General features: G+C 67.2%; 50 protein-coding genes and 1 pseudogene (2 of these 51 only partly in view). 17 read left to right on the forward strand and 34 right to left on the reverse strand.

The features are described from left to right. Positions 1-662: the 5' portion of an alpha/beta fold hydrolase gene (locus tag CWC60_RS14780; RefSeq protein ID WP_164516559.1), read on the reverse strand. It extends 187 nt beyond the left edge of the window; the window shows 662 of its 849 coding nt (coding positions 1-662); its start codon is at positions 660-662; its stop codon lies off the left edge, out of view. Positions 663-690: 28 nt separating this feature from the next. On the opposite strand from CWC60_RS14780, the gene CWC60_RS14785 reads away from it, so the two are divergent. Next, the gene (locus CWC60_RS14785; RefSeq protein WP_164516560.1) at positions 691-1,212 is read left to right on the forward strand and encodes a MarR family winged helix-turn-helix transcriptional regulator; all 522 of its coding nucleotides are present in this window, start codon (positions 691-693) and stop codon (positions 1,210-1,212) included. 25 nt (positions 1,213-1,237) lie between these two features. Here the strand turns inward: CWC60_RS14785 and rplS are convergent, their stop codons facing one another. The 6 genes from rplS to CWC60_RS14815 form a co-directional block, all read right to left on the reverse strand. Further along, positions 1,238-1,615, reverse strand: a complete 378-nt coding sequence (rplS, locus tag CWC60_RS14790; protein ID WP_109794711.1) for a 50S ribosomal protein L19 — start codon at positions 1,613-1,615, stop codon at positions 1,238-1,240. 5 nt (positions 1,616-1,620) lie between these two features. Further along, a complete protein-coding gene (gene trmD, locus CWC60_RS14795; protein ID WP_109794712.1) occupies positions 1,621-2,325 on the reverse strand; it encodes a tRNA (guanosine(37)-N1)-methyltransferase TrmD in 705 nt (234 codons plus the stop codon). Then, positions 2,322-2,882 carry a ribosome maturation factor RimM gene (gene rimM / locus CWC60_RS14800; protein ID WP_109794713.1) on the reverse strand — a complete coding sequence of 187 codons (561 nt, stop codon included), beginning with the start codon at positions 2,880-2,882 and terminating at the stop codon, positions 2,322-2,324. The genes trmD and rimM overlap by 4 nt, the downstream gene beginning before the upstream one ends. A gap of 27 nt (positions 2,883-2,909) precedes the next feature. Then, positions 2,910-3,374 carry a 30S ribosomal protein S16 gene (gene rpsP / locus CWC60_RS24405; protein WP_109794714.1) on the reverse strand — a complete coding sequence of 155 codons (465 nt, stop codon included), beginning with the start codon at positions 3,372-3,374 and terminating at the stop codon, positions 2,910-2,912. Between the two features lie 42 nt (positions 3,375-3,416). Further along, the gene (ffh, locus tag CWC60_RS14810; protein ID WP_109794715.1) at positions 3,417-4,769 is read right to left on the reverse strand and encodes a signal recognition particle protein; all 1,353 of its coding nucleotides are present in this window, start codon (positions 4,767-4,769) and stop codon (positions 3,417-3,419) included. 180 nt (positions 4,770-4,949) lie between these two features. Then, complete coding sequence (locus tag CWC60_RS14815; RefSeq protein WP_164516561.1) at positions 4,950-5,744, reverse strand: EipB family protein; 795 nt, start codon at positions 5,742-5,744, stop codon at positions 4,950-4,952. 76 nt (positions 5,745-5,820) lie between these two features. Between CWC60_RS14815 and CWC60_RS14820 the strand changes: the two genes are divergently transcribed. Next, positions 5,821-6,783, forward strand: a complete 963-nt coding sequence (locus CWC60_RS14820; protein WP_109794717.1) for a 2-hydroxyacid dehydrogenase — start codon at positions 5,821-5,823, stop codon at positions 6,781-6,783. A 143-nt stretch (positions 6,784-6,926) separates the two neighbouring features. Continuing rightward, positions 6,927-7,625: a GGDEF domain-containing protein gene (locus CWC60_RS14825; protein WP_164516562.1), complete on the forward strand. Its 699-nt coding sequence runs from the start codon at positions 6,927-6,929 to the stop codon at positions 7,623-7,625. 15 nt (positions 7,626-7,640) lie between these two features. Here the strand turns inward: CWC60_RS14825 and CWC60_RS14830 are convergent, their stop codons facing one another. Further along, the gene (locus tag CWC60_RS14830; protein ID WP_109794719.1) at positions 7,641-8,651 is read right to left on the reverse strand and encodes an agmatine deiminase family protein; all 1,011 of its coding nucleotides are present in this window, start codon (positions 8,649-8,651) and stop codon (positions 7,641-7,643) included. Continuing rightward, positions 8,644-9,867: an adenylate/guanylate cyclase domain-containing protein gene (locus CWC60_RS14835; RefSeq protein WP_109794720.1), complete on the reverse strand. Its 1,224-nt coding sequence runs from the start codon at positions 9,865-9,867 to the stop codon at positions 8,644-8,646. Before CWC60_RS14835 ends, CWC60_RS14830 begins: the two co-directional genes overlap by 8 nt. 86 nt (positions 9,868-9,953) lie before the next feature. Here CWC60_RS14835 and CWC60_RS14840 point away from each other — a divergent pair, with 86 nt between their 5' ends. Further along, entirely contained in the window at positions 9,954-10,421 is a 468-nt protein-coding gene (locus CWC60_RS14840; RefSeq protein WP_109794721.1) for a RidA family protein, read from the forward strand. Continuing rightward, positions 10,418-11,122 (forward strand): glycerophosphodiester phosphodiesterase family protein, encoded by a 705-nt coding sequence (locus CWC60_RS14845; protein ID WP_109794722.1) that lies wholly within the window; start codon positions 10,418-10,420, stop codon positions 11,120-11,122. Before CWC60_RS14840 ends, CWC60_RS14845 begins: the two co-directional genes overlap by 4 nt. 6 nt (positions 11,123-11,128) lie before the next feature. On the opposite strand, the gene CWC60_RS14850 is transcribed toward CWC60_RS14845, so the two are convergent. The 5 genes from CWC60_RS14850 to CWC60_RS14870 all read right to left on the reverse strand — a co-directional run bounded on the left by CWC60_RS14850 (position 11,129) and on the right by CWC60_RS14870 (position 17,979). Further along, positions 11,129-13,588 carry a heparinase II/III domain-containing protein gene (locus CWC60_RS14850; protein WP_164516563.1) on the reverse strand — a complete coding sequence of 820 codons (2,460 nt, stop codon included), beginning with the start codon at positions 13,586-13,588 and terminating at the stop codon, positions 11,129-11,131. Next, on the reverse strand, positions 13,588-15,621 hold the full coding sequence (locus tag CWC60_RS14855) for an HD domain-containing phosphohydrolase (RefSeq protein ID WP_109794724.1): 2,034 nt from the start codon (positions 15,619-15,621) through the stop codon (positions 13,588-13,590). The genes CWC60_RS14850 and CWC60_RS14855 overlap by 1 nt, the downstream gene beginning before the upstream one ends. Positions 15,622-15,718: 97 nt before the next feature. Continuing rightward, positions 15,719-16,348 carry a GGDEF domain-containing protein gene (locus CWC60_RS14860; RefSeq protein ID WP_164516564.1) on the reverse strand — a complete coding sequence of 210 codons (630 nt, stop codon included), beginning with the start codon at positions 16,346-16,348 and terminating at the stop codon, positions 15,719-15,721. Positions 16,349-16,475: 127 nt separating this feature from the next. Beyond that, entirely contained in the window at positions 16,476-17,381 is a 906-nt protein-coding gene (locus CWC60_RS14865) for an HD-GYP domain-containing protein (protein ID WP_109794726.1), read from the reverse strand. A gap of 115 nt (positions 17,382-17,496) precedes the next feature. After that, complete coding sequence (locus tag CWC60_RS14870) at positions 17,497-17,979, reverse strand: PAS domain-containing protein (RefSeq protein WP_109794727.1); 483 nt, start codon at positions 17,977-17,979, stop codon at positions 17,497-17,499. Positions 17,980-18,238: 259 nt separating this feature from the next. Here CWC60_RS14870 and CWC60_RS14875 point away from each other — a divergent pair, with 259 nt between their 5' ends. Next, positions 18,239-20,704 (forward strand): mechanosensitive ion channel family protein, encoded by a 2,466-nt coding sequence (locus CWC60_RS14875; protein ID WP_109796403.1) that lies wholly within the window; start codon positions 18,239-18,241, stop codon positions 20,702-20,704. Positions 20,705-20,723: 19 nt separating this feature from the next. On the opposite strand, the gene CWC60_RS14880 is transcribed toward CWC60_RS14875, so the two are convergent. The 9 genes from CWC60_RS14880 to ccoN form a co-directional block, all read right to left on the reverse strand. Then, the gene (locus tag CWC60_RS14880) at positions 20,724-21,884 is read right to left on the reverse strand and encodes a phytanoyl-CoA dioxygenase family protein (protein WP_109794801.1); all 1,161 of its coding nucleotides are present in this window, start codon (positions 21,882-21,884) and stop codon (positions 20,724-20,726) included. A gap of 97 nt (positions 21,885-21,981) precedes the next feature. Beyond that, positions 21,982-22,119, reverse strand: coding sequence for a cbb3-type cytochrome oxidase assembly protein CcoS (gene ccoS / locus CWC60_RS14885; RefSeq protein WP_109794729.1), 138 nt, complete (start codon positions 22,117-22,119; stop codon positions 21,982-21,984). Further along, on the reverse strand, positions 22,116-24,347 hold the full coding sequence (locus tag CWC60_RS14890) for a heavy metal translocating P-type ATPase (protein WP_164516565.1): 2,232 nt from the start codon (positions 24,345-24,347) through the stop codon (positions 22,116-22,118). The genes ccoS and CWC60_RS14890 overlap by 4 nt, the downstream gene beginning before the upstream one ends. Beyond that, positions 24,344-24,838 (reverse strand): FixH family protein, encoded by a 495-nt coding sequence (locus tag CWC60_RS14895; RefSeq protein WP_164516566.1) that lies wholly within the window; start codon positions 24,836-24,838, stop codon positions 24,344-24,346. The genes CWC60_RS14890 and CWC60_RS14895 overlap by 4 nt, the downstream gene beginning before the upstream one ends. 4 nt (positions 24,839-24,842) lie before the next feature. After that, complete coding sequence (ccoG, locus tag CWC60_RS14900; protein ID WP_109794732.1) at positions 24,843-26,318, reverse strand: cytochrome c oxidase accessory protein CcoG; 1,476 nt, start codon at positions 26,316-26,318, stop codon at positions 24,843-24,845. Between the two features lie 6 nt (positions 26,319-26,324). Next, positions 26,325-27,248, reverse strand: a complete 924-nt coding sequence (gene ccoP, locus CWC60_RS14905) for a cytochrome-c oxidase, cbb3-type subunit III (protein WP_109794733.1) — start codon at positions 27,246-27,248, stop codon at positions 26,325-26,327. Then, positions 27,245-27,409 carry a cbb3-type cytochrome c oxidase subunit 3 gene (locus CWC60_RS14910; protein WP_109794734.1) on the reverse strand — a complete coding sequence of 55 codons (165 nt, stop codon included), beginning with the start codon at positions 27,407-27,409 and terminating at the stop codon, positions 27,245-27,247. The genes ccoP and CWC60_RS14910 overlap by 4 nt, the downstream gene beginning before the upstream one ends. A gap of 5 nt (positions 27,410-27,414) precedes the next feature. After that, positions 27,415-28,137, reverse strand: coding sequence for a cytochrome-c oxidase, cbb3-type subunit II (gene ccoO, locus CWC60_RS14915; RefSeq protein ID WP_109794735.1), 723 nt, complete (start codon positions 28,135-28,137; stop codon positions 27,415-27,417). Between the two features lie 16 nt (positions 28,138-28,153). Next, the gene (ccoN, locus tag CWC60_RS14920; protein WP_109794736.1) at positions 28,154-29,758 is read right to left on the reverse strand and encodes a cytochrome-c oxidase, cbb3-type subunit I; all 1,605 of its coding nucleotides are present in this window, start codon (positions 29,756-29,758) and stop codon (positions 28,154-28,156) included. 134 nt (positions 29,759-29,892) lie between these two features. Here ccoN and CWC60_RS14925 point away from each other — a divergent pair, with 134 nt between their 5' ends. Beyond that, complete coding sequence (locus tag CWC60_RS14925) at positions 29,893-30,429, forward strand: hemerythrin domain-containing protein (RefSeq protein ID WP_164516567.1); 537 nt, start codon at positions 29,893-29,895, stop codon at positions 30,427-30,429. 6 nt (positions 30,430-30,435) lie between these two features. Here the strand turns inward: CWC60_RS14925 and CWC60_RS14930 are convergent, their stop codons facing one another. Further along, entirely contained in the window at positions 30,436-31,176 is a 741-nt protein-coding gene (locus tag CWC60_RS14930; protein ID WP_109794738.1) for a Crp/Fnr family transcriptional regulator, read from the reverse strand. Between the two features lie 193 nt (positions 31,177-31,369). Between CWC60_RS14930 and CWC60_RS14935 the strand changes: the two genes are divergently transcribed. Beyond that, on the forward strand, positions 31,370-32,215 hold the full coding sequence (locus CWC60_RS14935) for a universal stress protein (RefSeq protein WP_164516568.1): 846 nt from the start codon (positions 31,370-31,372) through the stop codon (positions 32,213-32,215). A 20-nt stretch (positions 32,216-32,235) separates the two neighbouring features. Here CWC60_RS14935 and CWC60_RS14940 read toward each other — a convergent pair whose 3' ends face one another. From CWC60_RS14940 to CWC60_RS14950, 3 genes are read right to left on the reverse strand one after another with little or no spacing between them, the layout of a single operon-like run. Continuing rightward, positions 32,236-32,580, reverse strand: a complete 345-nt coding sequence (locus CWC60_RS14940; RefSeq protein ID WP_109794740.1) for a Lin0512 family protein — start codon at positions 32,578-32,580, stop codon at positions 32,236-32,238. After that, complete coding sequence (locus CWC60_RS14945) at positions 32,577-32,933, reverse strand: Lin0512 family protein (RefSeq protein WP_109794741.1); 357 nt, start codon at positions 32,931-32,933, stop codon at positions 32,577-32,579. The genes CWC60_RS14940 and CWC60_RS14945 overlap by 4 nt, the downstream gene beginning before the upstream one ends. 34 nt (positions 32,934-32,967) lie before the next feature. Continuing rightward, positions 32,968-35,367: a tetratricopeptide repeat protein gene (locus CWC60_RS14950; RefSeq protein ID WP_109794742.1), complete on the reverse strand. Its 2,400-nt coding sequence runs from the start codon at positions 35,365-35,367 to the stop codon at positions 32,968-32,970. Between the two features lie 172 nt (positions 35,368-35,539). Here CWC60_RS14950 and CWC60_RS14955 point away from each other — a divergent pair, with 172 nt between their 5' ends. After that, positions 35,540-37,228, forward strand: a complete 1,689-nt coding sequence (locus tag CWC60_RS14955) for a sensor domain-containing diguanylate cyclase (protein ID WP_164516569.1) — start codon at positions 35,540-35,542, stop codon at positions 37,226-37,228. Between the two features lie 121 nt (positions 37,229-37,349). After that, positions 37,350-37,766, forward strand: a complete 417-nt coding sequence (locus CWC60_RS14960; RefSeq protein WP_109794744.1) for a universal stress protein — start codon at positions 37,350-37,352, stop codon at positions 37,764-37,766. Between the two features lie 17 nt (positions 37,767-37,783). Here the strand turns inward: CWC60_RS14960 and CWC60_RS14965 are convergent, their stop codons facing one another. From CWC60_RS14965 to CWC60_RS14985, 5 genes are read right to left on the reverse strand one after another with little or no spacing between them, the layout of a single operon-like run. Further along, positions 37,784-39,724 carry an aconitate hydratase gene (locus CWC60_RS14965; RefSeq protein ID WP_109794745.1) on the reverse strand — a complete coding sequence of 647 codons (1,941 nt, stop codon included), beginning with the start codon at positions 39,722-39,724 and terminating at the stop codon, positions 37,784-37,786. 15 nt (positions 39,725-39,739) lie between these two features. After that, positions 39,740-41,626 carry an acetyl-CoA hydrolase/transferase C-terminal domain-containing protein gene (locus tag CWC60_RS14970; protein WP_109794746.1) on the reverse strand — a complete coding sequence of 629 codons (1,887 nt, stop codon included), beginning with the start codon at positions 41,624-41,626 and terminating at the stop codon, positions 39,740-39,742. Further along, positions 41,626-43,713 (reverse strand): 3-hydroxyacyl-CoA dehydrogenase NAD-binding domain-containing protein, encoded by a 2,088-nt coding sequence (locus CWC60_RS14975; protein WP_109794747.1) that lies wholly within the window; start codon positions 43,711-43,713, stop codon positions 41,626-41,628. The genes CWC60_RS14970 and CWC60_RS14975 overlap by 1 nt, the downstream gene beginning before the upstream one ends. Before the next feature lie 11 nt (positions 43,714-43,724). Beyond that, positions 43,725-45,011, reverse strand: coding sequence for an acetyl-CoA C-acetyltransferase (locus tag CWC60_RS14980; RefSeq protein WP_109794748.1), 1,287 nt, complete (start codon positions 45,009-45,011; stop codon positions 43,725-43,727). Continuing rightward, positions 45,008-47,302 carry an acyl-CoA dehydrogenase gene (locus CWC60_RS14985; protein ID WP_109794749.1) on the reverse strand — a complete coding sequence of 765 codons (2,295 nt, stop codon included), beginning with the start codon at positions 47,300-47,302 and terminating at the stop codon, positions 45,008-45,010. Before CWC60_RS14985 ends, CWC60_RS14980 begins: the two co-directional genes overlap by 4 nt. 212 nt (positions 47,303-47,514) lie before the next feature. Here CWC60_RS14985 and pdhA point away from each other — a divergent pair, with 212 nt between their 5' ends. Genes pdhA through CWC60_RS15000 form a run of 3 tightly spaced genes read left to right on the forward strand, consistent with a single transcriptional unit; the run spans position 47,515 to position 51,120 of the window. Continuing rightward, positions 47,515-48,693 carry a pyruvate dehydrogenase (acetyl-transferring) E1 component subunit alpha gene (gene pdhA, locus CWC60_RS14990; protein ID WP_109794750.1) on the forward strand — a complete coding sequence of 393 codons (1,179 nt, stop codon included), beginning with the start codon at positions 47,515-47,517 and terminating at the stop codon, positions 48,691-48,693. Next, complete coding sequence (locus CWC60_RS14995) at positions 48,686-49,663, forward strand: alpha-ketoacid dehydrogenase subunit beta (RefSeq protein WP_109794751.1); 978 nt, start codon at positions 48,686-48,688, stop codon at positions 49,661-49,663. Before pdhA ends, CWC60_RS14995 begins: the two co-directional genes overlap by 8 nt. Positions 49,664-49,686: 23 nt before the next feature. Then, positions 49,687-51,120, forward strand: coding sequence for a dihydrolipoamide acetyltransferase family protein (locus CWC60_RS15000; protein WP_109794752.1), 1,434 nt, complete (start codon positions 49,687-49,689; stop codon positions 51,118-51,120). Between the two features lie 33 nt (positions 51,121-51,153). Here the strand turns inward: CWC60_RS15000 and CWC60_RS15005 are convergent, their stop codons facing one another. Both CWC60_RS15005 and CWC60_RS15010 read right to left on the reverse strand, forming a co-directional pair. After that, positions 51,154-51,726 carry a PAS domain-containing protein gene (locus CWC60_RS15005; protein WP_109794753.1) on the reverse strand — a complete coding sequence of 191 codons (573 nt, stop codon included), beginning with the start codon at positions 51,724-51,726 and terminating at the stop codon, positions 51,154-51,156. A gap of 124 nt (positions 51,727-51,850) precedes the next feature. Then, positions 51,851-52,600, reverse strand: a complete 750-nt coding sequence (locus tag CWC60_RS15010; protein WP_109794754.1) for a DUF998 domain-containing protein — start codon at positions 52,598-52,600, stop codon at positions 51,851-51,853. A gap of 361 nt (positions 52,601-52,961) precedes the next feature. Here CWC60_RS15010 and CWC60_RS15015 point away from each other — a divergent pair, with 361 nt between their 5' ends. From CWC60_RS15015 to CWC60_RS24410, 4 genes and pseudogenes are all read left to right on the forward strand, one after another. Beyond that, positions 52,962-54,236 (forward strand): tyrosine-type recombinase/integrase, encoded by a 1,275-nt coding sequence (locus CWC60_RS15015; RefSeq protein ID WP_109794802.1) that lies wholly within the window; start codon positions 52,962-52,964, stop codon positions 54,234-54,236. 428 nt (positions 54,237-54,664) lie between these two features. After that, a complete protein-coding gene (locus tag CWC60_RS23300; RefSeq protein ID WP_125182796.1) occupies positions 54,665-55,117 on the forward strand; it encodes a hypothetical protein in 453 nt (150 codons plus the stop codon). Between the two features lie 102 nt (positions 55,118-55,219). Then, on the forward strand, positions 55,220-55,426 hold the full coding sequence (locus CWC60_RS15025) for a helix-turn-helix transcriptional regulator (protein ID WP_206419952.1): 207 nt from the start codon (positions 55,220-55,222) through the stop codon (positions 55,424-55,426). Beyond that, positions 55,427-55,960, forward strand: a pseudogene (locus tag CWC60_RS24410) (bifunctional DNA primase/polymerase) (its annotated part continues 84 nt past the right edge of the window); the annotation flags it as partial.

The raw sequence follows: 55,960 nt of genomic DNA on the forward strand, positions 1-55,960 counted from the left end.
AACCGGACGGGACAGGCGATGCGCCGCAAGGCCTCGGCTTCGATGCGGTCGGCAAAACTGGCGGCGACGTCGCGCGCATTGGCCGCCGCCGCTCTATTGAGATGCTGACGCGCTGGCGGTGGCATGGCGTCGAAGACACCTTTTCCGAACCAGTAGTCCACCATGGCGGCGATTGCGTCTGGCGCGCCGGACTCCACGACGGAGACATAGGCTGCGAAGAACCGCTCAGCCGCCTGGAATTCCGCGCTGGCGCCGGCCAGCGTGAGCGCCCTGAAACACACCGGTTCCAGCAGCACAAGCCCCGCCAGACGTTCCGGCGCCAGCGCGGCAAGATGCAGCGCGACATTGCCGCCATAGGAATGGCCAACGAGGGTGAGCGGCGGAGTCATGGCCTCCAGGTGTGAGAGCATCGCGACGGCTGCCACGCGTGTGCGTTCGGACGCCGGTGCCTCCAGCGGAATGCTGCTGCCGTGGCCGGGCAGGTCCGGCGCCGCGACCGGCGCCACCCCTTCCAGGCGTTCAACAACCCGCTTCCAGGAACGGCCGGCGCCCGACGAGCCGTGAAGTAGCAGCACTGGTGTCCGCTGTGTCGTCCTCATTGTCCAATGCCTTTCGATCTCACCGAGATCCATCTCCACCATCTGGCGGAACGGATTATCCATGTATACACATTTGTTGTATATACATGAAATGAACAGCGCGAATCGCCCGAATGCCCGGATCCGCCGCGAGCTGATTGCCGCCGCCCGCAGCACCGTCGCCACCGATCTCGGCTGGCAGAGCCGGCAATTCACGCGCCGTATCGCCGCGCGCCTCGACGAGGCGCTCGCGCCAACCGGCGTCAATTCCGTACAATTCAGCCTGATGTGCCTGGTGGCGTCGTCCCCTGACGACACCATCGCCGGGCTGGCGAGGGCTGCCGACCTCGACGCCTCGACCCTGTCGCGCAATCTTGCGCATCTTCAGCGCGCCGAACTGGTGGAAATCGTGATGGTGGAAAAGGACCGTCGCCGGCGGTCGGTCTGGCTGAGCGAAACCGGTCTACGAGTGCTGGAACGGGGCATGCCTGTCTGGCGCGAGGTCCATGAATGGCTGCTCGCGAAACTGGACCGCGATCTGCCCGAAGCCATCGCGTCGGCACTCGGCTCGCTGCCGCCGGTACGCGCCGAAACGGAAAGCGTCCTCCGCCCGGGCCGGGAGAAGGACGCCTGATCGCTGCTTGCCGGAAAGCCCGGCCCTACTTCTTCGCGGCGCGTTCCACGCGGCGCTCGGCGATGCGGGCCGACTTGCCACGGCGGCCACGCAGGTAATAGAGCTTCGCGCGGCGGACCTTGCCGCGGCGCACGACGTCGATGCTGTCGATCGACGGCGAATAGAGCGGGAAGATGCGCTCCACGCCCTCTCCGTAGGAAATCTTGCGGACCGTGAAGGAAGAATTCAGACCCCGGTTGCGCCGGGCGATGCAGACGCCTTCGAAGGCCTGGACGCGCTCGCGGTTGCCTTCGGTCACGCGCACGTTCACGCGCACGGTGTCACCGGGCTGGAACACCGGGATCGTCTTGCCTTCGGTAACGCGCGCGATCTCCGCGGCGTTGATCTCGTCGATGAGGTTCATCTCTCTCAACCTTCTTCGTTCGTGTAACGTCGCCAGAGGTCCGGTCTCCGTTCCCGGGTCAGCCGTTCCGATTCGGCTTTCCGCCAGGCGCGGATGCGGGCGTGGTCGCCGCTCAACAATATCCCGGGAGGGGTCATTCCCTCCCAATTCCGCGGACGGGTGTAGTGCGGATATTCGAGAAGCCCGTCCGCGAAGCTCTCTTCCGCAAGGCTGTCGGCATTGCCCGCCACACCGGGCAACAGCCGCACCACCGCATCCATCAGCGCCAGCGCCGCATACTCGCCGCCCGACAACACGAAGTCGCCGAGGCTGACTTCCATCACGCCGCGGGCGTCCAGCACGCGCTGATCGACGCCCTCGAACCGGCCGCAGATCAGCGTTGCCGACCCGGCGTCCCTGACCGTCCCGACCAGGTCCTGATCCAGCCTCCGCCCGCGCGGGCTGAAGTAGATCAGCGGACCGCCGGCCGCGTGGCTGGCGTCGATCGCGGCCGCCAGCACATCGGGGCGCATGACCATACCGGCGCCGCCCCCGAACGGCGCGTCGTCGACGGAGCGGTGTTTATCATGAGCGAAGCCCCGGATGTCCACTGTTTTCAGCGTCCAGATCCCCGCTTCCAGCGCTTTTCCGGCCAGTGCGACGCCCAGTGGCCCGGGAAAGACTTCCGGATAGAGCGTCAGCACCGTCGCGCCGAAAGCGGGCCCGCTCATCCCGCGTCCCCGGCCTCGCCTTCCGGCTCCTCCGGTTCGCCTGTGTCGATCACCTCGATCTCGTCGGGCAGGACGACGACAATCCGGCCGCCGGCGACATCCACCTCGGGCGCCGTCTCGCGGGTGAAAGGCAGCATCAACGCGCTGCCCCTGGCCGGCTTGATGTCGAGCACGTCTCCGGCGCCGAAATCGTGGATTGCCCGCACCCGGCCGACCCTCTGGCCTTCCGCCGTCTCCGCGACAAGGCCGATCAGGTCGGCGTGGTAGAAGTCCTCCGCGTCGTCCAGGTCCGGCAACGCGGCGCGGTCGGCGTGCAGCACCAGACCTTTCAGCGCCAGCGCCGCGTCCCGATCGCCGACGCCCGAAAGTCCCGCGACGACGCCTTCCTTCGCGGTCCCCGTCACGGTCACCCGGAAGGCACGTTCGCCGTTCTCGTCAGTCAGCAGCCCATAGGCGGCGACGTCTTCCGGCGTTTCGGTGAAGGTCTTCAGGCGCACCCGCCCCTTCACGCCATGGGCGCCCGTGACAACGGCAACGGCGACTTTACCTGCGGGCATGGCGGCACCGGCGGCATCGGAACCCGGTCAGGATTCGGCCGCTTTCTCCTCCGCCGGAGTCTCGTCGGCCGGAGCTTCCTCGACCGGAGCTTCCTCGACCGGGGCTTCCGCTTCGGCGGGCGCCGCCTCGGCGTCGGCCTTGGCCTGGGCCGCTTCCTCCGCCTTCAGCCGCGCGGCGTCGATGCGCTCCTGCGCCTTGGTGCCGGGCTTGGCCTTCTGGGGGTTGTTGCGGGTCTTGGGCTCCAGCACACCTTCCTTCTCCAGGAACTTGGAGATGCGGTCGGTCGGCTGGGCGCCGACGGACAGCCAGTGCTTCGCGCGCTCCAGGTCGATGACGACGCGGTCTTCGCGGTCCTTGGGCAGCATCGGGTCGTAATGGCCGATGCGCTCGATGAAGCCGCCGTCGCGCATGGCGCGGGCGTCGGCGACGACGATACGGTAGAAGGGGCGCTTCTTGGCGCCGCCACGGGACAGCCTGATCTTCACGGCCATGTTGATCTTTTCTCCTTGCTTCGGGTTCGTCTCGCGCCCCGCCTACATGCGGGGCAGGATGCCTTGAAGCCCGGCCCGCATCATGCCGGATTTGCCGAGCTTCCTGACCTTCTTCATCATCACCGACATCTGCTTCCACTGCTTCAGCACGCGGTTGACGTCGGGCACCGTGGTGCCCGAACCGGCGGCGATGCGCTTCTTGCGCGAGGCGTTGATGAGCTTGGGATTGCGCCGCTCCTTCGGCGTCATGGAGCCGATGATCGCCTCCTGACGCCGGAGCATCTTCGGATCGATATTGGCGTCGGCGAGCTGCTGCTTGACCTGCCTGGCGCCGGGCAGCATGCCCGCCAGCCCTTCCAGCCCGCCCATCTTCTGCATCTGCTGAAGCTGGCCGCGCAGATCCTCCAGGTCGAACTCGCCCTTCTTCATCCGGGCGGCGAGCTTCTTCGCGTCCTCTTCCTGGATCGATTCCTGGGCCTTCTCGACCAGGCCCACGACGTCGCCCATGCCGAGGATGCGGTTGGCGATGCGGTCGGGGTGGAAGGTCTCCAGCGCGTCCATCTTCTCACCGACGCCGATCAGCTTGATCGGCCGGCCGGTGACCGCGCGCATCGACAGCGCCGCGCCGCCGCGGCCATCGCCGTCGACGCGGGTGAGCATGATGCCGGTCACGCCGACGCGCTCGTCGAACTGCTTCGCCACGTTCACGGCGTCCTGGCCCGTCAGTGCATCCGCGACCAGCAAGGTCTCGTGCGGGTTCACCGCGTCGCGGACGGCGGCGACCTCCTGCATCAACTGCTCGTCGACATGCAGCCGGCCGGCAGTGTCGAGAAGGACGACGTCATAGCCCTGCAGCCTGGCCGACTGCAGGGCGCGCTTCGCGATGTCGACCGGCATCTGCCCCGGCACGACGGGCAGGGTCGGAACCTCGGCCTGCTCGCCCAGCACCCTGAGCTGCTCCTGGGCCGCCGGACGGCGGACGTCCAGCGAGGCCATCAGGACCTTCTTCTTTTCCCGGTTCTTCAGCCTGTAGGCAATCTTGGCCGTCGAGGTGGTCTTGCCCGAACCCTGCAGTCCGACGATCAGGATCGGCACCGGCGGCGCGGCATTGAGGGAGAGTTCCTCGGTCTCCCTGCCCAGAACCTCGATCAGGTGGTCGTTGACGATCTTGACGACCATCTGCGCCGGCGAGACGGAGCGGACGACCTCCTGGCCGACCGCCTGCTTCTTCACCTCGGCGACGAAATCCTTCACCACCGACAGGGCGACATCGGCTTCCAGCAGCGCGATCCGGACCTCGCGCAGGGCCTCGTCGACATCCTTCTCCGACAGGGCGCCGCGCTTGCGCAGCCGCCCGAAGACGTCGCCCAGTCTGTCGCTCAAGCTATCGAACATCGGTCCCGGCCCTTCGGTTTCGCTTCATCCGGTCGGCGCAACGCAAAATGCACCGGCGGACGAAACTCGTCGGCCGGTGTGTACTTCCCCGTCCCGGGGCCGCACGAAAGGTCGAGCCTTTCCGGTTGAAGCCGGGTTCTTACGCGCGCCTCCGCGTCAAGTCAACCGAGGCGGTGGCGCTCAGTCGCAGTCGGGCTTGTCGTAGATCTCCACCTCGGTCAGGCGCGCCTGCACCGCGAGATCGGTCGTCTCCATCGTGAAGTCGCCCGACAACCCGTTCTCCCAGAACCGCATCTGGGTTTCGTAATAGGGCGCGGCTTCCGCCTGGTCCGGCTTGTAGAAGGACACCCGGGTCGTCCAGACTTTCTGGCCATCCATGGAATCGGGCACCGCCTTCTCCCATTCGCCCTGATAGGGGCGGATGAAACTGTCCACCAGAGAGAGTTCGTCGCCATCGAAGGTGCGCGCGTTGTGCGTGACGGCCCCGTCCACCGCCGCCTGGATCAGGTCGCGCGTGTGCTGCAGCGGAAAAAGGACCCCCGGCGGCAGCGTCTCGGGCGCGTCGCCTTCGACGCCTTCGCGCCGGCTGTAGGTGATGCGGCCCGGAGAATCGACGTCGCTGCGCGTGACCTTGCCCTCCAGCGCCGTCGCCTCGACACCGTCGAATATCTCCCGCACCTGGAAGCGGAGATTCAGTCCATCCACGGTCTCGAAGAAGCTCAGCACGGTCTCGGTCTGCAGTTCCGAGCCCTGGGCGGTGACCAGATCCAGCAGCATGCGGTGATTGTAGGTCACCCCGTCGCAGGTCCGGTCGTAGTGATAGACCATCCGGCCGCTGACCTGCGCGAAGGCCGACCCGCTCGCGCGCTGCAGCCGTTCCATGTCGTAGACCGCACGGTGCGGCGTCAGGCCCGAGGCGGCCAGGGCGGGGCCGGCGAAAAGCAACGTCGCCAGCAATATGGTCAGTCGTTTCATCATCATCTCGCGCTGCGGAAAGATTGCGCTTAACCTGATCTTTCGACCGAGCAAATACAAGCATTGGGGCAAAAGGATGTCCGACCGGCCGCGCCTGCTCGTCACCCGCCGGATGCCCGACGCCGTGACGGCGCGCGCCGCGCGCGACTACGACGCCGTCCTCAACCCCGAGGACGTGATCATGCCTCCCGAAACGCTGCTCCGCGCGGCCGAGGGCAAGGACGCGATGCTGATCTGCAGTTCCGAGAAGATCACCGCCGAACTCGTCGCCGCGCTGCCCGATAGCGTCCGGATCATCTCGACCTTCTCCGTCGGGCATGAGCACATCGACGTCGAAGCCGTGAAAGCCAGCGGCCGGGCCGTGACCAACACGCCGGAGGTACTGAACGAGGCCGTCGCCGACCTGGCGATCCTGCTGCTGCTCGGTGCCGCGCGGCGCGGACACGAGGGCCAGAGCCTGGTGCGCGATGGCCGCTGGAACCGCTGGCACACCACCATGCTGCTCGGCAAGGATCTGGGCGGCGCACGCCTCGGCATTCTCGGCATGGGCGGGATCGGCCGCGCCATCGCCCGCCGCGCACGCGGCTTCGGACTGGAGATCCACTATCACAACCGCCGGCCGCTGCCCGCGGAGCTGGAAGAGGGCGCGGTCTATCACGACAGTCCCGAAGCGCTCGCGGCGGTTTCCGACTTCCTGTCGGTCAACTGCCCTTCCACGGCCGAGACGCGCGGCCTCGTCGATGCCGCCTTCATCGACGCGATGCCGAAGGACGCCGTTCTGGTGAATACCGCCCGCGGCGACATCGTCGACGACGACGCCGTGATCGCGGCATTGACCAGCGGCCGGCTCTTCGCCGCCGGCCTGGACGTCTTCGCCGGCGAGCCGGACCTCGATCCGCGCTATCGCGGCCTGGCCAACGCGTTCCTGCTGCCGCATCTGGGCAGCGCCACCTTCGGCACGCGGGACGCCATGGGCTTCTGCTGCCTCGACAATCTCGACGCCTTCTTTGCCGGCAAGCCTTGCCCCACGGCCCTGTGAAGGGCGGCAGAAATTTCCGGCGGCATTCCGATGCCGCTTCCTTCGATCACCTAAGCCATTGAAAACGCGTCATGGAAAGCGCGGCACGGCGCTTGCTCAATGAACCGCGCGAAGAGTTGCAGAAGAACCTCGGAGCGGAACCGATGAGCCTAGCCGTAATCCCCGAAGCCCTGAGCGACGCCCCCATGGTCGGCCGACTGGCCACAGAGATCGTGCGGCGGTTCTCGTTCCCCGACGCCAATTATGACGGCGAACGACTGATCCTGCTGGAGCGCATCATCGATTTCGCGGCCAATGCGGAACGCGAAATCCAGGAGCAGCGCGAGAAGATCGCCGAACTGGAGGCGCTGGCCCGCACCGACGAGCTTACCGGCCTGATCAACCGCCGCGGCCTGGAGGCCGCCCTGGAGCAGTTGCTTTCCGCCGCGAACCGTCACGACGAGGAAGGCGTCATCTGCTACATTGACGTCGACGACTTCAAGGGCATCAACGACAAGCACGGCCACGCCCGCGGCGACAAGGTGCTGCAGAAGGTGGCCGAGATCATTTCCGACCATGTGCGCCTGGACGACATCGTCGCCCGCGTCGGCGGCGACGAGTTCGTGGTCGTGCTGACCCGGACATCGCTGCGCAATGGTCTGCGCAAGGCCAAGGAACTGCAGCACACGCTGGATGCGACAGTGATCGGCAAGGGCTGCAACACCATCCGCATCAACGTCTCCCTGGGTATCCAGGGCTATGACGGCCGGACCTGCCTGGCGGACGTCATGGCCATGGCCGACCATGCCATGTACGCCGACAAGCGCGCCCGCAAGCTTTCCCTGGTGCCGATCGGTCTCTGAGCGCGCCGCGCCGGCTCAGAACGGCGCGGGTTCCGGCTCTCCGAGCACCAGATGGTGGAGTGCGCCGCCCACAGCCGCACTTTCCACCGCAGCTGCTTCCCTATCCGGAAACAGCGCCGTGATCAGGCCGAACGCCTCCTCGTCGCGCGGGTCGTCCAGCGACGGCACCACCACGGCGCCATTGGCCAGATAGAATCCGAGATAACTCGCCGAGGCCGGGGAGATGCGTTCGGGTGCGGGGATTTCGTGCACCTCAAGTTCCTGACCGAAGGGCCCGCGCGCGCGGGCGAGGCGATGCAGGTTGTCCTGCATGGCGCGGAAGTCGGGATGCTCCGGATCCTCGGGCGAGTGGATGGCGATCACCCCCGGCCGGACGAAGCGGCAGAATCGGCCGACATGACCGCCGCCGCCGGTGAGGCCGCTTATCCCCTCCCCCAGCCAGACGGTGTGCACCACACCGAAGAAATTCATCAGGATCTCCTCGACGTCACGGCGCCCCATCAGCGGATTGCGGTTGGGACTGAGCAGGGTCTGTTCGGTCACCAGCGCCGTGCCCATGCCGTCGGTCTGCACCGCCCCGCCCTCCAGCACGATCGGACCGCGGTAATGGGGCAGGTTCATCAGCCGGATCAGTTCCTCGGCAAAGCCGTGATCCTCCTCGTGAACGATGTGACGCCCGCCCCAGCCGTTGAACTTCCAGCCCACGGTCTTGACCCGCCCGTCCCGGGTGCTGAGGAAGGTCGGGCCCAGATCGCGGATCCAGCCATGGGCCGAGGGCCGCTCCAGGATCTCGACCCTGGGGCCGAGAGTCAGGGACGCCTCCTTGGCGACGTCGGACGGAACGATCACGCGTACCGGCTCGAAGCGCGCCACGGTCCGCGCCACGTGGGCGAAGGTCACCCGCGATTCCAGCAGGCCGCCCGGCATTTCCGTCGGGTCGGTGGGCCAGGACAGCCAGGCCCGGCTGTGCGGCGCCCAGTCGGGGACAGGATAGTAGCCATCGAAGGACGGGTTGGGTTCAGCCATCGGCGCGCGCTCCGAACAGTTGCCGCGGGCGCTCCAGTCCCCTGAGGCGATGCTCCCCCAGGTCGTCCAGCCCGCTGCGGTCGGACAATTCTTCGGCCAGCGCCGCGGAGACCAGCAGCGCCCGGTCCAGGTCGCCGCAGATCGCCTCCATGCGCGCCGCCTCGTTCACCGCCGGCCCGATCACCGTGAAGTCCAGCCGGTCGGGCCCGCCGACATTGCCATAGGCCACCTCGCCGGCATGCAGCGCGACGTCCAGAATCATGTAGTCCTCCCCTGCCGCCGCGCGTCGGCGGTTGATTTCCGCCACCCGCGAAAGCGATTCCCGCGCGGCCTGCAGCGCCGCGTCGGCGCGGTTGCCGTGGCTGTCGTCGAACACCGCCAGCAAGCCGTCGCCCAGGAACTTCAGCACCTGGCCGCCGAGCCGCTGTACCGGCTCACAGATCGCGGCCAGATAGGCATCCAGCATGGCCACGATCGTTTCGGAACTCAGCCTGTCCGTCAGCGCGGTGAAGCCGCGCAGGTCGGCCAGCAGGATCGCAGCCCGCAGCACCCGTGTATCGCCCCGATGAATATCACCGTGCAGCACCCGCCGGCCCGCATCCTGACCCAGATAGGTCGTCATCAGCGTCTCCGCCATGGCGGCCAGCACGCCGCCCTTCAGGGCCAATGCAAAGAGGGGCAGCAACGCTCTGAGACGCGCCAGCTCGTCGCCGAAGCCGCCCGGCCGGTCGGTGCTCCATGAGGTGATGACGCCAAGTTCGGGTATCTGCGTCTCCCGGTCCGCACTGGACGACCAGCCGAAGGGGAAGAGCTCCGTGTGGTAGCCCGTGAGACCCGCGGCGCTCAGTTCGTCGTAGAGATCGAACCAGGGCCCGGCACGATCGCCGCCGTCGAGCCGAGCCGTGATCGCGTTGATTCCGTTGGCGAACATGTAGGCGCCCGGACTCCGATGCCATTCGGGCGGCGCCTGTTGGTCGTGGCCGAAGGTCTGGCTGTCAGCCACGCCCCGGCCGGCCCACCAGGTCAGGCTGAAACCGCGCATGCCCGGATGAACCACGGCGGTCGCGATCTGCACCCGGGCGAGCGGAATCCCGCCGTCCTGCAGCCGCTCGCAGAACGCCGCCAGCAGCGCCTCCGGCGCCATGCCCTCGAGCCCCGCCCGGCTCAGCCAGGCGAGCGTCTCCACATCGTCGCTTGTCAGTGGCCCCTCCGCCATGGCCGCACTATGCGACGAACTCCGATTGCCGCCAACCGCGCGATCGGCGATAACGGGCCGCGCCCATCAAGCCCGGGAGGAACACCATGGCCGGACGCATCGACGCAAGACTTCAGGAACTCGGAATCGAACTGCCGAAGGCGGCAAGTCCCGCCGCCAACTACGTGCCCTATGTCATCTCCGGCGACCTCGTGTTCGTCGCCGGCCAGGTGCCGTTCTGGAATGGCGAGCTGACGTCCATCGGCCGTCTCGGCGACGGCTTCGAGGTCGAGGATGGCCGGAAGGCGGCCCGGACCTGCGCGCTCAACATCATCGCCCAGGTGAAGGCGGCCTGCGGTGGCGACCTCGACCGGGTGAAGCGGATCGTCAAGCTGGGCTGCTTCGTCAACGCCACGCCCGACTTCAACAAGCATCCGGTTGTGGCCAACGGCGCCTCCGACCTGATGGTCGAGATATTCGGCGACGCCGGCAAGCACGCCCGCTTCGCCGTCGGCTCCAACACCCTGCCCCTCGGCGTGGCGGTCGAGATCGACGCGGTCGTGGAGATCGAATGAACGCGCCCGGCTGGCTAACTGACCGGCCGATCGCGCATCGCGGGCTGCACGCCCCCGGACCGGACCGACCCGAGAATTCCGTCGCCGCCCTGGCGGCGGCCGAGGCTCATGGCTATGCCGCCGAAATCGACGTGCAGCGGACGGCGGACGGGGAAGTCGTGGTCTTCCACGACCGTGAACTGAGGCGCCTCTGCGGCGTCGACGGACCGGTTTCGGGGCGGCGCCTGCAGGACCTGCAGCGCCTGCGTCTGCTGGGCGGACCGGAGACGATTCCGTCGCTGTTCGAGGCGCTCGATCTGTTTCCCGACCTGCCGCTGCTGATCGAGCTGAAGATGGGCGACGCCGGACTGGCGCCCGCGGTTGCGGCATTGCTCGACGGGCGCGATGGCCCGTTCGCAGTACAGAGCTTCGATCCGGCCATCGTGGCATGGTTCGCGGAGAATCGCCCGGACTGGCCGCGCGGGCTGATCGCCTATCGCAGTCTGCGTTTCAGCATGCGCGCGAAAGAACCTCGCTACCAGCCTGAATTCATTGAAATCGCCCGCCCCGATTTCGTTGCCTGGAACGTCAAGGACCTGCCGGCGGATCCCACGGTGCCGGAGCATCTGCCCGTGATTACCTGGACGGTGCGGACGCCATCCGACCTACGGCGCGCCCGCGCGCATGCAGCCAACGTCATCTTCGAGGGTTTCCTGGCCTGAACGCGCTCAGTCGCGGCCGAACCTGAGCCGTCCCCCCGCCAGCAGTGTCCGCGGCGGCACCGCGCAGTTCGCCGCTGCGAGCGGCGCCCCATCGACCAGCAGATGGGTGCGTCCGCCGGCGAAGCTGCCCGAATAACGCCCGGCCTCGAAGCGGATGCCACCGCCTTCGCCTTCGCGCGCCGTGACCGGCTGCCCGCCGCCGCCGCCGATGCGGATGAGCGCCAGCGTCTCGAATACGGCGCTGGCGGATTCGGTAACGAAGACGCCGTGATACTGCTGGGCCGCCGGACCCATGAGCCGCTCGTTCGGCGGTTCGGGAAAGCCCTCGGCGAGTTCCAGCCGAACCGGCGGGCCGACGAGCAGTTCGACGCTGGCCTCCGCCGGCCCGTTCCGGATGCGCGCCGTGCGGTCGCCGACGGCAAGGATGGGCGCGGCGGCGTGGAAATTCCATTCCCACCGCTTCGGTGTCCCGGCGGCCATGCGGTCATGCACCAGCAGCAGGCCGCCCGGCAGATGCAGCAGTGTGCGGTCGGCCTCCACAATGTCGCCGCCATAGGCCCTGGCCGCCCTGCCTGTCAGTTTCACGGCCCCGCCGCAGCGCCAGTAGTCGGTAAGCCGTCCCTTGGCGGTCGGGTCGTCGATCGGCTGGCCCTTGCCGCCGTCATAGGTGATGGCGTTGTGGGCGACCGTGCGCCGGGTCCAGCCGTCATGATGAGCCGAGCGGTAGCCGTCATAATAGCCGCTGTCGATCAGCAGGGGCCGGCCATGGCCCATGACCATGAACGAGTTCTGGTCGGCATGGCTGTGGCTGAAGGAACCGAACTGGCTCGACTTGAACAGGATCGAGTAGCGCTCCGGGTCGGGCAGATCGCTGTGCACGGCGGCCCAGCCGATATCGGGGAAGATCGCAGCGTCGGGAATCTCCCCGAGAGCGCGCGGCGCCCCCGATCGCGCGGCCTGAACCCCGAACAGCCGGGGCCACAGAAGGGCGTTGGACAGTTCATCGGCCTCCGCGCCGGCAATGTCGAGATGCGCGCGCCAGGCGGCAAGCAGGGCTGTGGCGTACTCGCCGCGGCCGCGCTCCACGTAGAGGCGGCTGATCTCCGCCCAGAGTTCGGGACGCAGCTTTTCCGCGCCGTCGCCGAAGCCCGCCTGGGAGACGCCGGGCGGCGCGAAGTAGGTCAGGAACTCCGCGAAGTTCCGCACCCAGGCCGTCTCGAAATAGGGGAAGCCGACCACATTGTGGATGACGTCCCAGCTGTCGACGTGATTGACGAACTCCCAGACGCCGTAATTGACGCCGTTGGAATAGCCGCCGTCGTCGCCGCCCCAGGGCGTCACGATCGTGGAGACCAGCGGATAGGTATCGCGGAACCAGAGCGTCGCGCGGTCGGAGTCCCCGGCCATCAGCGCAGCGATCGCCAGCACGTGCGTGGCGATCTGGAAACCGTGGGAGCTGAGCGTGAACTGGCCCAGATTGCCCCGATCGTTGAGCAGGAAGAAGTCGAAGGCGGCCTGGGTGCGAAACTCCACATGGCGTTGCACTTCCCCCCGCCGTTCCGGATCCATCCGGCGGTAGAGGATGTCGTAGGCCCGCGCCACCGCCTTGGCGATGCGGATGTTCAGCAGGTCGTCGCCGGCGTGGCCGGTGCGCCCGAAGGCGTCGAAGCCGACGATGCCGTCCAGGTAGACCCCGGCGGTTCCGGCGGCGCGGTCGCGCACGGCCTCGTCCGGGTGCAGGACCGAGACCGCGAGAGCATCGTTCATGCGGCGGATCATCTGGCGCAGTCGGGCGCGAACCTCGCGGCTGCGGGCGATCCCCTCCCCTGCGCCGGCGACGCTGCCGCGCAGACCGGCGAATGCAGGCGCGGACCCGGCCTCCTTCAGGTAGCGCGCCAGCACCACGTCGAAGACCGCCTGCTTCGCCTCGTCCAGCCGGGCTGGCCGGGGCGGCAGCGCACGCGGGCGCCGGGCGGTCTCGGCCTTCCCGAAGGCAGTCCAGATGTCAGGCACCTGCAGGGTGATGCTGTCCTCGCGCAGGTTGAAGGTGCGCGGGACCGACCAGCCGCCATTGTCGCCGGCGCGGCGCGGCCGGCCGATCTGATCGAGTTGCCTGACCCGCCAGTTGAAGGCGCCCGGCGGCAGCGGGCTGTCGGGGCGGAAGATGTTGGAGGTGGTGACGAAGGTCAGATAGGGCTCGCCATCGCGCTCGATCGCCACCTCGAAGGAGTACATATCGCGTCCGGACTTCCAGCCGAAGACGGGCGGGTTCTCCAGCTGCACGGAGCTGTCCTCGGGCCGTTCCCTGAGTTCCTTGCGGTCCTCCGGCGTCAGCCAGTCCTGGACATTGCGCGGCACGTTGGGCGGGCTCTGGTGCGGGTCGAAGCGTTCCGCCGTCCCCGGCGTGGCCAGAACCACGATGCCGGCCGCGGCCAGCATCACAGCCCCCATGCGCCGACCCGGCATCAGTCGCCGCCGCGCTCGACAGCCTGGACCAGCGCAGCCACCACCTGCCGGTCCCAGACCTTGCCGGCCTGTGGCCATAGCTGGTCCAGCGCCTGGGAAGTGGTGCGCGCGGCGCGATGCGCGCGTTCGCTGATAAGGGCCACATAGGCGTTGGCCAGAGAGACGATCTGCGCCGGCTGAAGGAAATCCGGCCCCGAGATCCCGGCCGGCCGGCCGGAGCCGTCGAGCCGCTCCTGAAGCTGGCGCAGCGTCTCGACCACCGGCCCCTCGAAGTCGATGTTCGCGACCAGATCGGCCGAATGCAGGATGCTGTCGCGCACCAGGGCGAGTTCGTCCTCGGTCAGGTCGCCGGACTTGGTGAGAATGGCCGGATCGATACCCAGCTTGCCGAGATTCATCAGCCGCGCTGCGGTTTCGGCGGCGTGGACCATGGCCGGCTCCAGCTTCATCTCCTCGGCCATGCGCCGTGACAGGTGCGCGACGCGCTGCGAATGATTCGCGGCATAGCGGTCGCGGGCGTCGATGAGATTGACCAGCACGTCGACCAGCGCATCGAGCTGCGCGGCGCGGCGCTCCCGCTCCTGGACGATTTCCGTCATGTCCTCGGCGACCATCAGCACGCCGCCGGCGTCCAGCGGCACATGGAAACGCCGGACCACCCGCCGCCGGCCCTCGATCTCCGTGTCGTCGATCTCGTGAACGATCTCGTTGTCCTGGCGCACCCGGGCGTTGGCCTGAACCAGCGGCGTGGCCACCGCGGGGCCGAAGATACTGGCTATGGGCTTGCCCTCGGCTTCGGCCGCGTCGATGCCGGCGCCCTCGAAGGCTGGCGTGTTGCCGAAAAGGATACGGTCGTCGGGACCGACGGCGACGATCGAGTTGGGAACGGCGTCGGCAAGGTTCTTCAGCAGGCGCCCGAGACGGCGCGACTCGGCAAGCGCTTCCGAGAGATCGCTGGCGGCGGCGGCCAGGCGGTCGGAAATCGCATTGCGCCAGACGGCAACGACGGTGACACCCACCAGCAGCACGACCAGCATCAGGGCGCCGGCAATGACCTGAATGCGTTGCACGCCCTCGGCCAGCGCCGCCTCCCGGTCGACGCTGCGCACCAGGGTCCAGCCGGTGCCGGCGATGCCGCGGCCGGTGGCGAGCACCTCCCGTCCCGACAGCCCCCTGTAGGTTCCGGAAGCCGGCGCGGTCGCCGTCAGGGTGGCAACGGACTCCGCGCCGCTCACAGCAGCAAAGAGCGGCGGGCCGTCCTCCAGCGGCGAGATGAGCCGCGGCCCCCCTTCGGCACTCTCCAGAAGGTAGGTGCGGGCTTCGCGCAATACTTCGCCCGGCTGACGGAGCGTCGCGTCGAAATCGTCGCCCAGGCGGCGGAAGGCGACGACATAGCCGATGCCCGCTTCCGTGCCGCCATCGGGCGACAGCACGGGCGCGAGAAAGGTCACCATGCGCTCGCCGTCGCCGGCCGGGTAGACCGGAGAGACGAAGACGCCGCCCTGCAGGAGTTCGGGCGGCGCGGCCGGCATGATTCCCTTCACGAAGGACATGCCGGGGCTGAGAGCGATGACCTGCAGATCGGCATCGAGCACGGCGACGCCGCCGGTCGCCGGCGTGTCCAGGTCGGCATTGCGGGCGATCTCGCTCTGCGGCGTGGCGTAGCCGCCGCGTTCGGCCTCCAGACCCAGCAGTTCCTCGATATAGCGGCGGCGGCTGTCCAGCGCCTCCGGCGGCAGGTCGGGGTCGGTCAGGTCGATCAGGTAGTATTGTATGGCGCGGTTGCGCGACAGGCGCAGCAGTTCGCCGCGCCGGTGATCGAGCCATCCCTCGACCGCGGCCTTGCGGCTGTCGGCAACGATGCCGAGCCGCACCTGCCACTGTTCGATCAGCCTTTCGCGCTCGCTCGCTGCATAGAACAGGATCGCGACGATCGCCGCCGCGGCGACCGTCAGCAGGGCTGCAAGCGCAAGCCCCGCGCGCCGCCGCATGCGGCGGCGGTCCCGGACGATCGGGTCCGCGCTTGCACTCATGACCGATCCTGCCTCAGCCGCGCCTTCATCGGCGCCATTGGAATCCGGAAACTATGAGTATTCGTTAACCGCGGATCAATCTCCGCGGACGCCGCGGTCAGGAGCGTCCACGCGAGGGATTGCGGCTGAGCGCCTTCATCCGGTACATGCGCCGGTCGGCCTCCTCCATCAGCGCGTCGGCGCTGGCACCCGGCGTGACCTCGGCGACGCCGAACGCCAGATCGATGGGGATGGTCTCGCCGGCGGCCTCGAATCCCGTCCGCCGCACCTTTTCGACCAGGCTCCGGCACTTGGCTTCCGCCGCGGCCTCGTCCACCTGGGTCAGGATCATCGCGAACTCGTCGCCGCCCATCCGGGCGACCACATCGGTGGCCCGCGTGTCCTCGGTCAGCACCCGCGCCACCGTCTTCAAGGCCGCATCGCCGGCCGGATGGCCCCAGTTGTCGTTGATCAGCTTCATACCGTTGACATCCAGCGAGACCAGGCAGGCGCGGTCGCCGTGACGTTCGGCGGCGGCGACGCAGCGCATCAGCGCACGCTGGAAGGCGCGCCGGTTGGCGATGGCCAGCAATTCGTCTGTATCGGCGAGCTGTTCCAGGCGGACGATCCTGGCTCTGGCCTGCTCGAGCTGGGATTCGAGAGCCTGCACCAGGCTGGACAGTTCGCCGTCGCCTTCCGGCCCGGCCGTGTTCTGGCCTTCGTCTCCGCGTCGCGCCTGCGCCTGCATGCCCCTCGATCCGCCCTGCCGGGCCGTCGGCGTTCTCGACCGCCAATTCTGTGCCCGCTGCCTGTTCCCGACCGGCGAGCCTAGTGATCTTTGCCTTGGCGTAAAGTTGCAATGGTTCGAGGTTTTTCTAGGGACGCCGGGCGGATTGGCCTGCATGGGCGGCGGCCCGCCGCGCTGCGGCGGCCGCTTCCGGCCCCTTCTCCAGCGTGAGCCGGAAATCCGGATCGCGAATGATCGAGATGCAGACGCGGACCACGGCCGAATGAAGTTTCACCCCGGCGTCCTTCTCCAGCCGCTCGACCACAAATCGGGTCTCCAGCGCGGCGCGGTAGGGACGGTGCGCTGTCATCGATTCGGCGACGTCGGCCACGGCCACGACCTGCGACTCGATGTCGATCTGGTCGCCCTTCAGCCCTCCGGGATAGCCGCTGCCATCCAGCCGCTCGTGATGATCGCGGACAATCCTCGGCACGACATTGCCGAACCTGATTCGCGATACGATGTCGTAGCCGATCTCCGGGTGCGTCTTGACCACGTCGAATTCCGCGTCGGTCAGCCGGCTGGGCTTGACCAGTAGATCGGTGGGCACGCCGATCTTGCCGATGTCGTGCAGCATCGCGCCGAGTTCGACGTCGGCGAGCCGTTCGTCGCTCAGCCCGATCCGCCGTCCGATCTCGACGGCCAGCATCGCGACCAGCACCGCGTGCCGCGCCGTGTAGGGATCGCGCCGCTCCAACGTCGTCGACAGGGCGGCGACGGTTTGCGTGAGAATTTCCTGCTGACGTTCCAGATGGAGGTGGTCGCGCCGGGCCAGCAGGTAGGCAATGGCGCCGAACATGGTCGCGGTCACCAGCACGAAAGCCGCGCCCTTCAGGCTCTGGGCCACCGGCGCATCCTCGGGCGACAGGGCCTGCAGGACGATCCAGTCCGAGAACAATATCCAGGCGACGCCAAAAACCACATAGACCAGCGTCACACGCAGCGCGAGCGAGACGGCGCCGTTGACGATCAGTCTGCCACCGATGAACCGCATGCCGCCTCCCGCCTGTGAAGGCACTACAATGCTTCATTCGCGTCGAATGGTCTGCTCCGACGGATCAATTGGCAATGGTGGAAACATGGTCACGACACGCATGGGTGGACTGCGCTCAGCTGTCGGTGAAGTCGACCGTCACGAACAGCATGTTCACGTTGAAGCCATCCCGCGAGAGCGGCATGATCAGCGGCTCGATGGCGCTGTAGCCAGGCTGCTTGCCGACATAGGGGATGTCCGCAGGAAGGTGCGGGCGGCGTTGCGCGACCACCGCGCAGCAGGCGTCCCAGACGCGCGACGGCGCGCGTTGATGAGGCAGGTCGCTCATCAGCCGGCCGGTGTCGTCGCGGCCGAAATGCCAGACCCAGCGCGTGCCGACCAGTCGATAGCGGAAATCCCGCGGTTCATGGAGAACGTCGAGCAGGATGATCGAGGGCAGAAGCTGCGGAATGTCGAGCGGATCGAGATCCGTGCGCGCCGGCATTCCACGGCTGTCACGAATCGAGTTCCAATACCCGAAGGCTGCGGCGTTCAACGGCCGGCATATGGCGCCGTCCGGATCCCGGATCGGCTGGATGGACGCCGGATCATGCAACATCGGTTCTCCGCCGGAAACTGGACATGGGGGCCCCTGCGGCAGGCCTTTCGGCTGGGCGGGTAGGTAAAGCAAGATCCGGGCCGCAATAAGGCGAGAATCGGATGAATATTTCGCGCCGCCTGCCTGTTGACCGGGCGGCGCAGGCTCCGGATCCGTATCGCCGCGCGCCGGAATGCGATAGTTATTGTGACAGGCTGCCGGCGCGCCGCCACTGTATCGTGAACAGACGGCCCGCGCGGATTACCCCGGGGAACCTGCGATGCCGTATTTCCGATTTGTGCCGTCCGTGCTGCTCGCCGGCCTGCTTGCGCTCCTGGCCTTGTCCACAGCGCTGGGACAGGCCCTGCCGGTACAACAGCTCCAGCAGCGTCAGGCTGCGGAGCGCGCTGACGCCGAAACGCCGCCCGGCGGCGCGGGACTGGAGGAGGCGCTGCGCCCCACCGTCCGCCGCCTGGTCGCCGAGGAACTGGCGCGCCAGCCGGAAGCGGGCACGGCGACCGCCCCAGCCCCGGTCGCCGCCCCCGCCGCAGAGGCGCAGATGGCTGATCCCTTCGCCATGGTCATCGACCGGGCGAGAGGCAGCGTCGAGAACCTCTCCCGCAACGCCGCGAGGCTGGCCGAAGCGCTGCCCGAGCTGGGCGACAGCTTCGATCACGCCTTCATCCTGATGACCGACCTGGAAGGCTGGCCGCGGATGTGGGAAGGCGTCGCCAACCTGGCAGCGATGCTGGCCGCGGCGGCGCTGCTGATGGGGGCGCTGCGGCGGCTGCTCCGCCGGATCATGCCGCTGCCACGGCCGGCGGCGGACGACATGCTGTCCCGGCTCTGGCCGTCGCTGGTCCTGATGGTGCGCGACACGGCGCTGGTGGCCGCCTTCGTCGCGGCCGGATTCCTGCTGTCGCTGGTCTGGTTCGCCCAGCACGATCCGATGCGCATCTTCCTGATCACCTATCTGGGCGCATTCGCGACCGCGCTGACAGGCCGCGCCGTGGCGCGCTTCCTGTTCGCGCCGGACCGGCCGGAACAGCGTCTGGTGGAGGTCGACGACCGCACCGCCCGCAAACTGGCACTATGGCTGACAGCCGTGTTCGCCACCGTGGGTCTCGTCGGGTTCAGCGTCGGCATGGTGCGCCTGCTCGGCATGCCCCCGGCGACAATCGGCTGGATGCTGCTCGCCGCGGGGCTGTTCACGGTGGCGATCACCGCGGCGCTGACGCTGCTGGCGAGCCCGCGGGACGCCATGGCGGAAGCAGCGGACGCGCCGCGGAGCGGGCGGTATCGCCGGCTCTGGCTGATGATCGGCATCGGCTTTCTGGCCCTGCTCTGGGGGCTGGCGGTGCTGTCGGCCGACGGCACCAAGCTGCTGGCGGTGGTCGTGATCTTCGCCGCCGCCGCGGCCAGCGCCTATTTCGGCATCCTCCGCCGACCGCTGCCCGCGCCGGAGCGGCCGGCGCGCGCGGCGATTCCCGTTGATCCCGAGGAGATGCAGCCGGAGGCTGCCACGGACGAGCCCGAGGCGCCCGAGGCCGGCGACGTTGCACGCCCGGCCCCGCCGCCTTCGCTGCTGCCGCCGTTGCGCCGCGTTGCGCAGTCGGCGCTGGGCCTCGTCGGGGCCCTCGCCTTCCTGCACCTGCTGGGCGTCGACATGGTGGCGGCACAGCAAAGCCCGACCGGCGAGCGGATCACCGCCGTGCTCGGTGATGTGGCTGTCATTCTGATCGTCGCCGCCATCGGCTGGGCGCTGGTGGAGCGCACCATCCGCCGTTTCGTAGAGCGCGAGGAGGCCAAGGCCCGCGCCGAGGCGGCGGATCACGCCATCGACGAGGACGGGCTGGGCGGCATGGTCACATCGCGTTTCGGGACCCTGCTGCCGCTGATCCGCGGCTTCATCCTGTCGGTGCTGGCCGCCGTCACGATCATGGTCGTGCTGAGTTCCATGGGCCTCGACATCGGCCCGCTGCTCGCCGGCGCCGGCGTTGTCGGCATCGCCATCGGCTTCGGTGCCCAGGCCCTGGTGCGGGACATCATCGCCGGCATCTTCTTCCTGATCGACGACGCCTTCCGCGTCGGCGAGTACGTGGAGTTCGGCGACATCCGGGGACAGGTGGAGCAGATATCCATCCGCTCCATGCGGCTGCGCCATCACCGCGGCGCGATCCACACGATCCCCTTCGGCGAGCTGCGCTCCATCACGAACTACAACCGCGACTGGGCGATCTACAAGCAGGAATTCCGCCTGCCCTACGAGACCGACACCGACAAGGTGCGCAAGATCATCAAGAAGGTCGGCATCAGGCTGATGGAGGATCCTGAACTGGGGCCGAAGTTCATCCAGCCTTTGAAGTCCCAGGGCGTGTTCAAGATCGAGGAAGGCGCCCTGATCGTGCGCACCAAGTTCATGTGCAAGCCGCGCGAGCAGTTCATCATCCGCAAGGCGGTCTTCCAGGAGGTCAAGAACGACCTCTACAAGGCGGGGATCGAGCTGGCCCAGCGCCGGGTGCAGATCGAATGGCCCGAATGGGTGGAGAAATCCGGGCCGGGCGCCAAGGCGGACGGCGAACCGGGCGGGGGCGGCAATATCGGCGGACCCGACGTCCCCTCGCCGGTCCGGGGGCCCGGTCAGGGCGACCCGGTTCAGGCGGCGATGGTCGGTGCGGCGGTGGGCGCGGCCGGGCTGGTGGTCTCCCAGCAGACGACGAAACCGGTCTACCCCGACGAGCCGTGAGCCGCCGGCGGTAGCAGGTTCAGATGCTCAGGTCTTCCAGGTTGTAGTCGAAGACGTCCAGCTTCGCCTTGTCGTCCCAGGCCCAGCTCTCGCCCGCTTCGGCATGGGGCTTGTAGACGAAGGGCGTCTCGTCGGGAAAGCGCTGGCGGCGGGCGTCGATCGCATAGCCGATCATGCGCGAACGGCGGCGGATGCGGGCGTCGTCATAGACCGCGCGGGCGTTGTGGATGCCGCCCGCTTCCACGTTCAGCACCGACTTGCGGCGGTGGAAACCGAAGTTGAAGGTGACGCGCCAGTCCTTCGAATTGTTGGCGAAACTGCCATGCACGACCTGGCGGTTGGTGATGGCGAGGTCGCCGGGCTTCGCCACCAGCGGCACCGCCTCCGGCAGGCGGTCGGTGCCGGCCGCCTCCACCATCGCCGCGATGTCGATCTGGCGGAGCTTGTGGGTGCCGGGCACGACCCAGAGGCCGTTGGCCGGGGTGCAGCCATAGAGCTGCGCCATGCAGTTGAAACCGTGCGTCCCCTGGTCCCACTCGGGATCGTCCCAGTGGGTGACGCCGTCGCGGTGCCAGGCGACGGAGGCGCCCAGGCCCGGTTCCTTGATGAACAGCGCCTCGTTGAAGGGCGTGAAATCCTGACCGTTGATGGCCGACACCATCTTCAGCACTTCCGGATGGCCGTAGAGCCGGAGCGCGGCCTCCGAATGCTGCAGCGTGCCCAGCATCAGGTAGACGATCTCCTCGGGCGCGTCCTTCGCGGCCTCGGGCTCGTACATCTTCACCGGATGGCGCCCGTTGGCGGCGGCGGTGCCGCCGAAGGGATCGGCCAGCGGCTTCGACCAGAACAGCGACGGCGCCTGCTGGCCGACGCCGATCGCCTTGCGGCCCTGCGCGTCGACTTCCTCGCCCCTGGCCACGGGGAAGCGGGACATGATGTCCTTCAGGTCGCGTTCCAGATCCGCCAGTTCGTCCGCCTTCAACACGCCCTCGAAGACGTAGAAGCCGCAGCGCCAGTAGGCCTCGACGATGTCGGGATGCAGCGCCCCGTCGCCGGCGAAGCGGATGGGGCCGCGATTGCCCAGCGCGTGGGCGCGCTCCTCGCCTTCGGCCATGTACTTTTCCATGGCCGCGGCCTGGGCGGCGTGATCGATGGTGCGGGCGACAACAGGCGGGTTCATGGCGATCCTCCCCAGGACCATGCTGGAAGCTACGGCGTTTCGCGCAGTGTACCCTCACGCCACGGAAGGCGCAAAGCATGCGCGCCCTGCGCCGACGTCAATCGTCCAGCAGGATCCGCTCGGCGTCGCCCTCGGGGTCGTCGTACTGACCCGAACGCAGCGCCCAGATGAAGGCCCAGAGGCCGACGCCGCCCAGCAGCAGCGCCACGGGAATGAGATAGATCAGCACGTTCATGCCCTTGCCTCCCGAACCGTGGTGACGGCGGCGTTGGCCGCTTTGCGGTTCCGGCCCTCGCCGAGGCGCAGGCGGAGCGCGTTCAGCGTCACGACGACCGACGACGACGACATGGCGATCGCAGCGACCAGCGGCGATGCCCCGCCCAGGACCGCCACGGGAATGGCGATCAGGTTGTAGATCAACGCCAGGCCGAAGTTCTGCAGGATCAGCCGACGCGCCTTGCGCGAGACGGCGAGCGCGGCCGTCACCGCGTCCAGACCGTCATGCATGAAGACGAAATCGGCGGCCGCCCGCCCGACATCGGACGCGCTGGCCGGCGCCATCGACACGTGGGCCGCGGCGAGCGCCGGGCCGTCGTTGATGCCGTCACCCACCATCAGCGCCCGGTGTCCCTCATCCGCCAGCGCCTGCAGCGCCGCGATCTTGTCCCCCGGCTGCTGGCCTGCGCGCCAGTCTTCGATGCCGGCCTCGGCGGCGGTGCGCGCCACGGCGGCGGCGTTGTCGCCCGACAGCAGCATCGGCCGGAAACCCAGACCGTCCAGTTCCGCGATCATTGCCGCAGCCCCGGGCCTGAGCGCGTCCTCGAACTCCACATGCCCGGCGGGGCGGCCGTCGACCATCAGCCAGAGCTCCGTCGCGCCGGGCGCGCCAGCTTCGGACGGGCCGGCGAAGGCGCGGCGCCCGAGGCGCAGTTCGTGGCCGGCGACCCGTCCGGAAAGCCCTTCGCCGGGATGTTCCTCGACCGCGTCCGCCTCGGGACCGGCAGGCGGTCCGGCATGCGCGGCCAGCGCCAGCGCCAGCGGGTGGCGGCTCCGCCGCGCCAGGGCCGCGGCAAGCGCCAGATGCGCCTCGTCCAGCGTGGCGCGGACGATGCGGGGGCGGCCCGTGGTCAGCGTGCCGGTCTTGTCGAACACCGCCCGGTCGGATTGCGCCATCCGCTCCAGCGCGGTGCCGTCCTTGACCAGAATGCCCTTCGCGAACAGCACGCCGCTGGCGACCACCTGGACGGCAGGGACGGCGAGGCCCAGAGCGCAGGGGCAGGTAATGATCAGGACCGATACGGCGATCCAGAGCGCGTGGCTCCAGTCGCCGCCGGTGACGACCATCCAGCCGACGAAGGTCAGCAGCGCGATCAGGTGCACCGCCGGGGCGTAGACCTGCGCGGCGCGGTCGGCCAGGCGGACATAGCGCGCGCGGCCGTTCTCCGCCTCCTCCATCAGCCGCACCACCTGGGCCAGGAAGGTGTCGTCGCCGACGGCGGTGGCGCGGATGGTCAGCGGGCGGGTCAGCGGCATGGTGCCGGCGCGGACCATCGCCCCCGGCCCCACCGCGACGGGCTGGGATTCACCGGTGACGATGGCGCAGTCCAGGTCGGCGGCGCCGTCGACGACGACGCCGTCGACGGGAATGCGCTCGCCGGCCGCCACCAGCAGCCTGTCGCCGGGCGCCAGGTCGTCGACGGCCACCCGCTCCTGCCCCGCCGGAGTCAGGCGCGTGGCCTCCGTCGACCAGAGCGAGAGGAGCTGGCTGACGGTCGCGCGGGCCCGGGCGCGGACGCGATGGTCCAGATAGCGGCCGAGCAGCAGGAAGAAGAGCAGCATCACGGCGGCGTCGAAGAAGGCCTCCTCGCCGCTGAGGAATGTCGCATGCAGGCTGAGCGCCGCGGCCAGCACCACGGCCAGCGAGATCGGCACGTCCATGTTGAGCGTGCGCGCCTTCAGGGCCTGCCAGGCGGAGCCGAAGAACGGCCGGCCGGCATAGAGGATCGCCGGCAGCGCGATCAGCGCCGAGACCCAGTGGAACATGTCGCGTGTCGCGCCCTCGGCGCCGGACCAGACCGAGACCGAAAGCAGCATGACATTGCCGGCGGCGAAGCCGGCCACGGCCAGGGCGCGGAGCAGTTCGCGCCCGCGCCGGTCCTCCTGCTGCGCGCCGGCAGCATGGGGGTCGTAGCGGCGGCAGTCATAGCCCAGCGCCTCGACGGTGCGGACGATCTCGTCCGGTTCATTGGCGCCGTCCATGACGACGCTCAGCCGCCGTGTCGACAGGTTCACCCGCGCGTTGCCGACGCCGGGGACGGCGCCGACCGCGCCCTCGATCTTCGCAATGCAACCGGCGCAGTGGATGCCGGGCACGATCAGGTCGAGGCGTACGCTTTCCCCGCTCCGGGCCGCCGGGCGGGACGCTGGCCGAACCGAATCGGCGACATGGCCGCAACAGCTCATTGGCCCGGGTCCTTGACGAAGAAGCGGACAATGCGGCGGAACTCCGCGCCCGCGCCATCGCGCGCCACGGCGTCCAGTTCCCATTCGCCGGCGCCCAGCGCGGCATCGGTCCGGTAGAGGCCGCTGCCGGCCTCCCGAAAGGCGACCGGACGGTCTTCGCGGTCGGTGACCGGCCGGCCCAGGCGTCCGGCGATCTCCAGACCGGTCAGCGGCGCGCCGGCGCCATCGGTGAAACGCAGTTCGACCACACCGGCCCGGTGGGTCACGGCGGCGCGCCAGCCCAGTTCCTCCTGAGCGCGCGCCTTCGCCATCATCCGGTTGTAGTCCTGGCTGGCGACATAGCTGTTCTTGACCACCAGGCCGTTGTCGCTGTCCAGCGCGAAGCCGAGCAGCCCCAGGTTGACGACGATGATGACGCCGAAGAAGGCCAGCATCGACAACAGCATCTTGCGGCCGGTGAATGGGCGGGCGTTGCTTTCGATCGCGTCCATGGCTTCAGTCTCCGGGCGCATAGAACGTGGCGCCGTAATGAGCCTCCTCGATACCGCCCAGGTCGGTGACGCTGAAGCGGAAGGGCGTCGCGCCCAGCTCGATCTCCGGGCCGGGGACGGTGACGAAGACCTTCAGCTCGCGCACCTTGTCCGGTTCCAGGATGAACTCGCGGGTGCGGCTCGGCCACAGGTCCTGACCGACCACGGTCATCAGCCCGCCGGGCAGATCGGCGACACGCAAAAGGACACGCCGTTCCTCCAGTTGCATGTTGAGGATCTTGATCGTGTAGCCGTTGCGGACCGCTCCGTCGGAAAGAATGACGTATTGCGGGTTGCGGTCGTGCAGCACGTTCAGCTCCAGCCGGTCCCGCACCGCCAGCGCGAACAGCATGGCGAGGCCGACCAGGGCCCAGATACCGGCATAGATGAAGGTGCGAGGCCTGAGCACGGTGCGCTTCAGCGGCGGCGCTTCGCGGCCCGCCTCCTGGGCGTCGTAGGTTCTCAGGTTGTTGTAGGAGATCAGGTTCGGCGTGCCGCCGGTCTTCTCCATCACGTTGTTGCAGGCGTCGATGCAGAGCGCGCAGTTGATGCACTCGAGCTGTCCCCCGTCGCGGATGTCGATGCCCATCGGACAGACGGCCACGCACTGGTTGCAGTCGATGCAGTCGCCCAGCTTGTGGGCCTCGGGGCCCTTGCGGTGCCGGCCGCGCGGCTCGCCCCGCCAGGCGTTGTAGGTGACGCTGAGCGAATTCTCGTCCAGCATCGCGCCCTGGATGCGCGGCCACGGACACATGTAGGTGCAGACCTGTTCGCGCATGAAACCGCCGAAGACGAAGGTCGTCGCCGTCAGCACGGCCACCGTGGCATAGGCCACCGGCGCGGCCTCCCCCGTGAACAGGTCCACGAACAGGGTCGGCGCGTCGGCAAAATAGAACACCCAGGCGCCGCCGGTCGCCACGGCGATCAGCAGCCAGATCAGCCATTTCGCCAGCCTCTTCCGCGTCTTGGTGAAGGTCCAGGGGGTCTTCTCCATGCGGAAGCGGGCATTGCGGTCGCCGTCGATCCAGCGCTCGACGTGGATGTAGAGGTCGACCCAGACCGTCTGCGGGCAGGCATAGCCGCACCAGGCGCGGCCCAGCACCGAGGTGACGAGGAACAGGCCGATACCGGCCATGATCAGCAGGCCGGCAACGAAATAGAATTCCTGCGGCCAGATCTCGATGAAGAAGAAGAAGAACCGGCGATGCTCCAGGTCGATCAGCACCGCCTGGTCGGGCATCCCCGGACCGCGGTCCCACCGGATCCAGGGCGTGATGTAGTAGATCCCGAGAAGTATCCCCATCAGCCACCATTTCAGGCGGCGGAAATGGCCGGCGACGCGCATCGGGTGGATGCTTTCGCGCGCCTTGTAGAGCGAGCGCCGCTTCCGGGCGTTGACCGCCTCGACCTCGATCCGGTCGACCCGATGCGCGTTGGCCATTCCGTACTACTCCTGCCGGATGTCGATGCCCAGTTCGCCACCGCCCAGCGAGTGCACGAACAGGGTGAGCTGCTTCAGGGTGGCGTCGCTGAGACGGAAGTCCCAGGCGGGCATCACCCCGTGACGCGGGTTGACGACCTGCGTGCGGATTTCCTGCACCGAACTGCCATAGAGCCAGATGGCGTCATCCAGCGCCGGCGCGCCCTGACTCTGGTCGCCACCGCCGTTCTCGCCGTGGCAGACGGCGCAGTTGTCGGCATAGACCGTGGCGCCCGCCGCGGCCAGATCCGCGTCGTGCTCCAGTTCGGCCAGCGAGCGGACGTGGTGGGCGACCGCGTTGATCTGCTCGCGGCTGAGCAGGCCGTCGCCGAAGGCCGGCATCTGGGAGAAGCGGGTCTCGTCGTCGCGCTCGTAGCGGATGCCGTGCTGCAGGGTCTGGTAGATGTCCTGCACACTGCCGCCCCAGAGCCACTCGTCGTCGTTCAGGTTCGGATAGCCCGGCGAACCCTGGGCGCCCGAACCGTGGCACTGCGAGCAATTGACGGCAAAGGCCGCGCGGCCGCCGTCGGTGGCGAAGCGAAACAGCGCCGGATCCTGACGAATCTCCTCGAGCGACAGGCGTTCGAGCGCGTCGAACTTCTCCTGCTGCGCGGTGATGGCGTCCTCGATGTCCCGTTCGACCGCGGCGCGGCTGGAATAGCCCAGCACGCCCTGCGTGGCGCTGTCGATCAGCGGCCATGCCGGATAGGCGATGGTGTAGCCGATCGCCCAGATGACCGTGGCGTAGAAGGTCCACAGCCACCACCGCGGCATCGGATTGTCGAGTTCCTTGATCCCGTCCCACTCGTGGCCGGTGGTTGCCGTGCCGGTGACGGCGTCCGTCTCGGTCGCCGCTTCCTTGCCCTTGGCCGCGTCCGGATCTGTCCTCATGACTTCGGCTCCTGATCGTCCTGGAGCGGCTGGTGAGCCGCGTTGCGGTAGTACTCGCGGGCGCCCGGGCGGAAGAGCCGGAGAACGGCCGCGGAGAAGACGAGGACCAGGAAGACCAGTCCCCAGGTGTCGGCGAAATGCCGGAGGGTTTCGTGATCCATCGCGCTCACCTGTAGTTTTCTTCGGAACGGTAGGCGGAGAAGTCCACCAGCGTGCCGAGCATCTGCAGATAGGCCACCAGGGCGTCCATTTCCGTCAGCCGGCGCGGATCGCCGTCGAAATCGCCGACCTGGGCTTTCGGGTAGCGGGCCAGCAGCCCTTCCCAATCGCCCTCCGGATCGGCCTGGGCCCGCATGTCGGCCTCGGCCTCGGCGATCATCTCCTCGCTGTAGGGCACGCCGACGGCGGCATTGACCTCCAGATGCCGGGCGATGTCGTCGGTCCTGAGCCGGTTGTCGAGCAGGAACGAGTAGCGCGGCATGATCGACTCCGGCACCACCGACCGCGGGTCGATCAGGTGCTGGACATGCCACTCGTTGGAGTAGCGCTGTCCGACCCGCGCCAGATCCGGTCCCGTCCGCTTCGAGCCCCACTGGAAGGGATGGTCGTACATGCTCTCCGCGGCCAGGCTGTAATGGCCGTAGCGCTCCACCTCGTCGCGCATGGGCCGCACCATCTGGCTGTGGCAGTTGTAGCAGCCCTCGCGGACGTAGATGTTCCGCCCCGCCAGCTCGAGCGGGGAGTAGGGACGCACCCCCTCCACCTCCTCGATGGTGTTCTCCATGTAGAACAGCGGAGCGATTTCCACGATGCCGCCGATGGACACCACGAGGAAGCTCAGGACGAGCATCAGCGTGGCGTTCTTCTCGATCTTTTCATGCTTGAACATGTCTGCGCTCTCCGGTTCAGGCGGTCTGGCTCTGGACCACAGGGTCCGGCCCGGCGGGTTCCCGCTCCGGCGAATGCATGATCGTCCGCCAGACGTTGTAGACCATGAGAACGGCGCCAGCGATGTAGCAGAGGCCGCCGATGGCGCGGATGACATAGAAGGGATGCATCGCGTCCACGGTCTCGGCGAAGCTGTAGACCAGGAAACCGTTCTCGTTGTACTCGCGCCACATCAGGCCCTGCATGATGCCGCTGACCCACATCGCCGCCGCGTAGATGACGATGCCGATGGTCGCGAGCCAGACGTGCCAGCTCACCAGCTTCAGCGAGTACAGGCCCATGCGGTTCCACAGCCGCGGCACCAGGAAGTAGATGGCGCCGAAGCTGATCATGCCGACCCAGCCGAGCGCACCCGAATGCACGTGGCCGATGGTCCAGTCGGTGTAGTGGCTGAGGCCGTTGACCGACTTGATCGACATCATCGGACCCTCGAAGGTCGACATGCCGTAGAACGCCAGCGCGATGACCATCATGCGGATGATCGGGTCGGTGCGCAGCTTGTCCCAGGCGCCCGAGAGCGTCATCAGGCCGTTGATCATGCCGCCCCAGGACGGCATCCACAGCATGATCGAGAACACCATGCCGAGCGTCTGCGCCCAGTCGGGCAGCGCGGTGTAGTGCAGGTGATGCGGGCCGGCCCAGATGTAGAGGAAGATCAGCGACCAGAAGTGCACGATCGACAGCCGGTAGCTGTAGATCGGCCGCTCCGCCTGCTTGGGCACGAAGTAGTACATCATGCCCAGGAAGCCCGCGGTCAGGAAGAAACCGACGGCGTTGTGGCCGTACCACCACTGGGTCAGGGCGTCCTGCACGCCGGCGAAGACCGAGTAGCTCTTGGAGCCCAGGGGCGACACCGGAATCGCCATGTTGTTGACCACGTGGAGCATGGCCACCGTGACGATGAACGCCAGGTAGAACCAGTTCGCCACGTAGATATGGGGCTCCTTGCGCTTGATGATCGTCCCCAGGAAGACGGCGAGATAGGCCAACCAGACGATCGTCAGCCACAGGTCGACATACCACTCGGGCTCGGCGTACTCGCGCGACTGGGTCACGCCCATCAGATAGCCGGTCGCCGCCAGCACGATGAAAAGCTGGTAGCCCCAGAAGACGAACCAGGCGAGACCGCCGAAGGCGAGCCGCGCGCGGCAGGTGCGCTGCACCACATAGAAGCTGGTGCAGATCAGCGCGTTGCCGCCGAAGGCGAAGATCACCGCCGAGGTGTGCAGCGGACGCAGCCGGCCGAAATTGGTGAAGGACCAGTCGAGGTTGAGTTCGGGGAAGGCGAGCTGCAGCGCGATGACCAGGCCGACCAGAAAACCGACCACGCCCCAGAACACGGTCGCGATCACGCCGTAGCGGATGACGCCGTCGGCATAGCCGCTGGCATCTTCGCGCGCCGGGCGGTCGAAGTTCCGCAGCACGAAGTAGATGGCGATCAGGCTGGCGATGACGGCGACCCAGGCATGAGCCTGGAATTGCGCGTCATGCCCCCTCGCGGCGCCGATCAGCCCGGCCAGGCCGGTCAGGCTGAGCAACCCCAACTGGACGACGTTTCCCATCGATGTCCCCTTCCATTCTCGAATCCCGGCCGCTTCAAATCCCGGCGGCGCGGGCATCTAGCGGACAGCTACTGCAGTGCACAACGGGCAACCTTGATTTGGATCAAGATCGCGGGCGGCGCTCTGTGAGAGTCTTGGCCGCGATCAACAGCGTCAACTCAGGAATTGCCGGTTCGAACATGCGTATGCCCCTCCCCTATTCCCCGCTTAAGCGGGCGATTACCAAGCAATTGCGCAGTGAAGCGGAAACCGAGACGACGATTTCGGAAGAACACCGCCTCATCAGCGAACTCTGCGACCGTCTCGAACACGTCGCCGATGCGCTCCCCGGTCTTCCGGATCCGCAGCAGTTGAGCGAACTTGTCGCACTGCTGAAAGTCGGCATTCCTGCCCATTGCGCGGCAGAGGAAGCGGCAATGGCCGAATTGCTTCAGAGATCTCCCGAGCCGCCGGAAGCGGTCCGGGATGCGTTGGAGCTGATCCGTCAGGAGCACGCGGAGAACGAAGCGAACACGATGGAACTGGCGGACATGCTCGAGGAGATGAAGGGTCTGACCAAGGCAGACGATCCGAACACCCTCGGCTTCATGTTGCGTCAGGTCTTCGTCCTGATCAGACGGCATCTCGCCTGGGAGGAATATGTACTCGCCCACGTTCTGCCGGAGGGCTGAGCCCGCCTATTCCTCGTCGATGTTGGCGGCTTCCCTGAGGGTGGCCATGTCCCGGACGGAGAACTCCCGGCTGGCATGAAGCCGAAGGATGCCGGCAGACTTCAGCTTGCCGATCTGGCGGCTCACCGTCTCGATCGTCAGTCCCAGATAATCGGCGATCTCGCTGCGGCTGAGCGGCAGGAAGACGTGGACGTTGTCGGGATCCTCGTCTGTATGGCTGCAGCCGATCATGGGCGTGCGCCGTGCGATCATCTCGACGAAGCTCGCAACCTTTTCCGAGGCGGTCTTGCGGCCCAGCAGCAGCATCCAGTCGCGCGCGGCATCGAGCTCGTTCAGGGTGTCCTGGAACAGCCGCATTTCCAGACCCGGCTTTTCCTTGAGCAGACCTTCGAAAGCCTTCCGCGGGAAGAGGCAGAGCTCGACGTCGGTCGCCGCCTCGGCGAAATAGGGGCTCCGCTCCTTGTAGGCGCGGCCCAGAAAGTCGGGCGCGAACTGCAGGCCGACGATCTGCTGACGGCCATCGCCCAGCATCTTGGTCAGCTTGACGGCGCCGGAAACAATGTTGGCGAAGAAGTCCACATGGTCATCGGCGTTCAGGATCATGTCGCCGGGCTTGTATAGCCTGCGCTTGGCAATCGCGTTGATCGACGAAATTTCCTCGTCCGAAAGTGCGCCGCAAACCGCCCGATGACGGATCGCACACATGTTGCATCGGAGCTTCGTGCTGTCGAAAGGTGCGGACTGCATCAGCCGATTTCCGAAAAAGGTTCGCGTGGCCAACTTGTGCTCGAACGCGGAAGATGGTGACGCTGTTGGTCAGAACCCGCCACGCGACGTTCTGACTATGAACGCAATCTGGAATACTATTTGATCCGGATCAAGACATTCAGCGCGCGGGGCAGGCATGTTCGCGTGCGACCGACGGCAAAGGAGGACTGTCATGGCGATCAAGGATATATTGCTACATCTCGATCCGGCGACGGACATGGAGGCCGACATCTCGGCAGCCATCGGCATCGCCGAAACCAACGACGCCCATCTCGCGGCGCTCTATACGGCGGCGTCGATGCCCGCTTGGCCGGCCTACACCTATGCGGGGCTGCCCGGCGACGTGCTGGACACGATCGAGAGCCACGAGGCGCGGGCCGCCGAGGACATCCGCGCGACCTATGAGAAGGCCATCGGCCGGTCCTCCCTCAGCGTCGACTTCCGCCATACGCGTGTCTACAGCGCCGAAGTGGCCGAAACGGTGGCGCGGCACGCCCGCCACGCAGACCTGCTGGTGATGGGCCAGTCGAAGCCCGACGAGCCCCGCGCCGGCGGCGCCGAGGTCGTCGAGGAAGCGGTGCTGGGCGCCGGGCGGCCCGTGCTGGTCCTGCCCTATGTCGGCAACCGCAAGTCCATGGGCACCAATGTCATCGTCGGCTGGGACGGCAGCCGGGAAGCCGCACGCGCGCTGAACGACGCCCTGCCCTTCATGAAGAACGCCAAGACCGTTCACGTCATGATCGTCAACCCCGATGCCAACGCCGCGAACTACAGCGAACTGCCCGGCGCGGACATCTCCTTGCATCTCGCCCGGCACGGCCTGAAGGTGGACCTGATCACGGAGAAGGCGTCCGGCATCGACCCGGCCAACCTGATCCTCTCGCGGGCCTCCGATATCGGCGCCGATCTGCTGGTCATGGGCGCGTTCGGGCACTCGCGCATCCGCGAATCCCTGTTCGGCGGCGTCAGCCGCAGCATCCTCCGGCAGATGACCCTGCCGGTCCTGATGTCCCACTAGAACTCCCAGCCGGGCGGTCGCTACGCCGGCGCCGGAAGCCGCACCTCTATCGCGGCGCTGGCGATGACCGCCCGGTCCTTTCCATCCTCGTCGGGGACGTCCAGGCCGCCGGTCACGGCGCGCACGCTGACCCGGCCCACGGGCAGCGCCCGCTTCACAGCTTCCGTATCGACCTTGTCGGGACGCGCCACGCCGATGGTGACGTCGACCGCAAGGCTCGCAGGGTCGAGACCCAGCACGCGCACGAAGGTCAGCGAACTGTGCTGCAGCGCGTCCTGCACCGCGCGGACCGCCGCCTTGGTGTAGTCGCCGCCATGCAGGTCGGTGCCTGCGCCCATCTCCAGAATCACCCGCGGCCCGCTCATGCCCGCGCGCCCTCGTCGAGGTCCAGATAGACGGCGGCGGCCGCATGCGCCATCACCGTGACGTCGTCGCCCGCGTCATTCGGAATTTCCAGGCCACCGGCCATGACTTCGACCGTGCCCGTACCATGCGGCAGCACCGCCAGCACCGCGTCGCGGTCGACCGTCTCGGGTCGCGGCGCGCCGATGCGCACCTCGACGCGCATGGCGTCCGAACTCTGGCCCAGCGCGGGCGCCACCGTCAGCGAGTTCCGCCACAACGCGTCCTTCAGCGCCCGGACGGCCGCCTTCGTGGCGTCACCGCCGCGGATGTCCGTCCCCATGCCGATTTCAAGAACCACCCGCCGCCACGCCATTGTCTTCCCCTGCCCGTTGTCCCGGGGACCGAAGCTAGCGCGCCTTGCCCCGCCCGCCTACACGCCCCTTTCCGCGCGTCACTTTCGCAGCGGCCTTCGGGGCCTCCGCCGCCGCAATGTCACCGAAATCGGCCTCGTAGCGGGCCATGAGAGCCTCGAAGGCCGCCGACGCAGCGGGGTGCCCGGCGACCTTCCCGCTCTCGGCGATCTCGATCTCCTGGGTCTTCTCCCGAACCAGGTTCGTCTTCTCCGGCCGGGCCGCGAATTGCTTGCGTACCTCGCCGTTGCCGCCGAAGAAATGCTGCTCCGCCTTGCGGTCTTTCAGGGCGCCGGCGTCGAACGGCAGGTCCAGCAGCTGACACAGCCGCTCCAGATGCTCTTCCTCACGGGCGGTGAAATTCTCCCACCTGAGACAGAGCAACCGGCCCTGCGGTTTGCCGAGGTTCAGAAAGCGGAAGTAGTTGGTTGCATAGGAGCGTCCGAACCGGATGCCGGAATAGGCGTATGCCGGGTTGTCGGGATTCGACTCCTCGCGCTTCCGCATGGAGCGATAGGCGTTGACCGGACTCTTGAACAGGACGACGCCGTCATAGCGCTCCAGCGGATCGAGCGTCGGCGCCATGTGCTTGTCGCCGCTCACGAGGATCTCGCTCCCCAGTCTCGCCGCCAGGCGCTGGAACCAGTTGGTCGGGTCGTCGGCCAGCGCCGCACGGAAATCGAAATCGAAGACCCGGCACTCGGGGCCGCAGTGTGCGCATGGCGTCAACATGCTCCGTGGATCGCTGGCGAAGTCGAAGGGCACCTCCTGCTGGCCGCCCTCGCCCATCGCAATGGACTTGGTCAGCCGGTGCGACTCGCCGACATGTTCGACCCCCGGCAGCGAACCGAGGACCGATCCGAGGAAGGTGCTGCCGCAGAAGGAAATGCCGAGGAGGCTGACGACCCTGGCCTCCGGCTCGGGCGTGCGGGAGGACGCCGCCAGGTCCCCGGCGAGACGTTCGACCCGATCGGCCTCCTCGGCGACGGCCGAGTGCCCCGGCGCAATCTCCTGCAGACGCTTCAGGCGGTTCCGCGCCTTTCTGACATTGCGCTCCCTTATGGCCGCCCGCACCAGAGCGAGCATGGTCATGAAATCCGTGACCGCGGAGACCTTCAGACCAAGTTCCTCGATCTCGGCCACCCGGTGCAGATGCGCAAGTACCGAGGCGAGATGGCCGCGCACCCGGCCGGCCTCCTTCGGGAACTTCGCCATACGCGCGCGCAGCAGGCGTTCGGCCGAGATCGGATCGTCCATCCCGAGATAGATCTGGACCATCGTCTCCCAATGCGCGGTTTCAGCCATCTCTTCGGGGCCGCGGCCGCCCTGGTTGACAAGCTCGACGGCTATAGCCTGATCCTCGATCAGGCTCGCGGACCGGATCGCCCTCAGTCGCGCGTTCTCGTTCGCGGGATCGGCGGCAAGGGCTGCGCGGAACCATTCCAGTGCGGCGGCGTAGTTGCGGCGCGCGTAGCTGAGCTGGCCGAGTTGGGCCAGGGGTTCCGCCGAGTCCGGCTCGGTCCTCGCAATATCACGCCAGAGCTCTTCGGCCCGATCCACAAGACCGGCGTTCACCAGACTCCGGGCCATGACCAGCTTCAACGTGCGGTTGCCCGGATCCCGCTTGAGGACCGGTCCGAGCGCCTCGACCGCCGCCTTGTAGTCCCCCTGGCGGTAGAGGACCATCGCCTCGTCCCGCATCTGATCGTGCCGCCGGCGAAGCTCCTGGCCACCGAACCGGCTGAACTGGATGACGACGTAGTCGTATATCTCGAAATCCTGGACCCAGAAACGTCTCAGATTGGCCCGCCCCCGTTCGGACAACTCGTCGGCGGACGATGGCCCCTCGGGACGGACGTGGACATGCGCCGGCTCGTTCGGCAATCCGCTCCGGGGAAGCGCCATGCGGCCGGCCATCTCCGGCAGCCTCTGGTCGAGTTCGTCCAGACCGGCCACGAAGAACAGCCGATGGCGCACCCGCTCCAGATATTCCGGTGAACCCAGCGCCCAGGCGAAATTCCGCCGCAGATGGCTGATCGCATTCATGGCGAAGAGCGCGGCCGATTTCAGCCGCTCATCCTCTGCTTCGAGCGCACACGCCAGCTCGTCGGGCGTCGCGAACCACCGGAAGGCCACCGCCTCCTCCGGCGACCACAGGGAATTCCGCTTCGGCCGGCCGTTCCTGAGACGACTCCAGAATGCCGAGACGAAACGCGCCGCAGGGTCGCGGACAACGAAGCTCATCTTCAGTTCCGGGTCGGCCGCCAGCGCTTCGCGCAGCCTGACATCATGGCCGAAACGGCGGAAATCCACGTTGTGCGCCGCCGCCAGAGGCCCGATGTGCTCCAGCACCGCGTTGCCACCGGTCTTGCCGATATGAAGAAATCCGAACGACACGATACCCCCGCTGGAATCGGGCTTAGACTAGCCACCCGGCTGCCGGCGAAGCAACTGTCCGGACGCCAGCCCTGTGGGCTCCATGCCACACTCCGACCGCTGCGCGGCCCGGGGGTCCATGTCATGGCATCCGAACTCTGTTAGTGTCGTTGGCCGACACGGAGCATTGTCGATGGCAACCGCAGATGAACGGACCACGGCCCAGGGGCCCAGGGGAGACGAGACCGACCGCCTCGACTTCCTGCAGGCCATCGTCGAGACGACCGACGCCATCGTCGTCGCCGCCGACGCGGAGGGCCGCATCATCTGGGTCAACGACGCCTTCACGCGCATCACCGGTTTCAGAGGCTCGGAAGCGCGCGGCCGTTTTCTCTGGTCGTTCCGGGTCCCCGAGGAGCAGGAGCCCGGCCGCGAGGCGTTTCTCGAAGCGGTCGGACGCACGGACGAACGCCGCTTCGAGAGCCGCTGGCTGACCCGTGACGGCTCGGAACTCTGCCTCTCCTGGTCCACACGCACCCTGTTCGACGAGAATGGCGCGGTCCGTTTCCGCGTCGGCACGGCGGTCGACGTCACCGCCGAAAGGCGGAACGCGGCGCGCGCGCTCGACCTGGGGGAGATGCTCGACCAGGTCGGCGAAGCGGTGATCCTCGTCGATCCCGACTCCGTCATTCAGTACGCCAACCGGGAAGCCGTCGAACTCTACAGGACGCCGCTGAAGAAACTGATCGGCAAGTCGAACCGGGATTTCATCCCCGAGGCCGAGGCCGAGCGGTTCGAGAAGTTCCAGCAGACATTGCGGGACAGCATGGAGCCGCAGGCCATCGAGACGGACCGGATCCGCGGTGACGGCACGGTGGTGCCCGTGGAGTTGCGCGTCTCTCCAATCCGGGACTCCGCCGGCAAACTCAGCGGGTTCGTCAGCGTGTCCTACGACATTACCGACCAGATCCGGCTGCAGGAACGCGCACGCGCCATCGCCGACCGCAACGCCGTCCTGGTCCGGCTGCTGGAGAACCTGCCCGACCCCGTCTTCTACATGCGCCCGGACGGCACCCTCGGCTATGCCAATGACGCCGTAGAAGACGTCTATGGCTACAAACCGGAAGAACTGCTCGACGGGCCCATGGCCCGGGTGCGGCCGCTCGACCGCGCAAAGCACATGGCCGAGTTCGTGGCCCGCGCCATCGAAACGGGCGAGCCCTGCATCATGGAAACACAGGCGCTGCACAAGGACGGCCACCGGGTCGAGGTCGAGGTCCGCGCCGTGCGCATCGACGACGCAGACGGCAACTATGCCGGTCTGGCCGGCTTCGCCCGCGACATCGGCGAGCGCAAGCGGATGGAGACCGAACTGCGCCGCCACGCCAGCACCGACACGCTGACCGGCCTGGCCAACCGCCGGCATTTCGAGACCATCGCCGCCGCCGAGGTGAAGCGCGCCGCGCGCTACGGTCATCCCCTGTCGTTCATTACCTGCGACCTGGACCACTTCAAGCGCGTCAACGACAGCTTCGGCCATGACGGCGGCGACGTCGCCCAGCAGCGTTTCGCCCAGATCGTGAGCGCCAGCCTGCGTCTGCCGACCGACGTGGCGGCTCGACTCGGCGGCGAGGAGTTCGGCGTGCTGCTGCCGGAAACCGATATCGACAGCGCCGTGGCGGTCGCCGAGCGGATCCGCCGGCGCACCGAGGAGGCGGCCATCGAGTTCGGCGGCCGCCCGGTGCGCCTGACCGTCAGCCTGGGGGTCAGCCAGCATGCGGCAGGTGAGTCGTCCCTGGCAGCGGCGATGAAGCGGGCCGACCGCGCGCTCTACGAAGCCAAGGGCGCGGGACGCAACAGGACATGCACGGCGTCGGCCTGACTAGACCTTGTAATTCTCTTTGACATTGCCGACATCCCCGTGATCCGCTTCCACTCGAGGAAACAAGATCCCGGCGGCTGCGGGGTTGAACTCGTGACCGTCTCATGAAGGGAGGGGCAAGATGTTCAAGAAGATCATGGTTCCGGTGGACCTGAATCACGCCGACAAGCTGCAGAAGGCGCTGAATACTGCCGCCGATCTGGCAAACCACTATGGCGCGACGATCTGCTATGTCGGCGTGACGGCAGCGACGCCGGGCGCCGTCGCCCACAATCCCGAGGAGTTCGGCCGCAAGCTGGCCGCCTTTGCCGACGAACAGGCGGGCGCGCGCGGCGTGAAGACGGAATCGAAGCCGATGACCAGCCACGATCCCGCCGTCGATCTGGACGACACGCTGATGGAGGCGCTCGAGCAGACCGGCTGCGACCTGGTGGTCATGGCGACCCACGTCCCCAATATCAGCGACTATCTCTGGTCGTCGAACGGCGGCCGGATCGCCAATCACACTCGGGCTTCGGTCTTTCTCGTGCGTGACTGACCTCTCGGGGTCCCCGCTCAGCCGGCGCGCCACCAGTTGACCAGCCCGCCGGCCAGCAGCACTTCACGCTCGCGTGCGCCAAGGTCGAGCCGGAGCACGATCTCCGCGCCCCGTCCCGTCCGCGCGGTGATCGAATCCGCGTCAGCCACTGCGCCGCGCAGTCCGCTCAGCGTCATCCGGCCATCCTGATCCAGTTCCCCGGGATCGTCCTCGTCGTCCAGGAGCAGCGGCGCGACGCCATAGTTGATCAGGTTCTGGCGATGGATGCGCGCAAAGCTGCGGGCGGCGACCGCGCGAAGCCCGAGCGCGCGTGGCGCGATCGCCGCATGTTCCCGGCTGGAACCCTGGCCGTAATTTTCCCCGGCGACAATGACGTGACCGTCGCGCTCCTCGCGCGCCGCGGCGGCCCTCTTCGCATAGCCCTTGTCGATCACCCGGAAGGCAAACTCGGCGATCTTCGGGATATTGCTGCGATAGGGCAGGATGTCTGTGCCCGCGGGCATGATCTCGTCGGTGGAGATGTCGTCGCCCAGCTTGAGCAGCACCTGCAGGTCCAGTTCATCCGGCATCGCCTCGAAATCCGGAATGCTGGCGATGTTGGGGCCCTTCACCAGTTCGGTCTCCTCCGCCGATTGGGGCCGCGGCGGCGCGGCGAAATTCTCCCAGTCGAATGCGGGCCGGCGGGGCGGCGCGATCTTCGGGTGCGCCATATCCAGTTCGCGGGGATCGGTGATGCGTCCGGTCAGCGCCGCGGCGGCGGCCGTCTCCGGGCTGCAGAGAAAGACGCTGTCCTCCGGCGTGCCCGAGCGGTCCGGGAAGTTGCGCGGCACGGTACGCAGGCTGTTGCGCCCCGTCGCCGGGGCCTGCCCCATGCCGATGCAGCCATTGCAGCCTGCCTGATGCAAACGCGCGCCAGCCGCCAGCAGGGCCGAGAGATGGCCATCGCCCGCCAGGTCACGCAGGTCGTCTCGGCTGGCCGGGTTGATGTCCAGCGACACCTGGGCCGGGCGGTTGCGGCCGCGCATCATTTCGGCGACGACGGCGAAGTCGCGGAATCCCGGGTTGGCCGAGGATCCGAAATAGGCCTGATAGACCTCCGCGCCCGCCACATCCCGCACGGGAACGACGTTGCCGGGGCTCGACGGCTTCGCGATCAGCGGCTCCAGTTCCGAAAGGTCGATTTTCTCGTGATGGTCGTAGCCGGCGCCGTCGTCGGCGGTCCACGGCGTATGGTCCCCGTCCCGGCCGTGAAGGGCGAGATAGTCCCTGACCGCCGCATCGGCGGGAAAGACGCTTGAGGTGGCGCCCAGTTCGGTGCCCATGTTGGCGATGACGTGACGGTCCATGACGCCGAGCGCTTCCAGTCCCGGGCCATGGTATTCGATGACCCGCCCGCGCCCTCCGGCGACGCCGTGGCGGCGGAGCATCTCCAGAATCACGTCCTTGGCGCTGACCCAGTCGGGCAGTTCGCCGATGAGCCTGACGCCCCAGACTTCCGGCATGTCGAGGACGAAAGGTTCGCCGGCCATCGCCATGGCGACATCGATGCCGCCTGCTCCCATCGCCAGCATGCCCATCGCGCCGGCGGCGGGCGTATGGCTGTCGGCGCCCAGCAGAGTCCGTCCCGGCTTGCAGAAATACCTGGTGTGCAGCGGGTGGCTGACCCCGTTGCCGGGCGGGCTGAACCAGACGCCGAAGCGCCGGCAGGCGCTTTCGAGGAACAGGTGATCGTCCGGGTTGCGGTTGTCGGTCTGGAGCAGATTGTGGTCCACGTACTGGACGGACACTTCGGTCTTCACCCGCTCCAGCGCCATCGCCTCCAGCGCCAGCATGACGAGCGTACCCGTCGCATCCTGGGTCAGGGTCTGGTCGATGGCGAGGTGGATCGGCTCGCCGGGTTTCATGCGGCCTTCCAGCAGGTGCTCTGCAATCAGCTTGCGAGTGAGATTCTCGGCCATGGGGCCCTCCTGCTTCTATCCGGGTCCCGGCGCGGACGGCTCCGGCCGGTCGAGCGCGCCATGGATCGCATGCCGCCAGAGCCGCTCCTTCAGACCGGCAGGATTCGACAGTCCCATGCGGGCCAGCGCCGCTTCCGCATCGCTGTCGGGCCGGCCGCGGCGCAACCCCCGCCAGACCAGTCTCGCCAGCCGCGCGGGTGAACCCGACGACCGCTTCAGTTCGGCCAGCGCCGGCAGCAGAGCCTGTTCGGCTTCGGTGTATTCGGTGCCGAACGGATAGGTCGGCAACAGCCCCGCCTCCGCCGCCGGTCCAAGCGCCTCCGCCAGCGTAGCCGGCGTGTTCCGCCGCCAGGCGACGGGCAAGCGGAAATCGGACGGGAGCTTGCTCGCGGCCTTCGCCTGCCTGACCAGATCGTCCTGAAAGCGGGCGTCCGCGACCGACAGCATCTCACCGATCACCCGGGCGTCGGTCCGCCCCCGCATGTCGGCCACACCGTACTCGGTGACGACGATGTCGCGCATCTGCCGGGGCACGGTCTGATGGCCATAGGACCAGAGGATATTGCTCTCCGCCCCCTTCGACGTCTGCCGCGTGGCGTCGAGCATGAGCACGGAACGGGCGTCCGGCAGGGCGAAGGCCTGCTGCACGAAGTCGAACTGACCGCCGACGCCGCTGACCACCTGACCATTCTCCAGACCGTCGGAGACGGCCGCGCCGGTCAGGGTCGCCATCATCGCCTTGTTGATGAAGCGGGCGCCGGGCCGCTCCCGGCGCTTGCGTTCCAGGTCGGTGGCGGCGCCATTGACGAAGCCCACGTCGGTCATCCCGATCAGGTCGCGTTCGGAGCGGGAGAGGTCCCGCAATTCTGCCTGATAGGCGCGCGATCCGACGAAGAAGGCCGAATGCACCAGGCAGCCGTCGACTTCCCGTCGAATAACGCCGGCGCGGATCAGCCGGAGCAGGCCCTCGACCAGCATCTCGCTGGCCGCATAGATGCCCTCTTCGAAAGGGCCGTCATGGTACAGATCCTCCCGATCGTCGGCGGGACCGAGCCGGGCGACGATCTCCCGGAAACGGGCGTTGTCGCGGTGGCGCAGGATCAGCGCGTTGGCGACCGCGTCGCCGATGGAGCCGATGCCGATCTGGAGCGTGCCGCCATCGGGGACCAGTCTCGCCGCGTGGATGCCGGCGGCATGATCCGCCAGGCTGACCGGCCCCTTCGGTATGCCGAACAGCGCGAAGCCTTCGCCGTCGCGCAGCACGTCGTCGAACTCCGCCGCATCGATCTCCGCATCGCGACCCATCCAGGGCATTTCGCCGTTCACTTCCGCGACGAAACGGAACGCGGCCCGCCCGTCCCGGCGGGCCTGGAGCAGCGGCAGGGTGATGTCGGGATTGCTGCCGAGACTGAATTTTCGCTCGTCGATTTCCTGTTTTCCGGCAACGAGTTGTCCGACGACATTCACATCCGAATCGAGGATGTAACGGAGCACGTCGGTATAGTTCGCCGAGACGTGGTTCTGCTGTGCCGCCGGCACGCCCAGCCACTGTCCTGCCGCCAGGAAGAACTCACGCACCTCGATGTTGTCCGGTGTGTCGCCGCGGCGCATGTCGGCGGCGTAGTCCAGCGGCGCGTGATCTGCGAACAGCCGCTCGGCGACCGGCTCGATGAAACGGCGTTCCAGTACGCTGCGTCCTTCCGGCGGGTTCAGGGTCAGCGCGGTGAAGATGGTGAGCGAGACCGAGCGGTCGGCGCGCGCGCGCCGATAGATCGCATTCACCAGGGTATTGGGCTTGCCGATGCCCAGCGGCAGCGCCAGCACGACCCGCCCGCCGGTTTCCCGGATGACGGACTCGGCCAGCGCCTCGGCGTCGGACCAGCCCTGCGGCCGGTCGGCCATCAGTCGCCTCTTTCCGTCCAGTATGAGTCCGGCGCGAAGCGGTCGCCGTGATTGTCGCGCAGGCTGGCCAGGGCGTCGGCGACCTCGCCGAAGCCCCGCTCACGGGCGTAGTGCATCGGCCCGCCGCGGAAGGGCGCGAACCCGGTGGCGAAGATCATCGCGCCGTCCAGCACGTCTTCGTCGCTGACGACACCCTCGCGCAGGCAGGTGGCGCAGGCATCCAGCATGGGCATCACCAGACGGTCCGTCATGCCTTCCCCGGGGTCGGGCGCGTCGTCGTCCTTGTCGGCCTTGCCGTCCTTCCATTCGTAGAAGCCGCGGCCTGATTTCCGGCCCAGGTCGCCGCCGTCGACCTTGCGGCGCAGCCAGTCCGGGGTTTCCGGGATCGGTCGGTCCAGCCGCTCCCGCAGCACGTCGGCCACGCTCAAGGCAATGTCGAGCCCGACCTGGTCGGCCAGCTCGATCGGCCCCATGGGCATGCCGAAGCGCTCGGCAGCCCGATCGATGGTTTCGGGCTTTACGCCCTCGTCCACCATGATGATGGCTTCCATCAGATAGGGCGTCAGGCAGCGGTTCACGAGGAAGCCGGGCGCGGTCCGCACCGGCGCGGGCAGCTTACCGATCCGGCCGAGAAAGCCCCGCGCCTGCTCCAGGGCCGTACCGTCGGCGCCGTCATGGCTGACGACTTCGACGAGATCCATCTTCGCCACCGGGTTGAAGAAATGGATGCCGACGAAACGCTCCGGACGGTCCAGGGACTTTGCAAGCCGGTCCAGGGGCAAAGACGAGGTGTTGGTGGCCAGCACCGCATCCGCCTTCATCCGCGGCTCGAGTTCGCCGTAGATCTTCTCCTTGATCTCGGCCTTCTCCGGGCCGGCCTCGATCACCAGATCGGCATGCGCAACGCCATCGCCGTTCGGGTCGGGAATCAGCCGGTCGAGCGCTGCGCGCACTTCGGCGGGCTTCATGTGTTTCGCCTTCGCCATCGCCGCGCAGCGCTTCACCGCGTCGGCGATGATCCTGTTGTCGACGTCGCCGAGCGTCACACTCAGTCCCTTGATGGCGCAAAGCCCGGCGATGTCACCGCCCATGGTGCCGGCGCCAACGACATGAACCCGTCGAACGTCCGAGGAATCCGGCGCCTGTCCCTTCAGGTTCTCGCGCAGGAAAAAGACCCGGATCAGGTTCCGCGCCGTCTCCCCGGTCAGCAGTTGCGCGAACGAGTCGGCTTCGGCCTCCCGCATCTCGTCGCGGTCGCCGCCGTGACGCCGCCAGATCTCGATGAGCCGGTGCGGCGCGGGATAATGCTCGGGCGGAGCCTTCTTTGCCGTCTTCGCCCGCATCTGGCGCGCCGCGATCTCGCGTCCGGCCAGCGTGTTCAACGCCGCATCCCTGAAATCCTGGCTGCGCTTCTCGACCTCGCCGCCGACGGCCGCCTGCACCGCGGCGGCCACGTGCCGCTCCTTGGTCACCGCGTCGACGATCCCCAGCTTGCGGGCTTTCGCCGTGTGGGCGGTCTTGCCCGTCAGCATCATGGTCATCGCTTCGGTCGGATCGATCAGCCGCGTCAGCCGGACCGAACCGCCGAGCCCCGGGTGCAGTCCCAGCATGACTTCCGGAAAGCCGAAGCTGGCGCCGTCGATGGCAATGCGATAGTCGCAGGCCAGCGCCAGCTCGAGCCCGCCACCGAGGCAGGGACCGTGAATGATCGCGATGGTCGGGAAGTCCGCCTTCTCCAGCCGGTCGAGCGCGGCATTGCCGCGGTCGATCTCTTCGCGCACGCGGGCGGGATCGTCCATCTCCCGGAACTGGGCGATATCGGCGCCGACGCAGAAGCCGCCCGGCTTCGCAGAGCGGATCACCAGTCCCTTCGGCCGATCCGCCTCCAGACGCTCGAGGATCGTGGAAAACTCTTCCAGCACCTCGCCGTCCAGCGTATTGGCTGACGAGCCGGCCTTGTCGAGCCGGGCCCAGGCAATTCCCTGTCCGTCAACGGCGAAGCGCCAGTGCCGGAAGCCACTGCCGTCATCCTCCGGCCCCGGCGTCATGAACCGGCTCTCGAGCGTCTGCAGGATCTGTCCCGTCATTGCGATCCTCCTCACGCCGCCTGGATCAGCATGGCGCCGCCCTGGCCGCCGCCGATGCATTCGGTAGCCACCCCCAGCGACTTGCCCTCGCGCCGCATGGCGTTGGCGAGGTGGAGAACAATGCGGTTGCCGCTGGTGCCCACCGGATGGCCGAGGCTGATCGCACCCCCGTCGATATTGAGACGCGCGGCGTCGAGGCCGCCCATCGGTTCGTCGAGGCCCAAAGCGTCCCGGCAGAAGGTTTCGTCCTCCCAGGCGGCGACGCACGCCAGCACCTGCGCGGCGAAGGCCTCGTTGATCTCCCAGAGTTCGATGTCGTCCAGATCGCGGTCGTTGCGGTTCAGCAGCGGCGTTGCGCTCATGACCGGCCCCAGCCCCATGATCGACGGGTCGAGCGCCGTCCATTCACTGTCGGCGATCTCGGCGATCGGCTCCAGCCCGTGCGCCTTCACGGCTTCTTCCGAGGCCAGCACGACCCAGCTCGCGCCGTCGGTAATCTGGGAGCTGTTGCCGGCCGTGACCTTGCCCCAGGGCGGCTCGAACACCGGCTTCAACCCGGCCAGCTTGTCCTCCGAGCTTTCCGGCCGCACCCCGTCGTCGCTCTCGAAGACCTGGCCGTCAGCCGAGAAGGCCGGCATGACCTCGCCGTCGAGCCAGCCCTCGCTCTGGGCGCGGGCGAGGCGGAGGTGACTTCGGACGGCGTAGCTGTCCGCGGCTTCACGGGAGATATCGAACAGGTGCGCGAGTACCTCGGCGGTCTGTCCCATGTTGAGTTCGACAATGGGGTCCGTCAGGCCCTTCTCCAGGCCGATCAGCGGTTTGAAATGACCGGGGCGGAAATCCGCCAGAGCCTCGGCCTTGTCGCTCAGGCCCCGGGCACGATTCAGTTCCGAGAACCATTCCACCGCCTCGTCGCGGAAGACGAGCGGGGCATGGCTCAGCGATTCCGCGCCACCCGCCAGGATCAGGTCGGCCTTGCCCTCCCGAATGTAACGGAAGCCCGTGTCGATGGACTGCATGCCCGAGCCGCAGTTGATCTGCACGGTAAAGGCGGTCATCGCCTCCCCCATGCCGAGCCGGAGCGCGGCGACGCGCGCCGGGTTCATCTCGTCGGGGACGACGTTGACGCAGCCGAGAATGACCTGATCGAAGCACTCCGGCGCGAAGGGTTGACGCAGGAGCAGCGGTCGGCCGCACTGCACGGCGAGGTCGACGGGCGAGAACGGACCCGGCCCGCCGCGCGCTTTCAGGAACGGCGTGCGGGCGCCATCGGCGATGTAGACCGGACGGCCGCTCATGCCAGACCTCCGCTGCCGGCGCCGCCGACCAGACGCAATGGCTGATCGGTCGGGTCGCGCTCGGGAGCGTCTTGTCCGCTGCGGCGGAAGGCGTCCGGTGCGAAGTCGTCGACCGCAATGGCCGCTGCGACCGCCTCCCGGGCGCGCCGCGCCAGATCGGCCTCGTCCTCGCTCAACACGCCCTTGCGCTGGCCCTTCTGCCAGTCGGGTTCCTTGGCCTCGCGCAGTTTCTTCTCGGCCTCGGCCGCCTCGTTGACCAGGGCATAGGCCTTCTCCAGCCGGGCGACGCCGCGGTCCTCGCCCGGCGCGCCGAGATAGACGCCCCCGGTCAGCCGGTCACGGGTCTCGCCGGGCTCCAGCAGCAGCGCGGCGCAGCGGCCATTCAAACGGTCGTCGGGACCGAGCGCGCGGACGCCGCGCGGCATGATGACAAACCGCAGGAACCCGGCCGCAAAGCGGTTCGGGAAGTTGCGGAAGACCTCGTCCAGCCGCGTCTCGATGGTCCGGAAACCGCTCGCCATGCAGTAGTCGAGAACCGGACGGTCGGTCTCCGGGCTGCCCTCGTCCTCGAAGCGCTTCAGGGCGCCCGACAGCAGGTAGAGTTCGGACAGGACATCGCCCAGCCGCGCGGAGATCATCTCCTTGCGCTTCAGCGCGCCGCCCATGGTCAGCAGGGCCAGATCCGAAGCGAGGGCGAGTGCGGCGGCGTAGCGGCTGAGCCGTCGATAATGGCCGCGCGTCGCCGGTGCATCGGGGGCGTGCGACGGGCCCAGGCCGAACCAGCTCCGCGACCACGCACGGCCCAGCGTCCGCAGGCTGTGGCCGACATGGCCCCAGAAGGCCTTGTCGAATTCGTCCAGCGCCGCCTCGCGGTCGTTCTTCTCCAGCGCCAGCATTTCCTTCAGCAGCCAGGGATGGCAGCGGATCGCGCCCTGCCCGAAGATGATCAGGTTGCGGGTCAGGATGTTCGCGCCTTCCACGGTGATGGCGACAGGCACGGCGCGGTAGAGATTGCCGAGATAGTTCAACGGCCCGTCGATCACCGCCTTGCCGGCATGCACGTCCATGGCGTCGTCCACTGCCTCGCGCAGGCGGTAGGTGGCGTGCGCCTTCATGATGGCGGAAATCACCGCCGGCTGATGCCCCTGGTCGAGCCCCGCGCAGGTGAGCCGGCGCGCGGCGTCAAGCTGATAGGCGTGGCCGGCCAGCCGCGCCAGCCGGTCCTGCACGCCTTCGAAGCGGCCGATGGGAATGCCGAACTGTTCGCGGATACGGGCGTAGGCGCCGGTGGTGCGGGCGCAGAACGCGGCGCCGGCGGCGGAAAGCGACGGCAGGGAGATACCGCGTCCGGCGGCCAGCGCGCTCATCAGCATCTGCCAGCCCTTCCCCGCGTTGTCGGCGCCGCCGATGATGTGATCGATGGGGATGAAGACGTCGCGCCCCTTGTTGGGACCGTTCTGGAACATCTGGTGCGACGGCAGGTGACGCCGGCCGATCTCGACGCCGTCCAGATCGGTCGGCACCAGGGCGACGGTAATGCCGAGATCCATCGCGCCGCCCAGCAGTCCGTCCGGATCCTTCAGCTTGAAGGCGAGGCCGAGCACCGTCGCCACGGGGCCGAGCGTGATGTAGCGCTTGTGCCAGTTCAGGCGGATGCCGAGCACTTCCTCGCCCTGGAAACGCCCGCGGCAGACGACTCCCGTATCCTCCATCGAGGCGGCGTCGGAGCCGGCTTCGGGGCTGGTGAGGCCGAAGCAGGGCACCTCGCGGCCGTCGGCCAGGCGGGGCAGCCAGTAATCGCGCTGTTCGTCGGTGCCGAACTCCATCAGCAGTTCGCCGGGGCCGAGCGAATTGGGCACCATGACGGTGACGGCGGCGTCGGCGCTGCGCGTCGAAATGCGCCGGACGACCTCCGACTGGGCCCAGGCGGAAAACTCGAGGCCGCCATAGGCCTTCGGAATGATCATTCCGAAGAAGCCCTTTTCCTTCATGAAGCGCCAGACCTCGTCGGGCAGATCGCCATCTTCCCAGGAAATGCGCCAGTCGTCGATCATGGCGCAGAGCTCGTCTACGGGGCCGTCGAGGAAAGCTCGCTCCTCTGCACTCAGCTCCGGACCGGGGACCGCCTGCAGCTCCCGCCAGTCCGGATCGCCGGAGAACAGGGCGGCGTCCCACCAGACGTCGCCGGCGTCGAGCGCTTCGCGCTCGGTCGCGGACATGCCGGGTAGCACGCCTTTGGCCCATCGGAACAGGGGCCTGGTGAGCAGCTTCTTTCTGACCGTTCCGAGCATGACGCCTTCGGCCTGTTCTTGTTCTTGGTTCTGGGTGGCGCGTCGATGGCGCGCGCCTGTTACAGACGTGCGCAGGCGGCGAGGCCATTTCAAGCGGGCAGGCTTCCTTCGCCGGCAAGAGGCCGCGGTTGATATGCCTGCCGTCCGCTCCCAAGTCGTCGACAGTGCCGCCAGGCACATGCGCAGCCGAAAGAACAAGAAAGAACAGGCACATGACCCGCGAACCCGTGGATTACGGGGACGAGATCCCGTTCATCTCGGTCCTGGACGAGAACGGCGACATCGACGACGACCTGATGCCCGATCTCGGTCCCGAGGTCGTGCTGAAGGGCTACCGCACCATGCTGAAGGCGCGGCGTTTCGACGAGCGCCGCCTGAAGCTGCAACGCTCGGGGCGGATCGGCACCTTCGCGCCGGTCGTCGGTCAGGAAGCCTCGCAGATCGGCACCATCTCCACCCTGCGCAAGGACGACTGGTTCGTCCCCTCCTACCGCGAGACGGCGGCCGGCTTCTGGCGGGGTCTCGACCCGGCCGACATCCTGGTCTTCGACGCCGGCTACAACGAGGGGATCAGCATCCCAGACGATGCACGCGACCTGCCCAACGCGGTGCCGGTCGGCACCCAGATGCTGCAGGCCGCCGGCATCGCCCATGCGGGGCGGCTGCGCGGCGAGGACGCCATAGCCATGACCTATTTCGGCGACGGCGCGACCTCCCAGGGCGACTTCCACGAAGCCCTGAACTTCGCCGCCGTCTATAGCGCTCCGGTCGTATTCGTCTGCCAGAACAACCAGTACGCCATCTCCGTCCCCCGCGAGAAGCAGACGGCCTCGAAGACGCTTGCGCAGAAGGCGGTGGCCAACGGCCTGCCGGCGGTTCAGGTGGACGGCAACGACCTGTTCGCCGCCTACACCGCAGCCCGCGACGCAGTGAAACGCGCGCGCGAGGACGGTCAGCCCGGCATGATCGAATGCGTCACCTACCGCATCGAGATGCACACCACCGCCGACGATCCCACCCGCTACCGCGAGGACGACGAGGTCGAGGCCTGGCGCGAACGCGACCCGCTGGACCGGCTGGGCGACTATCTGCGCGACCGCGACGCGCTCGACGACGGCAAGCTGGAGAAGATGGAGAAGGAGATCGAGGCGGAGATCGCCGACGCCTGGGAACGCGCCGAAGCGCGGATCGAGGAACTGGAAGGCACCGACCCCATGTTCGCCCACATCTACGCCGAGCCCACGCAGGAACTGGAGCGCCAGCGCAAGGCGATGGCCCGGCGCGCGCCTCAGGAGGTCCACGCCGGCGAGGACTCCGAGGCCGAAGAGGACGCCGAGAACGGAAAAGACGAAGACCAGGTGGAAGGCGACGGGGAGAAGGACGATGGCTGAACTCACCATGGTCGAGGCCATCAACCTGGCGCTGCACCAGGAGATGGCGCGCGACGAGACGGTGCTGGTGCTGGGCGAGGATGTCGGCGTCGACGGCGGCATCTTCCGCGTCACAAGGGACCTGATCGAGGAATATGGCGAGGCTCGGGTGATGGACACGCCGCTGGCGGAATCCGGGATTCTCGGCTTTTCCATCGGCATGGCCATGAACGGCATGAAGCCCGTGCCGGAAATGCAGTTCTCCGGATTCGCCTATCTCGGTTTCCACCAGCTCGAATCCCACGCCTCCCGCATGCGCTGGCGCAGCCAGGGCCGCTTCAGCGTACCGATGACGGTACGCATGCCCTATGGCGGCGGCGTCCGCGCGCTGGAACACCATTCGGAAAGCCGGGAGATCTTCTACACCCACATGCCCGGCATGAAGCTGGTCATCCCGTCGGGCCCGCGCAACGCGCGCGCGCTGCTGCTCGCGGCCATCCGTGACCCGGATCCGGTGGTGTTCTTCGAGCCCAAGGCCAGCTACCGCGCCTTCCGGGAGGAAGTCCCCGACGACGAGGAAGTCATGGAACTCGGCCGTGCGCGCACGGCCCGGGAAGGCGGCGACATCACCCTCGTCGCCTGGGGCGCCATGCTGCCGCGCACGATGGAGGCGGCGGAACGGCTGTCGGAAGAGGGCATCGAGGCCGACGTGATCGACCTGCTCACGCTCTCGCCGCTGGACTACGAGACGGTCGTCGACTCGGTCGCCCGCACGGGCCGCTGCGTCGTCGTCCACGAAGCGCCGCTGAGTTACGGCCCGGCCGGCGAGATCGTCGCGCGGGTCAACGAGGGCTGCTTCCTGTCGCTGGAGGCGCCGGTCGCCCGCGTCGCCGGACCGGACGTCCACATGCCCTATTTCGCGCGTGAACAGCTCTACCTGCCCGACTCCGACCGCATACTCGACGCCTGCCGCCGCACGCTCGACTTCTGATCATCCGCCAGGGAGACGTCGCCATGGCATTCGAATTCAAGCTGCAGGATCCCGGCGAGGGTATTCACGAGGCCGAGATCGTCGAACTGCTCGTCAGCGAGGGCGATACGGTGAGTGAGGGCGATGACGTGCTGGTCGCCGAGACCGACAAGGCCGCGGTCGAAATCCCCTCCCCCGTCAGCGGCGAGATCGCCGAGATCCGGGTCGCGGAAGGCGACACCGTCGAGGTCGGCGACGTGCTGATGACCATCGAAACGGGTGACGACGCCGAAGATGCGACCGATGACAGCGGCGAGGACGACGAAGCGGCAGAGGCCGAGGACGCGGGCGAAGAAGAGGCCGAGGAAGAGGAGGCGGACGAAGGCGAAGAAATGCAGTCCGGCGAATCCGACGAAGGCGCGAGGGACAGGGACCGCGACGAGGAAGACGAAAGCGAAGACCTCGCCACGGGCGCCGACGAGGCGAAGGACGAGGAGACCGCCGAGGCCGCCCGGCGCGCCTCCGGCAGCGGCAAGGAGGGCAGAGGGGGCGAAGGCGACGCGGGCGAACGCCCGGCAAAGGCGACGCCAGCGGTCCGCAAGCTCGCCCGGGAACTGGATGTCGACCTGAAATCGGTCGAGGGCAGCGGCGAGGAGGGCCGCGTGCTGAAGGACGATGTCCGCGCCGCCGCCGGCGAAACTGGCGAAAAAGCCGAAGGCGCCCGCGAAAGGAAGGCGGAAAGGCCGAAGGACGCCGGCGGATCCGCCGAGGAGCGGCGCGAGCCGCTCCGGTCCATCCGCCGCGCCACCGCCCGGCGCATGGCGCAAGCCTGGTCGGAGATTCCCCATGTCACCCATCACGAGCGCATCGACATCACCGCGCTGGAGCGGGTGCGTCGCGAGCATGCCGGCAGCGTCGAGGCGGAGGGGGGCAAGCTGACGCTCACCCCCTTCCTGATGAAGGCGCTGGGCGCGGCCCTGCGCCAGCACCCCCGCTTCAACGCCCGCCTGGACGCCGATGCCGAGGAGATCGTCTACCTAGAAGCGATCAACATGGGCGTCGCCATCGACACGCCGCGCGGCCTGATCGTGCCGGTGATCCGCGACGCCGACCGCAAGAGCGTGCTCGACCTGGCGCTGGAACTGGGCGAACTGGCCGCCGAACTCCGCGAAAAGCGGCCGGCGCGGGAAACCCTTTCGGGCGGAACCTTCACGCTGACCAATGTCGGCGCGCTGGGCGGGTCGGGCTTCACGCCGATCATCAATCCGCCGCAGGTGGGCATTTTCGGCGCCGCGCGGGCGCGCCTCGAGCCGTTGATCGAGGGCGATATCGAGCACGCGGAGACCCGCGCCGCGCTGATCCTGCCCGTCTGCCTGGGGTTCGACCACCGGGTCAATGACGGTGCGGACGGCGCACGGTTCATGAACAGCGTCAGGCAGATGCTGGAGGAGCCGGCGGAACTTCTGATCCGCAATTGAGCTGCAGCGCCGCCCGGGACGTTTTACGCGCCGTCAGTCCGGCGGGGCGTTCTCCGCGCGGACCGCGCCGAACCCGGGCTCCCACTCGTAGCGGAAACTGGGCCCGATCAGCGCCACCATGTAGCGCGCATCGCCATCATCGCCGAGCAGCGGCAGCAGCAGGCGGGTGCGGACCGACGTCGGCAGCTCGTCCCAGATCACCGCCCTTTCCACCAGGGAATAGACGCCGCCCCGGGCCACGCCGTCGAACTCATCCCAGGCCTCATGGTCCGTGTCACCGTAGAGGTCGCTCAGCAGGCAGCCGCTCAGTTCCTTCTCCGACCGCGCCCGCAGGCCGGTGCCCGCCAGGCGGCAGAGATAGTCGTCCTCCAGGATCTCCCAGAGCATGATGTTGGGCAGCAGGCGCGCGGGTATGGAAAAGGGGCCGATATCCCGTTTCAGCGGTGCCGCGCGGTCGCCGCGCAGCTTCAGCCAGACATCGGCGAACTCCCGCAGATCCGCCGGCAGGCGCGCCTCGGGAAGCCTGTCGATGCTGTCGCGCTCCAGATGGAGAACCTCGGTCGTATACCGCAACAACCGGCGTTGCCGATGCTCGTTGGCAGACATCGCTTCATCCGATCCCAGTTACTTGTCCGGCGCTGCAGCTGGCCATCGGGGAGGGTCGCGATAGCCGGATCGTTAAGTTACTGTTTCATTTATTCGCCATTGAATGCAACGGCCATTTGTCCCTTCAGACCGCTTGCGCCGTGCCCGTCCGCTGTTCCGAAACGGCCGTCTCGTCGGGAAACAGGGCCTGCCCCTTGGTCAGCCAAGCGAACCCGAACGCCCAGATCGCGATCGTCTCCAGCCAGGTCACCAGCGCCCTGGTGCCGATGGCCTCGCCCAGTCCCACCTCGCCGTCGATGATGATCAGGGCCAGCATCGCCACCATGACGACCGCGCAGGTCCGGTAGATGCGGTTGCGGCGCGCCTTCTGCCGCGGCAGCCTGGCCTCGCTCGGCAGGCCCGAAAGCGTGAAGCGGAAATAGGCCAGAAAGGCCAGCGTCAGGAAGAAGACGGCGGCAGCCGCCAGGTGAACGTAATCCCCCGCAACGAACTGGGGCACGCAGCTTGGCGGCGGCAGCCCGTCGACCGCCGCGCAGCGCGCGCCTTCGGGAAGATGGTCGGGATATCCGGTCGGGAACAGCGCGACGCCGATCGCGCCGAGGCCGGCGATCCGGCCGGGCACACGGTCCTCCCCCTTCGGTCCGCGATAGGCCAGCAGGAACACGCCGATCGCGAACAGGGTGCCGACAAGCACCGCATCCGCGTTGGTATAGTAGTACGCGCTGATCGATGAGGGGATATCCAGACCGAACTCCAGGAAGCCCCGCACCACGACAGCCACCGGCAGGATCATCCCCAGCAGTCCGACCAGCTTTCGCAGGTCGCGGTAACTCAGGAAGTACTGGCGGCTGTGCGCCGCACCGTTCTCGTCCATCGCCGTCTCTCCACGCCGGTTCCGCAGGTTTCGAATCGCGACGGTCGGGCCAGAAACCCGATCATGCCACAGTTTCCCCTGGGGAAGAATGGAGCAGCCGAACGACCGCAGGCTGCCAGGAGCCCGGCGTCGACCCGCATGCAGCCAGGGACCGCCAAATGGCGTCCGGGCGGATCGGCAAAAAAGGGATGGCGGAGAGGATGTCCCCTGAATCCCTTGTTTCCTGCCGTCTCACATGCTCTCTGAGAGTCTCAATATATACATACAATTCAATATATTAACCCACAGTACACCACCACGCGCCGTCTCACCACGTCTCTTGCTATTGCTAGGCAGCGCAGCCATAGTGATGGGTAATTTGATGGGTAGGAATCGTGCTTTGCCGCATTCACGCTATCGGCTATCCGCTAGGAAAGTTGCCAGCACGGACCAGCCAGGGCTGCATGCCGATGGTGGCGGTCTCTACCTGCAAGTCTCCCGGACTGGCGCCCGGAGCTGGCTCTATCGCTACATGCTCCGTGGGCGACGCCGAGACATGGGGTTGGGCCCCGCCGATAGTGTGAGCCTCAGCGAAGCCCGGCAGCTGGCAGACACATATCGTGCCATGGTTAAGCGCGACGGCCTTGATCCGATCGAGGAACGCAAGCGCCAACGTATCGCCCAACAGGCGGACGATGTGCGGGTCATGACTTTCGAGCAGTGTGCCGAAGCCTATGTTGCCGCCAAGGAGGCTTCATGGCGCAATGCCAAGCATCGTCAACAATGGGTCAATACCCTGAAGACCTATGCTTACCCGGTGTTCGGCAAGCTGCCGGTTGACGAAATCGACACATCGATGGTGCTCAAGGTCCTCGAGCCGATCTGGCGCGAGAAGACGGAAACTGCGAGCCGTTTGCGGGGCAGGATCGAATCCGTGCTCGATTGGGCTACGGTCCGAAACTACCGGAGCGGCGACAACCCAGCTCGGTGGCGAGGGCACTTGAAGACCCTTCTGCCGGAGCCAGGAAAGGTCGCCAAGGTCCAGCACATGAAGGCCCTGCCCTATACCGAACTGAAGGCGTTCATGCACAATCTCGGCGCCCGCACGGGTGCTGCGGCACGCGCCCTAGAATTCCAAGTTTTGACGGCCAGTCGCCCAGGCGAGGTCGTCAACATGATTTGGGAGGAGGTCGACCTCGCGCGCGGCACTTGGACGGTCCCTGCGGAGCGAATGAAGGTGAGCCGAGAGCATCGCGTGCCGCTCTCGAAGCAGGCGCTCGCAGTGCTCGAACGGGCCCATGCGGAGTTCTTGGATGGCCATGGAGATACGCCGGGCGCGCTGCATGGCTTCGTCTTCCCTGGTGGGCGAGGCAAGGCGCACCTTTCGAACAATGCCGTGCTGGCCCTTCTGAAGCGCATGGACGTCAAGGTTACAGCACACGGGTTCCGATCCACTTTCAGCGACTGGTGCGCCGAGTGCACGATCCATCCGGCCGAGCTTCGTGAAATGGCACTGGCCCACGCGGTGGGCGACAAGGTCGAGGCCGCCTACCGCCGCGGTGACATGTTCGAGAAGCGCCGAGCGCTCATGCAGGAATGGGCCGACTTTGCGTATGCGCTCGATCAGAATGCTGGCGGAAGGTCAGCGACTTCATAGGGAGAAGTCCGATACCGAAGCATAAGGCGATCACCAATGGCGGAATGTTCATTCGCCGGTATTCAGAGGTCGACCAACAGCTCGACTGCATCGTTGCCAAACTGAAGACCTACCGTCTTGCGGACAGGTCCAGCCGCCAGTCAGATGGCCCGCAAGATGGGATGCTGAAAGATGACCTCCGCGAAGCGCTCGCGATGTATGCTGGCATCCTCGCCGAGGATCGATGGGAGCGCCGTTTCCGGTATCGAATAGGGGCTCTCAAAGGCCCTGACGCAGAGAATTCGAGCAGTTCGTCCTCACCTGGCAGCACGCCGACAGAGGTGAGGCGCCAAATCGTTAATCTCAGAAAGGTAGCCTCCGCCTGGGATGCTGTCGGGTGCTCCTGGAATGGGAGGCATCGAAACAAGGGCATGCTTCGGGACGCCCTAATGGATCGTCTTGACGAATTGAGTGATCAGACAAGGATCTTGATCTGGAAGCGCTTGCCGGAGAGCTATAAGCGTCCACCAAATGACAGCAATCTGGGTTTGCGCGCAAGATCGCCGCTATCGCTGTTGGGACTTAGAAATATTGTCGACGATATCGAAGAACCAACAGAGAGCATGGCTCGCGTCCGGGATCTCATCCAGCGCCTCGGAGAGTTAGACGACAATATCGTTGAACCAGGTGGCTGGCCCACCCCCTATACCCACCTGCTCATCGAAGAGCTAATTCCGGTCTGGAAGCAGTGGACAGGACGGACACCCCGGCGCAGCAACGCGACGATCGACCAGAGCGGTGAGTGGCCATTCTTCGAATGGGTAAAGCTCGTGAATGACAAATTGGATCTTCCCCATATTGGGGAAGATCGTCTCGACCGATTGGTCCGCGTCTACTACTGAAAAATATCCCCCCCGTCACGGGGGCGGCTGTCTCCTTGAGGATGTTTTGGACGAGCCAAGAAGAGCTCGTGGAAAACAACCGCAATCACTTGGAGACGATCCATGAACCTCCCCATGGCAGACCACCGCCTACTGCGACTGAAAGAAGTCCTGACACGCACGGGAATCTCCCGCGCGACAGTCTATCGCCTCATCGCTCGCGGTGAGTTTCCGCGACCGACCCATGTCACGCCCCACGCCTCCCGTTGGGTCGATCGGGAGATCGACGCCTGGATCGATGATCGGGTAATTGACCGGGACATGGCGTGAATGGTCGGCAGGACTGCGGATCGCGCCAATCTTCCTACCCTGGATCCTCTCAGACTTGAGGAAAGGCTAGCGAAGCCACCCATCGAAGAATCCGTCATCGAAGCGGCCTCCGCCTACGCTCGTGAAGGCTTTGCAGTCTTCCCCGTTCACGGCACCCAGACCGATGGTGGATGCACCTGCGGTGACCCTGGTTGCACATCCAAGGGCAAGCATCCGGCGATTGGAGGTGGGTTCAAGGACGCGACCCGCAGGCAAGAGCAGATCGACAGCTGGGTCGAAAAGGATTTGCTGTCAGACCGCCACAATCTTGGTCTGCCGACAGGTCGTCAGAACGGCATCTGGGTTCTCGACATTGACGGAGAGCACGGCGAGCAAGCTCTGGAAGCGCTTGAGGCACAACATGGGCGCTTGGCTCCTACCCTGACGAGTACCACCGGCCGTGGCCGGCACCTCATCTTTCGTTACCCCAGCGAAGGTAGCGAGATAAAGACGCGATCGGCTGTGTTCGGCAAAGGGGTGGATATCCGCGGCAAG

This window comes from Minwuia thermotolerans, from assembly GCF_002924445.1.
GTDB lineage: Bacteria > Pseudomonadota > Alphaproteobacteria > Minwuiales > Minwuiaceae > Minwuia > Minwuia thermotolerans.

Excerpts from the sequence above, each read along its gene's own strand:
- CWC60_RS14830 (WP_109794719.1), bottom strand. The coding sequence starts at position 8,651 with ATGGCTGAACCCAACCCGTCCTTCGATGGCTACTATCCTGTCCCCGAC.
- rpsP (WP_109794714.1), bottom strand. The coding sequence starts at position 3,374 with ATGGCCGTGAAGATCAGGCTGTCCCGTGGCGGCGCCAAGAAGCGCCCC.
- CWC60_RS14845 (WP_109794722.1), top strand. The coding sequence starts at position 10,418 with ATGAACGCGCCCGGCTGGCTAACTGACCGGCCGATCGCGCATCGCGGG.
- CWC60_RS14835 (WP_109794720.1), bottom strand. The coding sequence starts at position 9,867 with ATGGCGGAGGGGCCACTGACAAGCGACGATGTGGAGACGCTCGCCTGG.
- ccoN (WP_109794736.1), bottom strand. The coding sequence starts at position 29,758 with ATGGGAAACGTCGTCCAGTTGGGGTTGCTCAGCCTGACCGGCCTGGCC.
- CWC60_RS15005 (WP_109794753.1), bottom strand. The coding sequence starts at position 51,726 with ATGTCTGCCAACGAGCATCGGCAACGCCGGTTGTTGCGGTATACGACC.
- ccoP (WP_109794733.1), bottom strand. The coding sequence starts at position 27,248 with ATGAGGACAGATCCGGACGCGGCCAAGGGCAAGGAAGCGGCGACCGAG.
- CWC60_RS14980 (WP_109794748.1), bottom strand. The coding sequence starts at position 45,011 with ATGAGCGGCCGTCCGGTCTACATCGCCGATGGCGCCCGCACGCCGTTC.
- trmD (WP_109794712.1), bottom strand. The coding sequence starts at position 2,325 with ATGAGCGGGCCCGCTTTCGGCGCGACGGTGCTGACGCTCTATCCGGAA.
- CWC60_RS14840 (WP_109794721.1), top strand. The coding sequence starts at position 9,954 with ATGGCCGGACGCATCGACGCAAGACTTCAGGAACTCGGAATCGAACTG.
- CWC60_RS14910 (WP_109794734.1), bottom strand. The coding sequence starts at position 27,409 with ATGGATCACGAAACCCTCCGGCATTTCGCCGACACCTGGGGACTGGTC.
- rimM (WP_109794713.1), bottom strand. The coding sequence starts at position 2,882 with ATGCCCGCAGGTAAAGTCGCCGTTGCCGTTGTCACGGGCGCCCATGGC.
- CWC60_RS14865 (WP_109794726.1), bottom strand. The coding sequence starts at position 17,381 with ATGCGGTTCATCGGTGGCAGACTGATCGTCAACGGCGCCGTCTCGCTC.
- CWC60_RS15000 (WP_109794752.1), top strand. The coding sequence starts at position 49,687 with ATGGCATTCGAATTCAAGCTGCAGGATCCCGGCGAGGGTATTCACGAG.
- CWC60_RS23300 (WP_125182796.1), top strand. The coding sequence starts at position 54,665 with ATGGATCGTCTTGACGAATTGAGTGATCAGACAAGGATCTTGATCTGG.
- pdhA (WP_109794750.1), top strand. The coding sequence starts at position 47,515 with ATGACCCGCGAACCCGTGGATTACGGGGACGAGATCCCGTTCATCTCG.
- CWC60_RS14870 (WP_109794727.1), bottom strand. The coding sequence starts at position 17,979 with ATGTTGCATGATCCGGCGTCCATCCAGCCGATCCGGGATCCGGACGGC.
- CWC60_RS14855 (WP_109794724.1), bottom strand. The coding sequence starts at position 15,621 with ATGAGTGCAAGCGCGGACCCGATCGTCCGGGACCGCCGCCGCATGCGG.
- CWC60_RS14985 (WP_109794749.1), bottom strand. The coding sequence starts at position 47,302 with ATGCTCGGAACGGTCAGAAAGAAGCTGCTCACCAGGCCCCTGTTCCGA.
- CWC60_RS14815 (WP_164516561.1), bottom strand. The coding sequence starts at position 5,744 with ATGAAACGACTGACCATATTGCTGGCGACGTTGCTTTTCGCCGGCCCC.
- CWC60_RS14890 (WP_164516565.1), bottom strand. The coding sequence starts at position 24,347 with ATGAGCTGTTGCGGCCATGTCGCCGATTCGGTTCGGCCAGCGTCCCGC.
- CWC60_RS14960 (WP_109794744.1), top strand. The coding sequence starts at position 37,350 with ATGTTCAAGAAGATCATGGTTCCGGTGGACCTGAATCACGCCGACAAG.
- CWC60_RS14975 (WP_109794747.1), bottom strand. The coding sequence starts at position 43,713 with ATGACGGGACAGATCCTGCAGACGCTCGAGAGCCGGTTCATGACGCCG.
- CWC60_RS14875 (WP_109796403.1), top strand. The coding sequence starts at position 18,239 with ATGCCGTATTTCCGATTTGTGCCGTCCGTGCTGCTCGCCGGCCTGCTT.
- CWC60_RS14880 (WP_109794801.1), bottom strand. The coding sequence starts at position 21,884 with ATGAACCCGCCTGTTGTCGCCCGCACCATCGATCACGCCGCCCAGGCC.
- CWC60_RS14930 (WP_109794738.1), bottom strand. The coding sequence starts at position 31,176 with ATGCAGTCCGCACCTTTCGACAGCACGAAGCTCCGATGCAACATGTGT.
- CWC60_RS14785 (WP_164516560.1), top strand. The coding sequence starts at position 691 with ATGAACAGCGCGAATCGCCCGAATGCCCGGATCCGCCGCGAGCTGATT.
- CWC60_RS14970 (WP_109794746.1), bottom strand. The coding sequence starts at position 41,626 with ATGGCCGACCGGCCGCAGGGCTGGTCCGACGCCGAGGCGCTGGCCGAG.
- rplS (WP_109794711.1), bottom strand. The coding sequence starts at position 1,615 with ATGAACCTCATCGACGAGATCAACGCCGCGGAGATCGCGCGCGTTACC.
- CWC60_RS14850 (WP_164516563.1), bottom strand. The coding sequence starts at position 13,588 with ATGCCGGGTCGGCGCATGGGGGCTGTGATGCTGGCCGCGGCCGGCATC.
- CWC60_RS14825 (WP_164516562.1), top strand. The coding sequence starts at position 6,927 with ATGAGCCTAGCCGTAATCCCCGAAGCCCTGAGCGACGCCCCCATGGTC.
- CWC60_RS14940 (WP_109794740.1), bottom strand. The coding sequence starts at position 32,580 with ATGAGCGGGCCGCGGGTGATTCTGGAGATGGGCGCAGGCACCGACCTG.
- CWC60_RS15015 (WP_109794802.1), top strand. The coding sequence starts at position 52,962 with ATGGGTAGGAATCGTGCTTTGCCGCATTCACGCTATCGGCTATCCGCT.
- CWC60_RS15010 (WP_109794754.1), bottom strand. The coding sequence starts at position 52,600 with ATGGACGAGAACGGTGCGGCGCACAGCCGCCAGTACTTCCTGAGTTAC.
- CWC60_RS14955 (WP_164516569.1), top strand. The coding sequence starts at position 35,540 with ATGGCAACCGCAGATGAACGGACCACGGCCCAGGGGCCCAGGGGAGAC.
- ccoO (WP_109794735.1), bottom strand. The coding sequence starts at position 28,137 with ATGTTCAAGCATGAAAAGATCGAGAAGAACGCCACGCTGATGCTCGTC.
- ccoG (WP_109794732.1), bottom strand. The coding sequence starts at position 26,318 with ATGGCCAACGCGCATCGGGTCGACCGGATCGAGGTCGAGGCGGTCAAC.
- ccoS (WP_109794729.1), bottom strand. The coding sequence starts at position 22,119 with ATGAACGTGCTGATCTATCTCATTCCCGTGGCGCTGCTGCTGGGCGGC.
- CWC60_RS14935 (WP_164516568.1), top strand. The coding sequence starts at position 31,370 with ATGGCGATCAAGGATATATTGCTACATCTCGATCCGGCGACGGACATG.
- ffh (WP_109794715.1), bottom strand. The coding sequence starts at position 4,769 with ATGTTCGATAGCTTGAGCGACAGACTGGGCGACGTCTTCGGGCGGCTG.
- CWC60_RS14965 (WP_109794745.1), bottom strand. The coding sequence starts at position 39,724 with ATGGCCGAGAATCTCACTCGCAAGCTGATTGCAGAGCACCTGCTGGAA.
- CWC60_RS14895 (WP_164516566.1), bottom strand. The coding sequence starts at position 24,838 with ATGGACGCGATCGAAAGCAACGCCCGCCCATTCACCGGCCGCAAGATG.
- CWC60_RS14995 (WP_109794751.1), top strand. The coding sequence starts at position 48,686 with ATGGCTGAACTCACCATGGTCGAGGCCATCAACCTGGCGCTGCACCAG.
- CWC60_RS14820 (WP_109794717.1), top strand. The coding sequence starts at position 5,821 with ATGTCCGACCGGCCGCGCCTGCTCGTCACCCGCCGGATGCCCGACGCC.
- CWC60_RS15025 (WP_206419952.1), top strand. The coding sequence starts at position 55,220 with ATGAACCTCCCCATGGCAGACCACCGCCTACTGCGACTGAAAGAAGTC.
- CWC60_RS14945 (WP_109794741.1), bottom strand. The coding sequence starts at position 32,933 with ATGGCGTGGCGGCGGGTGGTTCTTGAAATCGGCATGGGGACGGACATC.
- CWC60_RS14860 (WP_164516564.1), bottom strand. The coding sequence starts at position 16,348 with ATGCAGGCGCAGGCGCGACGCGGAGACGAAGGCCAGAACACGGCCGGG.